This is a genomic window from Bradyrhizobium sp. 613_E4_N2_2 (assembly GCF_052075995.1).
Lineage (GTDB): Bacteria > Pseudomonadota > Alphaproteobacteria > Rhizobiales > Xanthobacteraceae > Bradyrhizobium > Bradyrhizobium barranii.
The window spans coordinates 1531077-1587875 of the sequence record NZ_CP197234.1 but is presented as its reverse complement, the minus strand read 5'-3'; the positions used below and the strand labels follow the sequence as shown (position 1 = coordinate 1587875).

General features: G+C 59.7%; 48 protein-coding genes, 2 tRNA genes and 3 pseudogenes (2 of these 53 running past the window's edge). 31 read left to right on the top strand and 22 right to left on the bottom strand.

Annotated features, from left to right (window positions below; genetic code table 11):
- The 3 genes in view from AB7290_RS07450 to AB7290_RS07440 are tightly spaced (each overlapping or abutting the next) and all read right to left on the bottom strand, a layout consistent with a single transcriptional unit that may run on beyond the window.
- Nucleotides 1-58 carry the 5' end (the start) of an allantoinase PuuE gene (locus tag AB7290_RS07450; protein ID WP_085400551.1) on the bottom strand. 884 nt of this gene lie to the left of the window's left edge, so 58 of the gene's 942 nt are visible here — the first part of the coding sequence; it begins with the start codon at nucleotides 56-58; its stop codon lies off the left edge, out of view.
- Nucleotides 55-1278, bottom strand: a complete 1224-nt coding sequence (locus tag AB7290_RS07445) for a CaiB/BaiF CoA transferase family protein (RefSeq protein WP_085400549.1) — start codon at nucleotides 1276-1278, stop codon at nucleotides 55-57. Before AB7290_RS07445 ends, AB7290_RS07450 begins: the two co-directional genes overlap by 4 nt.
- On the bottom strand, nucleotides 1271-2152 hold the full coding sequence (locus tag AB7290_RS07440; RefSeq protein ID WP_224517487.1) for an HpcH/HpaI aldolase/citrate lyase family protein: 882 nt from the start codon (nucleotides 2150-2152) through the stop codon (nucleotides 1271-1273). The genes AB7290_RS07445 and AB7290_RS07440 overlap by 8 nt, the downstream gene beginning before the upstream one ends.
- 178 nt (nucleotides 2153-2330) lie before the next feature.
- Here AB7290_RS07440 and AB7290_RS07435 point away from each other — a divergent pair, with 178 nt between their 5' ends.
- The gene (locus AB7290_RS07435; protein ID WP_085400546.1) at nucleotides 2331-3260 is read left to right on the top strand and encodes a LysR family transcriptional regulator; all 930 of its coding nucleotides are present in this window, start codon (nucleotides 2331-2333) and stop codon (nucleotides 3258-3260) included.
- 612 nt (nucleotides 3261-3872) lie between these two features.
- Nucleotides 3873-3951 (top strand) — tRNA-Met (locus AB7290_RS07430).
- Nucleotides 3952-4275: 324 nt separating this feature from the next.
- Here AB7290_RS07430 and AB7290_RS07425 read toward each other — a convergent pair.
- Nucleotides 4276-5580, bottom strand: a complete 1305-nt coding sequence (locus AB7290_RS07425) for an MFS transporter (protein ID WP_085400544.1) — start codon at nucleotides 5578-5580, stop codon at nucleotides 4276-4278.
- A gap of 277 nt (nucleotides 5581-5857) precedes the next feature.
- Nucleotides 5858-7555, bottom strand: coding sequence for a thiamine pyrophosphate-binding protein (locus tag AB7290_RS07420; RefSeq protein ID WP_085400542.1), 1698 nt, complete (start codon nucleotides 7553-7555; stop codon nucleotides 5858-5860).
- 625 nt (nucleotides 7556-8180) lie between these two features.
- Here AB7290_RS07420 and AB7290_RS07415 point away from each other — a divergent pair.
- A complete protein-coding gene (locus AB7290_RS07415) occupies nucleotides 8181-8477 on the top strand; it encodes a hypothetical protein (RefSeq protein ID WP_085400538.1) in 297 nt (98 codons plus the stop codon).
- Between the two features lie 208 nt (nucleotides 8478-8685).
- Here AB7290_RS07415 and AB7290_RS07410 read toward each other — a convergent pair.
- Nucleotides 8686-9813, bottom strand: a pseudogene (locus tag AB7290_RS07410) (alpha-hydroxy acid oxidase); the annotation flags it as partial.
- A gap of 377 nt (nucleotides 9814-10190) precedes the next feature.
- Between AB7290_RS07410 and AB7290_RS07405 the strand changes: the two are divergent.
- Together AB7290_RS07405 and AB7290_RS07400 are read left to right on the top strand one after the other, a co-directional pair.
- Nucleotides 10191-10364: an AsnC family transcriptional regulator gene (locus AB7290_RS07405; RefSeq protein ID WP_349642886.1), complete on the top strand. Its 174-nt coding sequence runs from the start codon at nucleotides 10191-10193 to the stop codon at nucleotides 10362-10364.
- Entirely contained in the window at nucleotides 10361-10714 is a 354-nt protein-coding gene (locus tag AB7290_RS07400; RefSeq protein WP_349642885.1) for an Lrp/AsnC family transcriptional regulator, read from the top strand. The genes AB7290_RS07405 and AB7290_RS07400 overlap by 4 nt, the downstream gene beginning before the upstream one ends.
- Nucleotides 10715-10894: 180 nt before the next feature.
- Here AB7290_RS07400 and AB7290_RS07395 read toward each other — a convergent pair whose 3' ends face one another.
- The gene (locus tag AB7290_RS07395; protein WP_085400534.1) at nucleotides 10895-11374 is read right to left on the bottom strand and encodes a MarR family winged helix-turn-helix transcriptional regulator; all 480 of its coding nucleotides are present in this window, start codon (nucleotides 11372-11374) and stop codon (nucleotides 10895-10897) included.
- A gap of 234 nt (nucleotides 11375-11608) precedes the next feature.
- On the opposite strand from AB7290_RS07395, the gene AB7290_RS07390 reads away from it, so the two are divergent.
- The 4 genes from AB7290_RS07390 (at nucleotide 11609) to AB7290_RS07375 (ending at nucleotide 15291) form a co-directional block, all read left to right on the top strand.
- A complete protein-coding gene (locus AB7290_RS07390; protein ID WP_085400532.1) occupies nucleotides 11609-12487 on the top strand; it encodes an NmrA family NAD(P)-binding protein in 879 nt (292 codons plus the stop codon).
- Nucleotides 12488-12569: 82 nt separating this feature from the next.
- On the top strand, nucleotides 12570-13274 hold the full coding sequence (locus AB7290_RS07385; protein ID WP_085400531.1) for a GNAT family N-acetyltransferase: 705 nt from the start codon (nucleotides 12570-12572) through the stop codon (nucleotides 13272-13274).
- A 185-nt stretch (nucleotides 13275-13459) separates the two neighbouring features.
- Nucleotides 13460-14605: a zinc-binding dehydrogenase gene (locus AB7290_RS07380; RefSeq protein WP_085400529.1), complete on the top strand. Its 1146-nt coding sequence runs from the start codon at nucleotides 13460-13462 to the stop codon at nucleotides 14603-14605.
- Nucleotides 14606-15136: 531 nt separating this feature from the next.
- Nucleotides 15137-15291: transfer RNA gene (locus AB7290_RS07375), tRNA-Ser, on the top strand.
- Between the two features lie 275 nt (nucleotides 15292-15566).
- Here the strand turns inward: AB7290_RS07375 and AB7290_RS07370 are convergent.
- On the bottom strand, nucleotides 15567-18407 hold the full coding sequence (locus tag AB7290_RS07370) for an ATP-binding protein (RefSeq protein WP_441253368.1): 2841 nt from the start codon (nucleotides 18405-18407) through the stop codon (nucleotides 15567-15569).
- A 524-nt stretch (nucleotides 18408-18931) separates the two neighbouring features.
- Here AB7290_RS07370 and AB7290_RS07365 point away from each other — a divergent pair.
- The 4 genes from AB7290_RS07365 to AB7290_RS07350 all read left to right on the top strand — a co-directional run bounded on the left by AB7290_RS07365 (nucleotide 18932) and on the right by AB7290_RS07350 (nucleotide 22073).
- The gene (locus AB7290_RS07365; protein ID WP_085400522.1) at nucleotides 18932-19459 is read left to right on the top strand and encodes a hypothetical protein; all 528 of its coding nucleotides are present in this window, start codon (nucleotides 18932-18934) and stop codon (nucleotides 19457-19459) included.
- Nucleotides 19460-19489: 30 nt separating this feature from the next.
- On the top strand, nucleotides 19490-20149 hold the full coding sequence (locus AB7290_RS07360) for an isochorismatase family cysteine hydrolase (protein WP_085400520.1): 660 nt from the start codon (nucleotides 19490-19492) through the stop codon (nucleotides 20147-20149).
- 99 nt (nucleotides 20150-20248) lie between these two features.
- A complete protein-coding gene (locus AB7290_RS07355) occupies nucleotides 20249-21226 on the top strand; it encodes an ABC transporter substrate-binding protein (RefSeq protein ID WP_085400519.1) in 978 nt (325 codons plus the stop codon).
- 28 nt (nucleotides 21227-21254) lie between these two features.
- Nucleotides 21255-22073, top strand: coding sequence for an enoyl-CoA hydratase/isomerase family protein (locus tag AB7290_RS07350; RefSeq protein WP_094184011.1), 819 nt, complete (start codon nucleotides 21255-21257; stop codon nucleotides 22071-22073).
- A 1983-nt stretch (nucleotides 22074-24056) separates the two neighbouring features.
- On the opposite strand, the gene AB7290_RS07345 is transcribed toward AB7290_RS07350, so the two are convergent.
- The 3 genes from AB7290_RS07345 to AB7290_RS07335 form a co-directional block, all read right to left on the bottom strand.
- On the bottom strand, nucleotides 24057-24884 hold the full coding sequence (locus tag AB7290_RS07345) for a universal stress protein (RefSeq protein WP_063982743.1): 828 nt from the start codon (nucleotides 24882-24884) through the stop codon (nucleotides 24057-24059).
- A 543-nt stretch (nucleotides 24885-25427) separates the two neighbouring features.
- Nucleotides 25428-25622, bottom strand: coding sequence for a hypothetical protein (locus AB7290_RS07340; protein ID WP_063982742.1), 195 nt, complete (start codon nucleotides 25620-25622; stop codon nucleotides 25428-25430).
- A 30-nt stretch (nucleotides 25623-25652) separates the two neighbouring features.
- Nucleotides 25653-25922: a DUF2312 domain-containing protein gene (locus AB7290_RS07335; protein ID WP_063982741.1), complete on the bottom strand. Its 270-nt coding sequence runs from the start codon at nucleotides 25920-25922 to the stop codon at nucleotides 25653-25655.
- A 677-nt stretch (nucleotides 25923-26599) separates the two neighbouring features.
- On the opposite strand from AB7290_RS07335, the gene AB7290_RS07330 reads away from it, so the two are divergent.
- From AB7290_RS07330 to AB7290_RS07320, 3 genes and pseudogenes are all read left to right on the top strand, one after another.
- The gene (locus AB7290_RS07330; RefSeq protein WP_085400515.1) at nucleotides 26600-27118 is read left to right on the top strand and encodes an Hsp20/alpha crystallin family protein; all 519 of its coding nucleotides are present in this window, start codon (nucleotides 26600-26602) and stop codon (nucleotides 27116-27118) included.
- 136 nt (nucleotides 27119-27254) lie between these two features.
- Nucleotides 27255-27661: pseudogene (locus AB7290_RS07325) on the top strand (helix-turn-helix domain-containing protein); the annotation flags it as partial.
- A gap of 190 nt (nucleotides 27662-27851) precedes the next feature.
- The gene (locus AB7290_RS07320; protein WP_063982739.1) at nucleotides 27852-28835 is read left to right on the top strand and encodes a zinc-dependent alcohol dehydrogenase family protein; all 984 of its coding nucleotides are present in this window, start codon (nucleotides 27852-27854) and stop codon (nucleotides 28833-28835) included.
- A 9-nt stretch (nucleotides 28836-28844) separates the two neighbouring features.
- On the opposite strand, the gene AB7290_RS07315 is transcribed toward AB7290_RS07320, so the two are convergent.
- The gene (locus AB7290_RS07315; protein ID WP_094184010.1) at nucleotides 28845-30674 is read right to left on the bottom strand and encodes an alpha/beta fold hydrolase; all 1830 of its coding nucleotides are present in this window, start codon (nucleotides 30672-30674) and stop codon (nucleotides 28845-28847) included.
- Nucleotides 30675-31011: 337 nt separating this feature from the next.
- On the bottom strand, nucleotides 31012-31737 hold the full coding sequence (gene phbB / locus AB7290_RS07310) for an acetoacetyl-CoA reductase (protein ID WP_085400512.1): 726 nt from the start codon (nucleotides 31735-31737) through the stop codon (nucleotides 31012-31014).
- 123 nt (nucleotides 31738-31860) lie between these two features.
- On the opposite strand from phbB, the gene AB7290_RS07305 reads away from it, so the two are divergent.
- The 5 genes and pseudogenes from AB7290_RS07305 (at nucleotide 31861) to AB7290_RS07285 (ending at nucleotide 34585) form a co-directional block, all read left to right on the top strand.
- A complete protein-coding gene (locus AB7290_RS07305) occupies nucleotides 31861-32694 on the top strand; it encodes a universal stress protein (protein ID WP_085400510.1) in 834 nt (277 codons plus the stop codon).
- A gap of 53 nt (nucleotides 32695-32747) precedes the next feature.
- Nucleotides 32748-33044: a c-type cytochrome gene (locus tag AB7290_RS07300; RefSeq protein WP_085400508.1), complete on the top strand. Its 297-nt coding sequence runs from the start codon at nucleotides 32748-32750 to the stop codon at nucleotides 33042-33044.
- 209 nt (nucleotides 33045-33253) lie between these two features.
- Nucleotides 33254-33565 (top strand): c-type cytochrome, encoded by a 312-nt coding sequence (locus tag AB7290_RS07295; protein ID WP_085400504.1) that lies wholly within the window; start codon nucleotides 33254-33256, stop codon nucleotides 33563-33565.
- A gap of 193 nt (nucleotides 33566-33758) precedes the next feature.
- Nucleotides 33759-34277, top strand: a pseudogene (locus AB7290_RS07290) (efflux RND transporter permease subunit); the annotation flags it as partial.
- Entirely contained in the window at nucleotides 34274-34585 is a 312-nt protein-coding gene (locus tag AB7290_RS07285; protein ID WP_085400502.1) for a DUF3240 family protein, read from the top strand. The pseudogene AB7290_RS07290 and the gene AB7290_RS07285, both read left to right, overlap by 4 nt.
- An 18-nt stretch (nucleotides 34586-34603) precedes the next feature.
- Here AB7290_RS07285 and AB7290_RS07280 read toward each other — a convergent pair whose 3' ends face one another.
- Complete coding sequence (locus AB7290_RS07280; protein ID WP_208070084.1) at nucleotides 34604-36892, bottom strand: heavy metal translocating P-type ATPase; 2289 nt, start codon at nucleotides 36890-36892, stop codon at nucleotides 34604-34606.
- A 256-nt stretch (nucleotides 36893-37148) separates the two neighbouring features.
- The gene (locus tag AB7290_RS07275; protein ID WP_414643298.1) at nucleotides 37149-37499 is read right to left on the bottom strand and encodes a c-type cytochrome; all 351 of its coding nucleotides are present in this window, start codon (nucleotides 37497-37499) and stop codon (nucleotides 37149-37151) included.
- A gap of 460 nt (nucleotides 37500-37959) precedes the next feature.
- On the opposite strand from AB7290_RS07275, the gene AB7290_RS07270 reads away from it, so the two are divergent.
- Nucleotides 37960-38412, top strand: coding sequence for a pyridoxamine 5'-phosphate oxidase family protein (locus tag AB7290_RS07270; RefSeq protein ID WP_028153137.1), 453 nt, complete (start codon nucleotides 37960-37962; stop codon nucleotides 38410-38412).
- 150 nt (nucleotides 38413-38562) lie between these two features.
- The gene (locus tag AB7290_RS07265; RefSeq protein WP_038944690.1) at nucleotides 38563-38919 is read left to right on the top strand and encodes a c-type cytochrome; all 357 of its coding nucleotides are present in this window, start codon (nucleotides 38563-38565) and stop codon (nucleotides 38917-38919) included.
- A gap of 38 nt (nucleotides 38920-38957) precedes the next feature.
- On the opposite strand, the gene AB7290_RS07260 is transcribed toward AB7290_RS07265, so the two are convergent.
- Nucleotides 38958-39680 carry a hypothetical protein gene (locus AB7290_RS07260; protein ID WP_354080148.1) on the bottom strand — a complete coding sequence of 241 codons (723 nt, stop codon included), beginning with the start codon at nucleotides 39678-39680 and terminating at the stop codon, nucleotides 38958-38960.
- A gap of 599 nt (nucleotides 39681-40279) precedes the next feature.
- Between AB7290_RS07260 and AB7290_RS07255 the strand changes: the two genes are divergently transcribed.
- The gene (locus tag AB7290_RS07255) at nucleotides 40280-40558 is read left to right on the top strand and encodes a hypothetical protein (protein ID WP_028153140.1); all 279 of its coding nucleotides are present in this window, start codon (nucleotides 40280-40282) and stop codon (nucleotides 40556-40558) included.
- A 541-nt stretch (nucleotides 40559-41099) separates the two neighbouring features.
- Here the strand turns inward: AB7290_RS07255 and AB7290_RS07250 are convergent.
- Entirely contained in the window at nucleotides 41100-41663 is a 564-nt protein-coding gene (locus AB7290_RS07250) for a hemerythrin domain-containing protein (protein WP_085400595.1), read from the bottom strand.
- A gap of 690 nt (nucleotides 41664-42353) precedes the next feature.
- Here AB7290_RS07250 and AB7290_RS07245 point away from each other — a divergent pair.
- The 5 genes from AB7290_RS07245 (at nucleotide 42354) to AB7290_RS07225 (ending at nucleotide 44759) form a co-directional block, all read left to right on the top strand.
- Nucleotides 42354-42611 carry a hypothetical protein gene (locus AB7290_RS07245; RefSeq protein ID WP_161495800.1) on the top strand — a complete coding sequence of 86 codons (258 nt, stop codon included), beginning with the start codon at nucleotides 42354-42356 and terminating at the stop codon, nucleotides 42609-42611.
- Nucleotides 42612-43080: 469 nt separating this feature from the next.
- Nucleotides 43081-43245 (top strand): hypothetical protein, encoded by a 165-nt coding sequence (locus tag AB7290_RS07240; RefSeq protein ID WP_231143427.1) that lies wholly within the window; start codon nucleotides 43081-43083, stop codon nucleotides 43243-43245.
- A 261-nt stretch (nucleotides 43246-43506) separates the two neighbouring features.
- Entirely contained in the window at nucleotides 43507-43953 is a 447-nt protein-coding gene (locus AB7290_RS07235; RefSeq protein ID WP_354080151.1) for a hypothetical protein, read from the top strand.
- A 30-nt stretch (nucleotides 43954-43983) separates the two neighbouring features.
- Nucleotides 43984-44247 (top strand): hypothetical protein, encoded by a 264-nt coding sequence (locus tag AB7290_RS07230; protein WP_231143429.1) that lies wholly within the window; start codon nucleotides 43984-43986, stop codon nucleotides 44245-44247.
- A gap of 62 nt (nucleotides 44248-44309) precedes the next feature.
- On the top strand, nucleotides 44310-44759 hold the full coding sequence (locus AB7290_RS07225) for a universal stress protein (protein ID WP_441253367.1): 450 nt from the start codon (nucleotides 44310-44312) through the stop codon (nucleotides 44757-44759).
- A gap of 638 nt (nucleotides 44760-45397) precedes the next feature.
- On the opposite strand, the gene AB7290_RS07220 is transcribed toward AB7290_RS07225, so the two are convergent.
- Nucleotides 45398-46963 carry a winged helix-turn-helix domain-containing tetratricopeptide repeat protein gene (locus AB7290_RS07220; protein ID WP_354080156.1) on the bottom strand — a complete coding sequence of 522 codons (1566 nt, stop codon included), beginning with the start codon at nucleotides 46961-46963 and terminating at the stop codon, nucleotides 45398-45400.
- 495 nt (nucleotides 46964-47458) lie between these two features.
- On the opposite strand from AB7290_RS07220, the gene AB7290_RS07215 reads away from it, so the two are divergent.
- Entirely contained in the window at nucleotides 47459-50785 is a 3327-nt protein-coding gene (locus AB7290_RS07215; protein ID WP_354113101.1) for an adenylate/guanylate cyclase domain-containing protein, read from the top strand.
- 315 nt (nucleotides 50786-51100) lie between these two features.
- On the opposite strand, the gene AB7290_RS07210 is transcribed toward AB7290_RS07215, so the two are convergent.
- From AB7290_RS07210 to AB7290_RS07200, 3 genes are all read right to left on the bottom strand, one after another.
- Nucleotides 51101-51742 carry a hypothetical protein gene (locus AB7290_RS07210; RefSeq protein WP_354080794.1) on the bottom strand — a complete coding sequence of 214 codons (642 nt, stop codon included), beginning with the start codon at nucleotides 51740-51742 and terminating at the stop codon, nucleotides 51101-51103.
- Between the two features lie 172 nt (nucleotides 51743-51914).
- Complete coding sequence (locus AB7290_RS07205) at nucleotides 51915-52148, bottom strand: hypothetical protein (protein WP_231143434.1); 234 nt, start codon at nucleotides 52146-52148, stop codon at nucleotides 51915-51917.
- A 365-nt stretch (nucleotides 52149-52513) separates the two neighbouring features.
- Nucleotides 52514-53128, bottom strand: a complete 615-nt coding sequence (locus tag AB7290_RS07200; RefSeq protein WP_354080792.1) for a tetratricopeptide repeat protein — start codon at nucleotides 53126-53128, stop codon at nucleotides 52514-52516.
- Nucleotides 53129-53778: 650 nt separating this feature from the next.
- On the opposite strand from AB7290_RS07200, the gene AB7290_RS07195 reads away from it, so the two are divergent.
- Entirely contained in the window at nucleotides 53779-55869 is a 2091-nt protein-coding gene (locus tag AB7290_RS07195) for a hypothetical protein (protein WP_231143436.1), read from the top strand.
- A gap of 610 nt (nucleotides 55870-56479) precedes the next feature.
- On the opposite strand, the gene AB7290_RS07190 is transcribed toward AB7290_RS07195, so the two are convergent.
- Nucleotides 56480-56799, bottom strand: partial view of an SDR family NAD(P)-dependent oxidoreductase gene (locus tag AB7290_RS07190; protein WP_208084725.1) — the 3' portion only. 337 nt of this gene lie beyond the right edge of the window; only the last 320 of its 657 coding nucleotides appear in the window; its start codon lies off the right edge, out of view — the gene reads right to left on this strand; its stop codon occupies nucleotides 56480-56482.

Here is a 56799-nt window from a genome sequence, read left to right as displayed (position 1 = left end):
GGCCGTAACCTACGAAATCACGCGGATGTTCGGAACTTGGCCGCCAGACGCCTGTCATGCTCTGTCCTCTCCCTGTGCAGGGAGCCGGCCTGCGGCCCGCAACTCATCAATGATCTCGTCGCGATCCTGGTCGATCCGTGCGCCGGTGCGACGGATAGCGCCGGGCGTGCGCGACATCACCGGGAAGACGTTCTGCATCCGCACCGGGCCGAGATCCTCGTCCGGTACCGAGACCACCGAGTTTCGCGCGATATATTGCTGATCGCCGAAGATTTGCTCAACATCATAGATTGGCGCAATCGCGGCCTCGACACGCTCAAAGGTCTCGAGGACTTGGGGCAGATCATGTTTGGCGATCCAGCCACCGACGATCCGATCTATCTCCTCGACATGCTTGATGCGGTCGAGGTTGGTCTGGAAGCGCGGATCATCCGCCGTACCCGGGCCCCCCGTCAGGTCGAGCACACGCTTGACGATACTGGGTGTCGCCGCCGAAAGCGCCACCCAGCGCCCCTCACGCGTACGATAGGCATTGCGCGGCGCATTGTTGACCGAACGATTTCCAGTGCGGTTCTGGATCACACCGAGCTGGTCGAAGATGATCGGTTGCGGTCCCAGCAAGGCAAAGATTGGTTCGTAAATGGCAAGATCAATATACTGGCCCTTGCCGCTGCCGCCGATGTCACGTTCGTAAATCGCGAACATCGCCGCAAAGCAGCCGTAATAGGCCGCAATGCCGTCGGCGAGCCCAAATGGCGGCAAAGTCGGCGGGCCATCGGGCTGGCCGGTTATATGGGCGAAGCCGGACATCGCCTCCGCCAGCGTGCCAAAGCCAGCGCGTCGGCTATACGGCCCGGTCTGGCCGAAGCCGGTCACCCGCACCATCACAAGCCGGGGATTGATCTTTGAGAGCACGTCCCAGCCAAGCCCCCAACCTTCCAGCGTTCCGGTTCGGAAATTCTCCACGAGAATATCCGCGTCGACGATCATCGCCTTGAAGATCTCGGCGTCCGCGGCGGTCTTCAAATCGAGCGCGATGCAACGCTTGTTGCGCCCAGTGGTCTTCCACCAGAGGCCGTGCCCTTCTTTTTTGGCGCCCATGTTCCGTAACGGATCGCCGCTCGGGTGCTCGATCTTGATGACGTCGGCCCCGAAATCGCCCATGAGCGTCGAGATGATCGGCCCCGCGAACAGCGTCGCGCAATCAATGACGCGCAAACCCTTCAGAGGGCCTGCGGCTGCAGGCATGGCGCGTTCGGTTTTCATCGTTTCAGGCATGGTGGGCCGCCCCTTCGACGATTCTCAGCACTGCGTGGGCCCGGTCGATAAATGGTCCATCGGCCATGACGCCATCGACCATGAACGCCCCGACCCCGCGCGCGAGCATCTCTTCGGCTTTGGCGACGATGCGCCGCGCATTTTCGATTTCCGCGGGGCGCGGAAAGAATACCGCGTTGGCGATGTCGATCTGACTGGGATGGATACAACTCTTTCCCGCAAGACCTAACGCGCGGCCGGCTTCAGCATCCATACGGAACGCTTCGCCATCCGCCACGCCGACGAATGCTCCGTCAAAGGCGTCGATACCGGCTTCGGCAGCGGCAAGCCGGACAGCCAGCCGCACCGGTGCCAGCGCAAGCGGACTACGCTCGACTCCAAGTGGTTCGAACAGATCGCCGAAGCCCAGCTGCAAGCCGATAACCCGCTCATGGGACAACGAGATCTCGGCCGCCACACGAAGGCCTCGGGCGGTTTCGATATTGGCGAGAATGCCAACGCGGCGGCCGATACCGTTTTCGCGCTCGAGCCGATCGAGGAGGCGCGCCGTCTCCAGGATCGTTTCGGCACTTTCGACCTTCGGAAGATTGACGATGTCGAGGCCGGGTCGCACGACCGCCTCAAGATCGTCGGCAAAGAAAGGCTCGCCCCAGGGATTGATGCGGACAATCACAACCTTTCCCGACGTTGTGCGACGTTCAAGCGCCCTCGCGACGTAGTCGCGCGCTTCGATCTTGCGGTCTTCCGCCACGGCATCTTCGAGATCAAATGAGATTGCATCGGCGGCCGATTGCCACGCTTTGTCGAACAACTCGGGACGGGAACCCGGTACGAAGAGCTTGCTTCGCATCGACGGGGAACGGGTAGCAGACATCGCCACGACCTACCTATGAGAGCGGGTTATACCTCGCCGTCCAGCGAGCCCCCGTTTTCGCGTTGGCTTTTCCGGAAAGCCGCTTCATTCCATCCTTAGATTGCTTGTTCGGCAAATATAATGTTGTTAGAGGGGCATTCCTGCAAGGAATGGCCTTAAACAACTAAAACGTGCAGCCATGGACCTTCGCAAGCTTCGATATTTTGTCGACATCGTCGAGGCCAAAAGCATCAGCAAAGCGGCTGCGAGTCTTCACGTAGCCCAGCCTGCCTTGACCAAGAGCATCCAGTCGCTCGAACAAGAACTAGGTGCAGTGCTTTTGCAACGCTCGGCCAAGGGTGTTGCTATGACGGAAGCAGGGGCCAGGCTCTACGAGCACTGTCAGATTGTCTTTAAACAACTCGACCGGGCCCGGCACGATGTACGCAAATCGATCGAACGACCGTCGGGTGTAGTGACCGTCGGACTACCGCACAGCTTGATGACGGTGCTCGCGTTGCCACTGTTGCAGCTCACTACGGCGCGTTATCCCGATGTTCGCCTGGAGCTGAAGCAAGAGCACACCCATTTGCTGGTTAACGATATCCGAGCGGGAAAGTTGGATTTCGCCGTAATGGCAGAACCGCGCTCAGCATCGGGCCTGCACTGCCAGCAACTTCTGAAAGAGGAGCTTCTTTTTGTCGGACCGACCTCAGTCGACCTGAGTGCCCGTCAGACCCATATCTCCTTCCTGGATGCTTCGGTGCACGAGTTTATCCTTCCGTCGGTCGGCAATGGCCTTCGCCATACGGCAGAAGGACATTTTCGCGCCCGCTCCCTGCCGCTCAACGTCAAACACGAAGTCGACGCCATCGCCCTGATCACGCAATGCGTACAAGCCGGGCTTGGCGTCTCGCTGCTGCCAGGCGGCTGCATTCGCATGGATGCCGACCAGGGCCGTATTCGGGCGATGCCCTTCGCGGAGGGGGGCTGCCATCGTACCATTGTGTTGTGCCAGGCGGCGGGAGCAGCCTTATCTCCAGCAGCGGCCACCGTGGTGGCAGTAGTGGAAGAGGCTGCCCGGGAATTGGTGACTGGCGGTCAGTGGCTTGGAGCTAGGTTGGCTTGAGGGCTTCTCGCGTGGCAAATGCGCATTCGACAGCCCGTCGCAATCTACGCCAACATGCGCGTGCGATCTGCCCTTTTGCCTTCGAAACATCGCTTTGTTCTCCGGCCCAGCTTCGCTGAGCTAGTCTGGATGAAAGCTCGAATTTGCACTGCCCCATGGTTACGATACCATCTCCTGCCGTTTTCTTGCGACCCGTCACTCCTTTGAAACCCGACAGGGATCGTCTAGACCTCTTTCGGCTTCAAGGTCGCTTTTGACCGACGATCCTTCCCTTATTCCGGGGCTGGCGAGTACGCTCGCGAGGGTGGCTTGAACACATTGGAAGGCTCCACCGTGCCCTCCCGGTCCACACCCGAGCGAGATAGGAGCGTGGTCGGACACGCAACGTGATGGCCAGGAACTCTTCGACGGATTTGCGCAAATAGTTGCCGGTCATCGGGTTTGCGACTCCGGGCCGATCACGACGAAGCAGGGATCCGCGCGTCGATCGGCGAGCGAGGTCTCAATACACAGAGACGTCTAGCAATCAGGGTCCAGAGGCACCGCACCAGTTTCGCACCGGAAACGGCGTCAACCAAACGTAACGAAAGCAATTGGACTCGAACAAAACGCGGGCAAATCAACGAAGGTGACCGATATTCTGCCGCTCATAACGGTCTGGTTGCAGGTTCGAGTCCTGCCGGGCCCACCAACGTGATCAATAGCTTACTTCATTCTCGTTGCCTGCCGAGAGCCGCTTCTATGGAGCGCGTGTTCGGCCCCCGGATCATCGACCAAGCCATGCTTCCTAAGGCTTGGCTTGCGACAGCCTGTCCTTCGTGGAACTGAGCGGGTTGAAAGATACAATCTTCACGAAATAATCGCGCCGATCAGCGCCAACCGGTTGATCCTCACCACCGGCGTATTGCCAATCGTCTCCAGGGTAGTTTGATATTTCTGTCTCATTCGCCTCTCCTGATATCGCCTCTGGCGAAAGCTGCCGTCCTTGCTTGGTCCTGTCCGGCTACCGGCGGCGTCAGATCTCAATTTTAGCGGAAGCGATGATGCTGGCGAGCGTGACGAGCGAAGTCACCAGCAGGTAATAACCGACATAATTGATGCCGTACTCACTTTGGAGCCAGGTCGCGATGTAGGGCGCTAACGACGCGCCGAGGATTCCCGCCAGAGTGAACGTGATTGAGGATCCGCTGTAGCGCACCTGGGTCGGGAAAGGCGCGGCCAGCGCGGCGCCAAGCACGCCGTAGTTCAGCCCCACCAGGACCATGCCGGTCGTGGCAAAGACATAGATGCCGCCAATGCCTGCGTTCAGCAGCGGCCCGAATGCGGAGGAGAATGCCGCTATCGCCACGACGGTCGCGATCAGCAATTCGCGCCGCCCAAAGCGGTCGCCCAGTTTTCCCGAAGCGATGGTCGCAAGGCCGAACAACACCGATCCGTAGATCTGCACTTTCAACGCGTCGAGCAATGAAATCCCGGTGACTTTCACATTGTAGGACAGCAGATAGGCTGTGCAGAGGTAGAAAATCACGAAGGTCACTAACGCTACAAACGTGCCAAGAAATACGCTGCGCTTATAGCTCCGCATCAACTCCACTCCGGGAACTGCGACCCGCTCCGCGTTCACGATGGTTTGCTGGAATTCCGGTGTTTCGGTAATCGAAAGCCGTACCCATAGGCCAATAGCGATCAGTACAATCGACGAAACAAAGGGAACGCGCCATCCCCAGCTCAGGAAAGCATCCTTCGAGATGAGATGCAGCAGGCTCCAGAACACGCTTGATGCCAGAAAAAGTCCGAGAGGCGCGCCCAGTTGCGGAAACATTCCGTACCAGTTGCGCTTGCCATCGGGCGCGTTCTCGGTCGCCAGCAGCACCGCGCCGCCCCACTCTCCGCCAAGGCCCAAACCCTGGCCGAATCGACAAAGCGCCAACAGAAGCGGTGCAAGGACCCCGATTTGTCCATAGCTCGGCAGGAGACCGACGATGACAGTCGAAATCCCCATGGTCAGCAACGCTGCTACCAGCGTGGCCTTGCGGCCAATCCGGTCCCCGAAATGACCAAAGACGATCGCACCAAGAGGTCGTGCGAAAAATGCTATCGAGAAGGTAGCAAACGAAGCAAGCAGCGCCGTGGTGGGATCGCTATTTGGGAAAAACTGCGTCGGAAAGACGAGGACCGCTGCCGTTGCATAAACATAAAAGTCGAAGAACTCAATTGTGGTGCCGATCAAACTCGCCAGCAGCACCTGCACGGGAGAATTGGAAGACCTGTCGAATCGTCTGCCCGCAACGGCTAAGGCAAAGCGTGTTTCACGTAGCATCGTGCATAACCCTTCAGTCGCATTTTTCGAGCGGAGCAATCGATCGACGCGAGGTGCGATCAACATGCGAGGCATGAGGCAAAAAACATCCTGATCGGTGAAGTCAATACGACGTGAAGTTCCATCGAATCTGCGCTACCTGCGTGCCGGCAGAACTTTTTATCACCCGCCATAGCTGATGCCCGTATTCCTGCTGGGATATTCTCCGCAATCTCTGTGTGTACTTTGAACATTCGCCGTGCCTCATGGATCGCGCGGGCTCGATTAAGTTGGCCGATCAACCGACGGAAATTGGAACTTCAACGAGATTTGCGTTGCCGCTCGCAATTCCGGCCTCGATCGCCGGCGCGATATCAGCTGCTCGTTCCACCCTTCGCCCGGGCAACCCCATCGCGCGAGCCAATGACAGATAGTCGATTGCTGGCCGCCTGATATCCATGGCGATGAAGCGGTTCGACTTCGCCGCGACATAGTTCGCCTGTGTTCTCATGAAGTTCTTGAGCACGTTGTACTCGCGATTGTTCATGACGACGAACGTCACGGGGAGCTTCTCGTGCGCGGCGGTCCAAAGCGCTTGCGGGGAATACATCGCCGCTCCGTCGCCAACGAAGCAAACGACCGGTGCGCGACCGAGACCAAGCGAACAGCCGACGGCTGCCGGCATACCCCAACCTAGCCCACCGCCGCGTATGAACGAGTATTGGTTTGGCGAGTGGCTGTTGAGGAATTTTCGCACGTGGCCCGATGTAGCGACGGCCTCGTCGACGATGGCGATATCTGGCCCGATCGCGCGCACGGCTTCCCGCGCCGCGACCAACGGCGTGGTGACGGGGCAATCCATTTGGGTGTCCGCGACCTCGGCGAGCGCGCGCCATTCTGCGACCCGCTGCACCTGCGCTTTCTTGCGCAGCGCCGTGTAGGCTTCGCGATTGCCTTTCGCCGCCTCGAACAGGTGCGGAAGAAGCGTCTTGAGCGATGCCTTGAGCTCGCCGACAACGGAGAGCTTAGTGACATAGGTGCGACCGAGATCCCGTACGTCCGCGGACAGCTGGAATACGTCACATCCAGGCGGGATCGCAGAGCCTTCTGTGTAGAGAATGGTGACAAGGGATTTCCCGCCCAACGCAAAGATCGCATCGTAGTGGGAAAGTATTTCGGCCATGCCTTTCGCCACGGTCGGAAAGTTCCCAGCCCAGAGCGGGTGGGATGTCGGAAACGGAATACGGGACGGCCAAGACGACCCATAGACGGACGCGCCGAGAGCCTCCGCTACAGCCACCGTTTCCTCAGCCGCATCGCTCGCGTAGACCTCGTCGCCGGCGATGAGCGCGAGGCGCCCCGGCGCTACGGCCGCGAGATGCAGCGCAAGCTGGTCGAGGGAGCCCGCGACCGCGTTACCATCCACGTGAGACCGCGCCCCGATATCGACCGTGCTCATTTCCTCCATGACATTCATAGGCAACGACAGGAATACAGGCCCCGTAGGAGCCGCGCCTGCATCGTGGAACGCGCGACGGACCAGCACAGGAAGTTGATCGGCGCTCGCGACTTCGCGCGCCCATTTCACGGCGGGCTCTGCGATCCGCACAAGGTCGCCGAAGAGAAGTGGATCCGTTACGGTGTGCCGCGAGTCCTGCTGACCAGCTGTCACCACCAACGGAGTGTGAGAGACGCTTGCGTTGAGGAGATTGCCCATCCCGTGCCCGAGGCCGCCGGCCGTGTGCAGATTCAGGAAGGCGGGACGCCTGGCGGCCTGCGCATATCCGTCCGCCATGGCGACCGCGGTAGCCTCCTGTAGCGCCAGCACGTATTTCAGATCCGGATTGCTAAGCAATGCGTCTATCAGCGGGAGCTCAGTCGTTCCGGGATTTCCGAAGATGTATTCAACGCCTTCGCTGGAAAGTACTTCGAGCAAGACGTCGGCGCCGCGGCGCGCGCCAAGTTGCTCCACCTTGGAAAAGGTATTCCTCAACATTGGTAGCTCCTTTAGCCGGTATGTGACACGATGGATCGATCGGGGTCCGCCACGGACCGACAATCGACCTGAGTTTGCAAAAGGGACGCGTGCAGCAAGCTTTGCGAAGCACAGTCGCTTTGGACCTCGACGCTTCCTACGCCCGGATGGCGAGCGAGCCTCGTTGCAATGAAGCCAGCAATCGCATTGCAGGGAACGGACAATGAGATTGTCACGACGGCAGCCCCGTCATCCCCACGAGCGAGGATCAACGTCTGCAGATGGAGGCCCAAGCGCTGAACGTCGTCCACGACACGAACAAGGCCGCTACAGCAATCTCCGAGCGCGGCTCGGAGGACCACGTTGCGCATTTGCTGTTCAGGCATGACTATCCTCGCTTCTGCTTCGTCAGGAAATCTATGTGGACGGCGACCGGATTTTTTGCTGAAGATTGTCGCAACTCGCAGAAGCCGCCGAACAAGGTTCGGAAAAATTGCCGATAGCCAGAACAATCGTTCTGTGCAGCGCTCGGGTACCGCGCTGCCCCTGGTCGACCTCCGAAATCGAAAGATGCACTCGGCCTTGAGGCGCGAATGTCGGCCTGTCGCAATCTGTTGCTGGGCGAAGCTGAAGGGTCTCGAGGCGAATGGCGCGAGCCAGCTTGCAATGCTCAATCGCCGGGATCGGTTTAGACAAAACTGTCTTCGTTAAACCGACGCTCAACAAGCACGACGACAAAGTGTTGGCTGAGTTTGGCGGCGGCTACGGGCGCCCGACCTTCGGGTCGCTTCACGGTCGTGCCGCGGGAGCAGCCGCCGATCTTGCACGGCAGCGTTCCTTGGCGGTATCAGACTTCGCGCCAACGATCGGTCTGGAAAACTATCTTCAGCAGACGATCGTCAATTTCGTCGCCGGCCTAGGGGTGCGTTCGTTCCACGCTTAATGCAGAGGTTCGGGTAAGCGGTTTGGTCCTCGAAGCCGTCGAGGCTCCGCCGCTGGTCGGGCAACATATTGTGTGGGAGCAGCGGAATGTTGCCTCCCTACATCGTTCCTGGAGGCGTGCGAAGCGTTCTCGCCGACCGTCTAGTCGCGGAGATCGGCGCGACCGTGGCGACACCGTCCTCGACAACCCGCGGGAGCGTGTGTGGCAGGATTATCTCCGGACCCACTTTCGTGATGTCGGTTTGACCGCAAAATGCCATGGTCAAATCGAGTTGCTTGGCGATGATCTGAAGCACGCGAGTCACCCCTTCCTGACCCTTCGCGCCCAGCCCATACAAGAACGGGCGCCCTATCAACGTACCGTGCGCGCCCAGCGCGATGGCCTTCAAAACATCTTGGCCGGAACGCATCCCGCTGTCGAGCCAAACTTCAATTTCACCTTTGACCGCCTCGACGATTGTCGGAAGCGTCGCAATAGTTGATGGTGCACCATCAAGCTGTCGTCCACCATGATTGCTGACGATGAGGGCGTCAGCGCCGCTTCGGACCGCATTGCGCGCATCCCTTGAGTCCATGATGCCCTTGAGGACAAGCTTGCCCGGCCAGCGTTCCTTGACCCACTCGATATCATCCCAGCTCAAGCTGGAGTCGAACTGCTGGGCTGTCCATTCGGCGAGTGATCCCATGTCGGTTACACCTTTCGCGTGCCCAACGATATTTCCCAGCCGACGACGCGGCGTCGCGGCCATTCTCATGCACCAGCTCGGATGAGATGCCATGTCGATAATGCTCTTGAGTGTGATCTTCGGTGGCGTTGAAAGACCATTGCGAGCATCCTTATAGCGATCGCCTATGATCTGCAGATCGAGGGTCAGAACCAGCGCGTCACATCCGGCATCAACCGCCCGCAGCAGCAGCTCCTCCATGAAGCCGCGATCGCGCATGAAATAAAGCTGAAACCAGAACGGCCGGCGGGTATGTTTGGCAACGTCTTCCAGTGAGCAGACGCTCATCGTCGACATCGTGTAGCGAATACCGAACTCGGCTGCAGCGCGCGCTGCAAGGATCTCGCCATCCGCGTGAATCATGCCGGCAAGCCCGGTCGGGGCGAGCGCAACCGGCATGGCGACATCCGTGCCGATCATCTTCGTTCCCAGTGAGCGATGGGCTAGGTCGCGCGCTACACGTTGCCGTAGAAGGATTTTCTGGAAGTCGGTTTGATTTGAGCGGTACGTCCCTTCGGACCACGAGCCAGAATCGACAAAATCGTAAAACATCCGGGGAACTCGGCGCTTCGCCAGCAAGCGCAGGTCCTCAATATCGCTGATGATTTCCATATTTTTTCCCACGCTCCATGGTCCGGGCGCGATTCAACAGCTACGTCCTCTGAACCCATAATAAGTCTGTACTCGCTCGCGGCGAGGACATGGGGCCTCATGCGACCCGCCTCTGCGCCGGGCTATCATTCGCAGACCACCCTGATCGTTCACGTCAACAATAAGCTAGGTATCCGGCCGAAGCGTTGAACCACCCAAGAGGCGAATGAGACCGCTGCAGCAAGCGTGGCTAAGGGGATCGCGGCAGACATCTTGTTGTCCTGGCATGACGGTCCTCGTTCTTTTCCATTTCGAAAGGAAATTTAAGTGGCGGATGGCCGGAATTTTTGCTGAAGTTTGTTGGAGCTGACGGAACAGGCCGAACAGGAACCGAGGAAATGGCTGATAGACAGGACAGGCGTTCTGAGCGGCGCTCTGACACCTCGCCGCCTGCGTTCGACCTCGCCGATCGAAAGATACTTTCGGCCTTACAGGCTGACGGGCGGCTCACTGTGAGTGAACTCGGCGCGAAGGCCGGCCTTTCGCAATCTGCCTGCTGGAGACGAGGTTGAAGCGTCTCGAGGCGAACGGCGCAATTCAGCGCTATGCTGCGATCCTCAACCACAAGGCGATCGGCTTAGCCAACACCGTTTTCGTTGAACTCACGCTCAATAAGCACGACGACAAAGTGTTGGAAGAGTTCGGCACCGCCTTGGCCCGTATACCCGAAGTCATAGAGGCCCATCTCGTCTCTGGAGACTATGACTATTTGGTCAAGGTCGTGGTTTCCGACACGGAGCATTACGAACGGTTTTTGCGTGAGAGGCTCTATAAGATTCCGGGAATCCAGCACTCACGATCGACTTTTGCGCTCCGTGCGCTCAAAGACGCTGTCTCGGTCGACCCTTTGCTCCTTCGCTAACAGTAGCGGTCAGCGCTCAATTTGGTTTCGATTCACGCCCAATTTGAGCCGGATCGTCCAATCACGCAGCAGGCTCCAACCATAAGCTTATTGTTTTCGATCTGGACGAGCGGTTAGCCTTAGCTGCTGTCCAGGAGGCGCCTCCCGCTGACTCCACCCAAACGGCTTGCCTTTAGCCTTCTAGTCCCGCGCTACAAGATCCAGCATGCCGCGAAGATCCTCTGAAAACTGCGCTCCGTGCTTCTTTTGGAAGCTGGAATGTGCAGTCTTCCACAAGGGATAGGCGTCCTGTAGCACCTTGGATCCTTTCTTAGTGAGACTAACAGTACGACTGCGCCGGTCCAGGTCGGACACGGTCGCGGCAATCAAACCGTCGCGCACAAGAGGCCTCATATTTTTACCCATCGTGGTCCGATTCATAACCATCACTCCGGCAAGTTCGTTGACAGAAAGACTGCCTCTCTCATTCAGAACAGCAAGGATCATGTACTGCGTTGAACGAATGCCCGACGGAGCCAATATCGTGTCGTAGATCTGCGTGAGATGGCGGGCCGCCTTGCGGAGAAAAAAGCAATTGCAGTCCCGTACGTTAATTCGCTCCACCGACATCTCCAGAATTCCAACAATACGAACATACAGGAACTTCAGCTTGGATTCCACTTCCCCTCGCACAAACGAACCATCGCGATAGACGCAGCAGCGCGTTCCAAGACATCGGGACCAACCCCAGGCTTGCTATCCGGCCGCATCCACCACGCCCCTTGTGTGCCGAGAGCCGGACCGATCTTCCAAATCTCGCACAGCACTTGGTCTCACGGTCAATTGACACCCACTCTGCATATAAGAGCATATACTCCTAATATCGAAAGATGCTCCTATCGAGGGAAGACTCCGATGGTTGATCCACTGTTTTTGATTTCCGGCGCCACCGGCACGACGGGCAGAGCCGCCGTCAGAGCGCTAAGGCGCGCGGGACAACGTGTGCGGGCCCTCGTGCATAAGGAAGACGCTCGAGCGAAAGCGCTGCGCGAAGAAGGTGCTGAAACCGTTGTCGGCGAATTGCTTGACCTGGACCGGACACGGGCCGCAATGGAAGGCGTCCGAGGTGCTTATTTCGTGTACCCGTTCGAGCCAGGCCTCATTGAGGCGGCTGCGTTTTTTGCACAGGCGGCGATAGAGGCGGGGATCGAATCGATCGTCAATATGTCGCAAAAGCCTGCACGCCGGGAAGCGAAAAGCGAAGCATCTCGCGATCACTGGATCACCGAGCAGGTATTTGATTGGTCTGGTGTTCCGACCACTCACATTCGGCCGACGTTTTTCGCCGAATGGTTTCTCTATCCGATGGACGGTTGGAACGTAAAAGGAGGCGTCATTGAGTTTCCGTTTGCCGATGGACGGCACGCTCCAATAGCCGGTGAAGACCAAGGCCGAGTGATTGCTGCACTCTTGCAGACCCCGAAGCCTCATGCTGGCAAGGCATACCCTCTGTACGGCCCGGTCGAACTCAATCACCACGAAATCGCAGAGAAATTGACAAAGACGCTAGGCCGACCCTTTGTCTACAAGCCGCTCACCATTCCAGAGTTCCGCGAGCGAATGGAAAACAGCGGACGAGCTCCGCGATTTGTGCAGCACATCGCCTCCGTGGCACAAGACTATCAGGACGGACTCTTTGCTGGCACCAACAATGTCGTCGAAGATCTCACCGGCAGAAAGCCCCTGACTGTCGAGAAATTCGCCGAAACCAATCGCGTCAGATTTGCCAAGTAACACCAGGACGACAATCCGCTTTTTTTCGCGGAGATTTCGCCCCGCTTTCTGTTCATCTTCGATCAAAACCACAGTTTCTTAGATGGCGCAAACTCCCGCAGATTTCGTCCTCGACAACGCGATATGGTTCTCGCTTACGACCGGGCATTCTGACATTGCCGAAGGTGACGGAAGGGCTCGTCGTTATCCGATTGGAGTTTCCCCACTGGGAGCGATCCAGGATACGTCCGATGCGAGCTTTGACGCCCTTGCCGCGCTTCTTCAACCGAATGAGGAAATCGCGCTGGGTAGCCCAACTGAAATCTTGCCGACCGGTGGGCTTGAAGCTTTTGCGCGCATGACACTGAAACAGATGGTAAGATCATCTCTCAGCCGTCCAATTCCAGAACAACATGTGGTCCCGCTCGGCACCGCCGATGTGGCCGACATGCTGACTCTCATCGAAATCACAAAGCCTGGTCCCTTTCGCAGTCGAACACACGAGTTGGGCCAATACTTCGGAATTCGAGTGGACGGCCGACTCGTGGCAATGGCGGGAGAGCGACTGCGCCCCGTTGGTTACACCGAGATAAGCGCCGTATGTACTCACCCCAATTATCGGGGACGAGGATATGGACGAGGCCTGGTCGAAACACTCGTGAGAAACATTATCGACCGAGGTAACGTCCCGATCTTGCACGTAGAGAAGGACAATCAAGCGGCATCCCTTTACGAGGCGGTCGGATTTTCGATACGGCAAACGATCCACTTGATTGGTCTGAGGAAGCCAAACGCTGTCTCTTCGTAGCGACGATGTCCCAGGGATGGTCGGGTGGGAAACAGCGATGACGACGAGCGTCGCTCGGCCACACATGTTGCAATGTTCGGATGTATGCGTGTTTACGTTCCGAGAAAGGGTTGCGTCACCGAACAGCGCTTGTGGGCCGAGCCGCCTGAACCACTTTGGGCAGACCAGTGATCAAGGAGACTGTTATGTCGGGTATGGAAGAGACGGGTTTACAACTGCGCTCGTTGATTAAGGCGAGTGGTGAGCTGGAAATTTCGCTCGTAGATGTGCCAACCCCCGAGCCACGTTCCGACGAGTTGGTGGTACGCATCGAGGCGACGCCGACCAATCCGTCCGACCTCGGCTTGCTGACCGGCGCCGCCGATCTCTCCACGATCAGGGCGTCAGGGACCAAGGATCGCCCGATCATCACCGCGAAAGTGCCGGAAGCGGCCATGCCGGCGATGGCCGGCCGCCTCGATCAATCGGTGCCGATCGGCTTTGAGGGCGCCGGCGTCGTCATCAAGACCGGGTCGTCCGATGCAGCGAAGGCTCTGATGGGCAGGACAGTCGCGACTTTCGGTGGCGCGATGTATGCGCAGTATCGGTGCCTGAAAATAGGAGACTGCCTGCCGCTGCCGGACGGCACGACGCCGGCCGAAGGCGCCTCCTGCTTCGTCAATCCACTAACCGCACTCGGCATGATCGAGACGATGCGGGCCGAGGGCCATACCGCCTTGGTGCACACCGCCGCTGCCTCGAACCTGGGACAAATGCTGAGCAAGATTTGTCTCAAGGACGACATTTCGCTGGTCAATATCGTGCGCAGCACGGAGCAGGCAGCGATCCTGCGCAAGATGGGCGCCAAGCACGTGATCGATTCGACCACCGCGACCTTCACGAATGAATTGACTGCGGCGCTGGTCGAAAGCGGTGCGACGATCGCTTTTGATGCGATCGGCGGCGGAAAGGTCGCGAGCCAAATCCTGAGCGCCATGGAGGCTGCCATCAACAAGTCCGGCAAATACCCCTATAGCCGCTATGGCTCGACGGTCCACAAGCAGGTCTATGTTTACGGTACGCTTGATCCTCAACCGACCGAGATCACGCGCTCCTTCGGCACCGCTTGGGGCCTGGGCGGCTGGCTGCTGATGCCGTTCCTGGTGAAGATCGGACAGGCCGGCGAACAGAGGCTGCGTCAACGCGTTGTCGATGAGCTGAAGACCACGTTTGCAAGCCACTACACCAAAGTGGTGTCACTAGCCGAAGCGCTCGATCCCACCAATATGGAGTCCTACTTCAAACGGGCGACTGGAGAAAAATTCCTTATCAACCCGAACAAAGGTAAGTGACGTAGCGCCACTCCCCGAGCTTGTCGTGGTAGGGCTGCTCTGTGCGGCGGCCGTGGTCTGCCTGACGGTCGGCACAGAATTCAAATGGTTTGCTACAGCGCAGCTCGCGGCTCAAGTCAAGAAGCAAGGTAAGTTGGTGTCGGGACCGGCTGTCAAGATCAGGTCGGAACTGTCGATCTGTTTCGCTGGTGATCGCACGATCTGCTAGATGAAATTCTTAAAAGCGGGGAAGGCCTCTCGCGTGTGCGCGCTTGTAGATCTCATTGCGCAAACTTGGTCCGACATCTGAATCGCGCCTCCTCGTGAAGCTGCCATTTGCAGGACCGTTGCGGCCCAACTACGTCAAAAGCTACGGTTTGCGCGATGACTAGGAGTAACACCGCGGCATTGCCGGCAACATTCGTTGTTGCACTTCTCGTTGTTTTTGCTGTCGATGCGGAGAGAGTGGAAGTCGAACCTATGATCCGGGCTTATGGTGCTAAACTTTAGCAAAATACCAGCTATGCCTTTAAAGCGAGGGATTGAAAGCGGGGGCCAACCGCACCAGTTTCGCACCAGAAACGATCCGATCGAGAGCGACGAAGGCGGCCAAACATCACAAAAGATGCACGGAAATCAATGACCGCATCCGTTTTCCGGCCGCTCATAACGGTCTGGTTGCAGGTTCGAGTCCTGCCGGCCCACCAAGAATATCAGTGCCTTGCTTGGTCTTCGTTTCCCGCGCCGCGACGACCGCACCAGAAACCGCACCAGATACGTCCACTTTTCGTTCGTGCACAGTCGTCGGCAAGCTCGCCTGCCGAACCGTTGGATGCGACAGTGCATCCACGATCCTCGCCTCCCCGGCCGCCGGAGAGGGACTGACGGAAGCAGTCTCTATTGGCGACAATGTCGGCCATCTCCGGTAAAGCGGAAGTCAGCCACAGCGTCAATCAAGTCCGCTAAGGGCCAACTTCAGACATCAGACCCACGTGCTGAGTAAATCTGCCGCGACTTTCAGGTCGGCCGTTTCAAAGCCTTCCGTGAAGCGGCCGTATGATCGCTGGAGTAACGCTCTCGCCCCTATCCGATCTCCCGTACTAGCCATCAGCGCAGCCAGATCGGTGGCAGTCCTCAATTCCCAGGAACCGGCGTGCTGTTCACGGGCCAGGTCGAGCGATTGCTGAAGGCAGGCTTGGACGTCTTCGTGGCGCGATGTCGGAATGGCGCCAAGCAGTCTGCCTTTCAAGCGCATTAGCTCCGGCATTTGAAAGAACTCACCACTCGCATTGACCCGCTCGATTGTCGCGTTGACGAGCGTGATGCCCTCACCAGCCCGCCCAAGTGAAAGCAGGCCAAGCGCGAGCTCCATATTGAATTCGGTCGTGAGCAGCTCATGACGCGCGGCGTGGATGGGCTTCAGACACGTCCGCAGATCATCGACGCCTCGTTGCAAATCCCCTCGGCGGATCGTCAACTCGGCCTTGCGGCATCGTCCGATCGCCATCAGGGGGCCCATAGCATTTGCTTCGGCAAGCGAATAGGAGCGATCCACGTAGTGCTGGGCGGCATCGAGGTCGCCGCGCCAGAGAAAAACCGTGCCAGCACCGGCAAGCACCAGAGCCAGCGCTGCGGAATGTCCCGTGGCTTCCGAGGCCTTGACAGCCTCCCTTGCGCGGTCCGCTGCCTGATCCGGATAACCGTGCAGCCAGAGTGTCCGGGCCAGCGCCATTATCGACCGATAATGAGGATCGTAGCTCAACAGAACCGAGCCTTGTTGGGCGTGCGACAGGATTCCTATCAGAGATTCGAGCTCGCGGCGCGAGCCGGCGAGATCGCCCGAAAATTGCAGCGCCATGCCGAGTTCGGAGTGAGCGAGTGCTCTGATGGCGAGGTCTCCGGATCTTTCGGCAAGGGCGTGGCAACGCCGGGCGTAATCGAGCAATATCCTGAAATGCGCGCTGCGACCGTGGAAGATGTATTGCATGTTGAGCAATCCAGCCTCGTAGGCCGTATCGCCCCTGGCCTCCGCAATGGCGAGGCTCCTGTTCAGTGCGTCATTGACGGCGTCGCTTTCGCCGTACATCTGCGACGAAGAGACACCCAGGCCTGCCTGGAGACGCATCTCATCAGAGCTTCCGACAGCACCAGCGTCGAGCGCGATCAAGGCGCGCTGGGACCAACGGTGACACTCCGCCAGCAACGACATTGCCAGGAAGACATCGACGGCTGCCGCGGCGAGCTGAATGCCGAGCTTGGCATCTCCGTCCTCGCCGAAACACCAGTCGAGCGCGGCGCGTACGTTGTTCATGTTGCCAAAATGCGAGGTCCGTTCCACTCCAGTGGATAAGGAGGCCCAGTCGCGGCCACGCTGCTCCAGCCAATTCCGGTAATAGGTTGCATGCCGGACAGCAAGGTCGCGGCCTTCATCGTCGGCGATCTGAATGTCACGGGCATAAGCGCGCGTGGTATCGAGCAGCCGATAGCTCATCACGGTTCCGACCGGCCGGGTCGCGATCATCGACTTTGCGATGAGGCTGTCGATCGCGCCGAGGATATCCCTCTGGTTGACGTCGCGCCCGCACACCGCGGTGACCGCGTCGAGCGTGAAGTGTCCGACGAAGACGGCCAGCCGGCGGAGAACGATCCGCTCCAGATCGGAGAGAAGGCCGAAGCTCCAGTCCAGCGTTGCATGCAGCGTTCTTTGCCGGGGCGGAGCGCTCCGCGGCCCAAGCCAGGACAGCGCCAGCCGCTGGTCGAGCAACTCGGCAGTTCCATGCACCCCGTAACTTTCGACGCGGCGGGCCGCGAGCTCGATGGCCAGCGCCACACCGTCCAGCCTGCGGCACATGCTGGCGACAACGGGCGCCTCATCGTCACCGAAATCCAGCTGCGCGCCGCTCGCACGGGCTCGCTCGACGAAGAGCTGGATCGCCGGAAATGTCCGAACGATTTCGGCCGTCAGTTCCGTGCCGTCGGGCGGACAGGCCAGCGTGTCCAACCGGAAGACGTTCTCTCCGTCCGTCTGCAACGCTTCGCGGCTCGTCGCCAGAATGTGGACGTTGGGTGCGGACAAAAACACAGACGATGCGAACGCGGCGACAGGATCGACCAGGTGTTCGCAAGTGTCGAGGATCAGCAAGATCCGCTTGTCTCGCAGGTAAGCGACGATGCTGGGCGTCGCGTCGCTGGATTGCACCGACAGGCCGAGCAGCGATGCCACGACCGTCCCCACCAAAGTTGGATCGCTGACCATGCTGAGATCGACAAAGAGCAGCGCACCATCAAAACTCTTCATCAGACGGTGCCCAGCCGCGATCGCAAGCGTCGTCTTGCCGACGCCGCCAGCACCGACGATGGTCACGAAGCGCGTCGCCATCAGCCGCGCCGGCAGCTCCTCGATCTCGACCTCCCGATCGATCATCGGTAGACGTACCGGCAGATTGGCCTGCTGAAAGGAAGACATATCGCTCGCGCGCGGCGCTTGATCGGATAAGCGGGCTACCTGCGCGACAAAAGTATAGCCGCGCCCGGACGATGTCACGATGTAGCGGTTGCCTTCGCTGCCTTCGCCGAGCGCCTTGCGCAGGTTGGTGATGTGAAAGCGCAAAGCGCCCTCTTCGACCACCAGACCCGGCCATACCTGGCGCAGCAGCTCGGCTTTGCTGATCAGCTCGTTGGGGCGCGAGAGCAGCGCCACCAGGAGATCGTAGGCCCGTCCCCCGAGTTCGACTTGCTCACTGTTTCTGGTCAACACGCGCTCGGTCATATTGAGGCGGAAAGGACCGAACGAAATGATCTCCGTGGTCTGCGCTGTCGGCATTGATGGATGCTGCTCTTGTTGTGGGCGGCGATCGTGCGATTACGAAAATGCGACGACGACCGACGTCTTTTGGATCGTGATATCCGATCCCGGGGATAAAAAGTAGTGCTGCGGCGCCATAACCGGCACGACGGTCCGCTCCCGTGTCGACCAACTCGCGTCACTTTTGTCTTGAAAGCCAACGACTTGTGAATTGACCAACAACCGGATCAGCGCCGTTAGGGTGGTAAAGCCCGGCTGCACATTCGATCAAGACCTTCCCTCATAACAAAATCTCGCAGCGCCCTAACACGTGGCCCTCCGGCCGCGGGTGAAGCCGTGACCGGCTCACTTTTCGGCGGTCTCCCGCGGCTCCGCGAGGGCTAACGATCCATAACAATCGATAACGAGCAAATCTCGATCGACCGCACCAAAGTATGTGCAGGACGAGCGGCCGATCGATCTGCGACAGCGTCACGCAAATATACAGGGCCGTGAAGTCTGGCACACGTCAACTGCGCACAACGCAACGATGAGACTGAGACATGACCAGCAACCAGATCGTCGATTCGAGCTTCACCGCCATCATCAACGCACCGATCGACCAGATCGACATTCCAACATGGTGCTTCAATCTGTCCGAGCGCGACTACCAGGGCTGCTCGCCGGCGCACATCGCCGCGGGCTTCACGACGGCTCCGGACGGCAAGCGGATGTCGATCAACGTCGAGACCATCGGCGGCAGCCTGATGGTGCAGCATTACGTCGAGACCCTCGGCGAAAAGGACCATCTGGTCCTCGATTCCACCTCCGACGTGTTCACGCCGACCGGGCGAACGACCATTCACGTGACCTGGGAGCTGAGCGTCAAGGAGATCGAGCCCGGCAAGTGCGAATTCACCAACCGCGTCCGCTCGTACGCCACCGACGAATTCATGGCGTTCATCGGCAAGCAGGGCATCCCGTTTGACCTGTTCCGCGCCCAACGCCAGCCCGCCTCGATCGCGCACAATCAGAGCGAAACGCCGGAGTTCGCGGCCAGCATCGAGCGCGCCGCGCTTCGGAACAACTGACACAGCGGCACCGTCGCAAGGGAGAGTCACATGACGCAGCTTTCATACGACAAGAACGACACCGCCCTCCTGGTTGTCGATCCCTACAACGACTTCATCTCGGAGGGCGGCAAGATCTGGCCACGGATCAAGGCCGTGGCCGAGGCGAACAATTGCGTTCCACACATGCAGCAGGTGCTGCATGCCGCGCGTGCCGCAGAGCTCCGGGTGTTCTACGCGATGCATCACCGTTACCGCGCCGGCGACTATGAGTCCTGGAAGTATGTCGCGCCCGTGCAGCGGAGGGCGTGGCAGGCCAAGAGCTTCGAGTTCGGCACCTGGCGCGGCGAATTCCGTGCCGAATTCGTCCCGGAGCCGGGCGAGATTGTCGCCAGCGAACATTGGTGCTCGAGCGGCTTCGCCAACACCGATCTCGATCTCCAGCTGAAGCGCCACGGCATCCAGCGGCTCATCGTCATCGGACTCATCGCCCACACCTGCATCGAGGCGACCGTCCGCTTTGCAGCTGAGCTTGGATATGACGTCACGGTCGTCAAGGACGCCATCGCCGACTACTCAGACGAGATGATGCATGCCGCGCTTACGATCAATATGCCGAACTATGCCAGCGCGATCGTGACGACCACGGAGGTCGTGGCGAGCATCTCAGCCAGCACCTTTGTAGCATCGGCCGCCGAACTGGCCGATTGACGGACCCGACCGGCGCCCGTCGGGCGCTGGTCTCTCATCATCAGCGCCCCTGAAGATTTACCGCCATTTCGCAGCTAAACTAAACAGAGAGGTTCGATCATGAAGCGCCGCGATTTTATGAAGGGCTTCGTCGGGGCAGCGGTGTGGCCGTCGTTTCGGAGAGAAAAGCGGAGCAGGCCTCTCATCGGCTTCCTGAGCAGTCGATCGCGCGGCGATTCGACGCGCATCTTGACCGCGTTTCGCCAAGGGCTGGCGGAGGCTGGCTATATTGCTGGTCATGACGTCAGCATCGAATATCGCTGGGCTGGTGGCGACTATGAAAGGCTTCCAGCGCTTGCCGCTGACATCGTCGACAGGAGTCCGTCGGTACTGATTGCAGCCGGAGGCGAGCCATCCGCGCTAGCGGCGAAGGCTGCATCTGACAGCATCCCGATTGTTTTTTCTGTGGGCGGCGATCCGGTGAGGACTGGCCTCGTCAACAGCCTGAACCGGCCGGGCGGAAATATGACCGGGATCAGCCTTCTCGCCACGGAACTGGAGGCAAAGCGCCTCGGGCTGCTGCACGAGATGGCGCCCCGCGCGAAAGTTATCGGCGTTCTCGTGGATGACGATTTCCAAGAGTCGCAAACGCAGACGCGCGAGATCGAGCTGGCGGCACGGGGGCTCGGCTGTTCCGTCGTGATTGCCTGTGCCAGCAGCGACCTCGAGCTGACAGAAGCATTCGAGCGGCTGAGGATTGCCGGCGTGGACGCACTGCTGGTTTGCGCGGCCCCCTTCTTTGATACGCGTCGGCGGTCCATTGTTGCACACGAAGCGCAACAGAATATCCCGGCGATTTATCAATTTCGGGACTACGCCGCCGAGGGCGGCTTGATGAGTTACGGGATCCGTCCACCCGAGGGATACCGGCAAATCGGCCTCTACGCGGGTTTCATTCTCAACGGAATATCCCCGTCCGAGCTTCCCGTCGTCCGACCTGCAACGTTCGAATTGGTCATCAATCTCAGAACCGCCGCGGCAGCGGGGATCGACGTTCCGCCAAGCCTGCTCGCCTGCGCAGACGAGGCAATCTCGTAATTTTTCCTCAAACCAGATGGAGTTTTCAATGGCCCAGATCATGATCGAAAAGCCGTCCTCAGGCCTGTGGACCGCAACGTTCGCCAATCCGCCCATAAACCTGATCGATCCGGACACGATCGGCGAGCTTCAGGATCTCCTGTCCGCACTGGAAATCGACGCCGACGTCAAGGTCGTCGTGTTCCGAAGCGCCGACCCGGATTTCTTCCTGGCCCATTGGGATGTGCTTGCGGACAAGGCGAAGGTTGCCGCGATGCCGCCGGGACCGACGGGGATGCATCCGTGGATCGACGTGCTCGTGCGATTGTCGCGGGCACCAGTCGCCTCCATCGCTGAAATCCGCGGACGCGCACGCGGAGCCGGAAGTGAGTTCGTGCTCGCGTGTGACATGCGCTTCGCCAGTCGGGAGCGCGCGATTCTCGGGCAATTTGAAGTCGGCATGGGCGCTGTACCCGGCGGCAATCCGATGGCCCGGCTCGCCGGGCTAATGGGGCGAGGCCGCGGCCTGGAAGTCATTCTCGGGGCGGACGATTTTTCTGCGGACCGCGCCGAGCAATACGGCTACGTCAACCGCGCTTTACCCGACGAGGAGATTGAGGCGTTCGTCGATGGTTTTGCGCGTCGGCTGGCCTCATTCGAAAAGCACGCTCTCGCTGGTGCCAAGGCTCTCATGAACGAAGTCACGCTCCCGCCCGACGCCGTGTTTCAGCATGCGCTGGCGGCCTTCTTCGAATCTGCGGCCCACCCGAGTACACGGGTACGCGGGGCATCGCTGATCAAGCGCGGACTTCAAACTCGATCCGATACCGAGCTTCGACTTGGACACGCGGTGGCGGAATCATCCTGAGGGACACAGCCAGAGCATGGCCAAGCCCCGAACGCTCCACATACCGAGATTGTTGCGCCTGCGTCGGCGAGCAGTGAATGCACCGCACGAAGAGACACTATCGTTCAACGGGCTGGTGATATAGTTCCGCACTGGGTCTGACGGTGCCCGACTAGAGACGGCGGTCGCCTGTCGCTCGATAAGCGAACATATCGCTTAGCGCCTCCAGTACTTTTCTCGCGACCAGGGCCCGATACATCAGCGGAATGCGTCTCGAGGGCATTGGTAGCAAAGAACTTTCCGAGCGGGCTACCCTACCAAGTGTGAAGCCCATTACGACGGCATATCGCTACCTTGGGTTTATGGTGCGCTCGGAGGGCGTTCACATTTTGCGTAATTTCAATGATTTACCAGAAGGCACTTCGACAAAGGTGCATTTCCTCCGCTCAAGTACCTTTCAGCGCAACGGTTCGAGCATCAGCTCGGTCACTGTTGGCCGCCGGTTTCTTGCTGTTGCGAAACGGCCTCTGCACAAAGTGCAACACGTGCGGCTCCACAACTGGGTCCTCCTTTGTGTGGGGTCGACGTGTGGGGTCGGCGAAAGTTGTCCACCCCGCATACCATTGTGTCCATTGCGCTCAGTTTCGAATGTCCATTCGGAGTGAGCCGCTGCAGAAGAGCGAAAGCCCACCGACTCGGTGGGCTTTTTGCTGCACTAGCAAAAATGAGGATCGCTGATAGACGAGAAGGCTCGACGAAATTGCGGTGGGTTCTACGCAGCTGTGGGAACCCGGCCCCGCTGCACGCGGGCACTTAATGACGGCATTTTACTAGCATCATGCAGGTAAAACACAATGCGATCCATTTTCTGGAAGTCTTTTCAAATCCTTACGGCGCATTCTATGCGCATTTCCGCGGTGGACCTTCGCGTGCTTGACCTTATGCGAACCGGGCACTCGAAGAACTCGAAGCCGAGCAGGAGCGTTGTGCTCCACGCTGGAATTTGGCACTGGCCGGATTCGATTTTGGCACTGGCCTTCCCACTCAGCGCACTGCCCGATCAATCCAACGGTAGAACCCGCCCCTGAAGGATCAATGCTAACCCTCCGCCTGTGCGTATTGCAGCGGAAGATGAGTCCATTGCAGATAAGAACGAGTCCCTCTGCCGTCGAATGAGCGAGGACCATGCCGCCGCTAATGCGGCTCCTCCGGATGGCGGCGGCGCGGTGTAGTGGGCCATCAGCTTGAGGTGGGCGCTGAGGTTCCTGGGCGGGTATGGCGCGATCTCATAGTAGTGCCGCACGCCAGCTTCCGCCGCGAACGGTTGAGGACGCTGGAATGCAAAATCGCCTCCGGCTGGACTTTACGTAGGCCTTCAGCCCATTTGAAACGATTGCCGAACCATCCTGGTTCGCGCTCGTCGTGCTTTCGCCCGAGAGGATCCGGCTTGAGCTTCAGATATCACTCGTCGACCTTGATACCGTAACCGTCCGAGGTTGTCCCGTCCGTCAGGTTCGTTCCTTGCTGCGTGGACGATCCATTCGAGCGCGATATCCGAGAGACGGGCCTCGTTTTCCGGGTATCCTCTTCCGTCGTTCACGGCGCCGGAAACGGCCGGAGGTTATCCACGCGACGCGAAGGCCGACCCAACGAGGCCCTATGTGATGTGGCCTGGCACGCAATACGAGCATTTGATGCTGCCGGCCCGCTGATCTCGCGATCCTGCATCCGCGCCAGTACGGTTCTGTGCGGGGCGCGCGCGATGAAACGCGCGTCCCCTATCGATCCTGCTGCGCCGCATGAGTCCGCTTGTGGCCCTTCGCGACAAATTGCAGCGCCACGCAATCTCGGTTGCGAGCGAGGCGTCGCAGAAGTTGACGGACAGCCGTTATTGCAGAACACGACGCTTGAGACCCGAAGTCGCGGTCCCGGATGGTCCGGGCTGCCCATTCACAGCCGTGTCCCACATCGAGCTTCGCCCTTGCTCGGCCCGAGACGAGCGTTTCAATGCGACATGATCACCCAGCAAGGTGGCCGCCCGATGATAGTCTTGGTCGCGCCGCCCCAGACCCATTCGCTCAACCGATAATGACCGTAGGCCCCCATGACCAAGAGATCCGCGCCTCTAACTTTGACCTCCGCCTCGAGTATCTTTCCGACGGAACTGCCATCAATCCGCACCGTTTCGAAGCTTGCGCTAATGCCATGTTCAGCCAGATGGCGGACCACTGCCGCACCCGACTGCTGCTCCGCCAGGGTGTTGCCATCGGTCGCTGTGATGATCTGCACATCGCGAGCACGGCGCAGCATCGACAGGGCATCGCCAACGACTCTTGCAGCCGGCGCGCTATGGTCCCAGGCAACGATAATCCGGTCGAAGTTGACAGGCAGCTCGGCGGCGAGTTCTTCCGGGCACAACAAAATCGGTCGACCTGATTGAAAAATCAATCCCTCGATGACCCTTTCCGCTTGGTCATCGTCCGGCTTGACCGGAACAATCGACAAATCCTTCGGGCGTGCGCATAGCGCAAGGTGTTTCGGGGCATCCCCCGCTCTCAAATGCGCAACCCTCTGTACGTTGCGTACCCCGACCTCGGCGACGGCGGTATCGAACGCTTTCAATAAGCCTTGCGCATCCGTAGTGCTTCTGACCTCATCGGGGAAATCGGCCGAGATCATGACTTGCGGCCGAACAGAGACATCCTCTTCGACAACCAGCGCAGTGATCTCGGCGTCGAAACTCGCCGCCACATTAACGCATTTCGCGATCGCTGCAATTAATCTTGGGCTTGGGTTCCCAATGAGCGGCAAAAGCATATCCTTGATAGCCATTAGCGCTTCTCCGAGAATAGCCGTATTCTAGCTGATCCCAATGTCGCCTATTTGACGCAGGTCAACCCTTGCCCGACTTCGTGTATATGGTCGCCTGCGGCGAAGTCTATGCCAGCAATCGGTGCGATTTTTGAGCGCCCGCCTACACAAAAGCGGAACTTCACTGGGTAGCGCGAGGCGCTGACCGCACTGGAGCTACCAGTATCTATCGAGAGTCTGCAGCCCGAATTTCATGCCTCTCACTCCATACAAGCATTCCGATGCGATCTGCTGTAACCCGGGATCGAATACTGAAGGCGCGGCCGCCGGGACTGCCGTCCTAGCTTTCCAAAGGGATTGTTTGTTGCCGCGCATGAGTCCGGAATTGGCGCCATGACCGGACATGCCGCCCCGCTCCACTGCGATCGCCTTGCGGGGCCTCCTCATGCTCCGGTGGGATTGAAAACCGGGCTGGTGCGTTGGCGCGCGATGCGTATGCTGCGCTCGGTCAGGTCACGCAACTGCACGAACATCATCGCAGTCATCAATGCGTCGTTGAACGCATCAGACCAGCAGGCGCGGCCCGATGAATCGCAGAAAGCTTGGCAACACCTTCCAGACGATCGGCGCCGAAGTTGTTTCTCCCGGTGCACACGTCATGCACACGCCGCCCTTGAACCGATTGAAAAACTTGAACTCTCGCTCCAATCCCATGATTGGACGGCACAGGTTTGCGCGCATCGCACGGAAGAATTCCATGCGATGCGGTCCCTGAATTCTTGCAGGGTCTCACGCCGCCTTCGCGGCTTTGTCTGCCGGGGCGGTGTCCATGGCGCGCATGTAGAGATCGAGCAGTGACTCGCGCTCGTCGCGCTCGTCCTGGTCCTGCTTGCGCAGCTTGATGATCTCCTTGAGGATCTTGACGTCGAAGCCCTCGCCTTTGGCTTCCGAAAAGACTTCCTTCTTCTGCTCGTTCAACTCCTGCAGCTCGGTGTCCAGGTTCTCGATCCGCTCGACGAAGGAACGAATTTTTCCGCCGGGAATGGTGATGTCTGACATGGTGCCTCCTTGCCTGAATGAGGCCGTGAAAATGAGAGCAAAGAGATAACCAATCTCTTAACCTGGGTCGGTTCGAAAGCAGCTAGTCAGGGTATTGATCAGCTCGGGAACCCTATCGCGTGCCCCTCCTCGCGGTAGCCTGCGAACTCCGCCCGGTTCGGTGATCGGATCTAGGTCAGGCCGTTGCCAACAATTCGCAAGACCTCTGCCTCATCGCCTCGTTTTCAAGATAGACGGTCCCGTTTGCGACCGACCCGCGCGATATCTCAGGGATCTTTGACGAAGCCGACCACGGGAAATATCCCTCGCTGGACCGTCTTCACCTTCCACCGGGCTTCAGTCCGCTCCGATCGGTACGTTGTATCAACGCTTGGAGACCATACGTTCGAAGTTCAACCGTACTGCGGTCTCGAAGAGCTCCTGTCCGTCGCCATCAGCATGCTCGTTGTAGCTGCAAAGACCAAGACATCGAGCTTGTGAAGCGATGCAAGCTCACTGGGTACGCTCCCGCCTCATTAGGTCAACCTCGCTGGCGCGCACCCTTTGCTTGCGGGCTTCCTCATCATGACCGGCCTTTCCGCCTCCAAATAACCCAGCCATTTTTGCGCTACATCAAGGCCGGCGCGAGCGGGCGGAGCACAATTTCGGATATTTCTTCAACCTGTGGGAGAGAGCAGATGAGCCTTCCGAGATTGTGGACCACCAGCCAGGAACCTGCGTTCGACCCGTTCAGGGCCATGCGACGCGAAGTGGAAGACGCGCTTCGCGCTTTCAATCAGGGTTCGTCCTCTCCCAGTATTGGGGCAGGCGAGCCGGCAATCAATGTGGCTGAAACCAAGGATGCCTTCGAAGTGACCGCCGAACTTCCCGGCGTGGACGAGAAAGATATCAAGGTCAGCCTGGACGGCAACCAGCTAGTCATCTCCGGCGAGAAAAAGGCGGAGAGCACGAAAGACGAAAAGAACTGGCATGTCGAGGAGCGCAGCTACGGCTCCTTCTATCGATCGATGTCTCTGCCTTTCGAGCCGGAAGACGGAGCCGTCGAAGCTCATTTCGACAAGGGCGTGCTGCATCTCGCTATCAACAAGCCCGCCAAGGCCGTGAAGACCACCAAGACCATCGATATCAAGACAGGAGCTCCACCGAGCGCGAACCCAGTATCGGATAAGGCCACGGCGCCCGGCAAGGCTGCCTAGTCCTGTACAGTCTTCGTAACAAACCGGAGAGCCGGACCAGACAAGCTGGTTGCGGTCTCCGGGGTTTGTCATTCCCGTTCTTCCGATGCCGTGATGAGATTCCGCGGCGGGCAGTTGACGCCTCAAAGCCTTCAGCGCAACGGATCGGCTTGCCGTCGAGGCCATCATCGACACCACGGTGCGCCCGGTGAAGTCGCGAGCCTCGAGAAGGCCGCCGGCACCGGCATCCAGGTTGCCCGCAAGCTCTGGACGATGACCGCCTCCGAGCTGCGCCACGCTGATAATCACATGCTGCTGCTCGAGCGCAAGACTGCGATGGAGCGCGTCGCCACCTCCCTGCTGGAGATGGATCGGCGCCTCGCCGTCGCCGGCATGATGGCGCTGCCGATGTGCCGCCGCGACATCGGCGACTATCTCGGCCTCACGCTCGAGACTGTGTCGCGTGCGCTGTCGCAGCTTCACGTCCAGGGCATTCTCGGCTTTTCCCGTGCCTGCCAGATCGTGCTGCGCAACCGCCAGCGCTTGCACACTATCGATGCCTGATCGCTCAAGTTACGGGCGCGGTCTATTATCCGCTGAGCGGCCTGTTGCCGCTTCTCACGCCACTGGTTGCGATCGCGTCTAGAGCCTGCGGAAGCCGCCTGTTGCGCCCCCTTAGCGGACGGCGCACACTGGCAATAAATCCGCCAGGTACGACTGCACGATGCATAACAAGCCGTAACGGAAATGCGACATGTACGCGATGGTTCTCTCCGCCCGCGGCGCGCCGTTGACGTTCCAGCAACGACCCGACCCGATCCCCGCCCCCCGCGAGGTCCGCGTCAAGGTCAGTGCCTGCGGCGTATGCAGGACCGACCTGCACGTCGTGGATGGCGAGCTTCCCGGAATTCCCTATCCAATCATCCCGGGGCATGAAGTCGTCGGCCGAATCGATGCGATAGGCGCGGGCGTAGACGAGCTGAAGCTGGGCATGCGTGTAGGTGTTCCCTGGCTCGGCCACACCTGCGGCCAATGTTTCTATTGCCGCGCGGACAAGGAAAATCTCTGCGATCGTCCCAAATTCACCGGCTACACCCGCGACGGCGGCTTTGCTAGTCATCTCGTTGCCGATGCAAGATTTTGCTTTCCGCTTGGCGAGCGCGGCGATGACGCAGCCCTTTCGCCTCTGCTCTGCGCCGGACTAATCGGCTGGCGATCCTTGGCAATGGCAGGCGATGGCAAGACGCTCGGCATCTATGGCTTCGGCGCTGCCGGCCATATCGTGGCGCAGGTGGCGCGCGCACAGGGGCGGACCGTCTACGCCTTCACCCGTGGCGACGACCAGGACGCACAGCGACTTGCGCTTTCCCTCGGCACAGACTGGGCCGGCGCCTCGGAGGACATTCCGCCGACCGAGCTCGATGCCGCCATCATCTACGCACCGGTCGGGGCATTAGTGCCGCTTGCCTTGCGCTCGGTGCGCAAGGGCGGGCGCGTTGTGTGCGCCGGCATTCACATGTCCGACGTTCCGACGTTCCCCTACCATATTCTCTGGGGTGAACGGCAGATCGTATCAGTTGCTAACCTGACCCGAAAGGACGGCATCGATTTTCTCGCCGCCGCGGCGAGGACCAACATTCAGACCTACACGACGGTATTTCCGCTCTCGCAGGCCAATGAAGCGCTCGCCTGTCTGAGGGAAGGCAAGCTCGTTGGCGCAGCCGTTTTGCGCCCCTGACCGCCGCGTCTACTGCCCAAGCACGTAAGAGCCCGGCGCGTCATCCAAAGGCGCGCTTTTTTCTGCCGCGCCCGCCGGCAAGGAGGCCGGAACGGGCTGACCGGAATGCGCGGCGAGAAATCGCGTCCACTCGGTCCACCATGATCCCTCGTGAGACGGCGCGCGCTTGATCCATTCGTCCGGGCCGAGATAGGGATCATGGGCCTTCCTGGCGAGCACCTGGTAGCTATGCCCTTCCTCGCTTGGTGGCGCGACGATGCCGGCATTGTGGCCGCCACTCGTCAGGACGTAGGTGATGTCTGCATCGGCAAGGAAATTGACCTTGTAGGTCGATTTCCAGGGCGCGACATGGTCGCGCAACGTACCGACGACAAACATCGGCATATGGAGATCCGAGAGAGCGACCGGCCTGCCGTTGACCTGGTAGCGCCCCTCGGCGAGATCATTGTTGAGGAACAGCCGCCGCAGATAGTCGGAATGCATTTGATACGGCATGCGCGTGGCGTCGGCATTCCACGACATCAGCTCGCTCGGTGCGGCGCGCTCTCCGACCAGATAATCCCGCACGACGCGCGACCAGAGCAGGTCGTTGGTCCGCAACATCTGAAAGGCCCCGGCCATCTGTGCCGTTCCGAGCAGCCCCTGCCGCCACATCATATCCTCGAGGAACGAGACCTGGCTTTCATTGATGAACAAGGTGAGCTCGCCAGCTTCCGTGAAATCGGTCTGCGCCGCGAGCAGTGTCGCTGTTCGCAGGCAGTCAGGTCGCTCGCGAGCCAGTCTGGCTGCCGCAATCGACAACAGCGTGCCGCCGAGGCAATACCCCGCGGCGTGAATGGCCTGTCCAGGCCGAAGCGAGTTGATGGCGGCGATGGCAGCATCCACGCCGAACTCGCGGTAGTCTTCGAGGCTGAAATTGCGATACTCAGGCGTTGGGTTCTTCCATGAGATCATGAAGACGGTGAAACCGCTTTCGACCAGATAGCGGACGAGAGAATTGCGCGGCGACAGATCGAGAATGTAGTACTTCATGATCCAGGCAGGCACGATCAGAACGGGTTCGGGCCGCACGGTCGGCGTCGTCGGAGAATATTGGATGAGCTCGATCAGCTCGTTGCGATAGACGACTTTGCCGGGTGTGATCGCAACATCCTTACCCGCGACGTAAGTCTGATCGCTCCTCAGCCTTGCACCGGCGAGCAGAGCCTGCCAATCCTCGGCAAAATTGTGCAGGCCGTAGACGAAATTGCCTCCGCCGGTCTCCATGATCTTGCGCAGAACCTCGGGATTGCTAATGGCGAAGTTCGTCGGAGCCACCGTATCCAGGCATTGGCGAAGCGCGAAGTCGGCGATTGCCGCGTTCGAATGGGCCAGTCCGTGAATACCGATCGTCGTCGAATGCCACCATTGTTGGGTCAGCAGGAAAGCCTGGGCCAGGAGATTGAAGGACGGCAGCTCCCAATCTGAGCCCGTGAAACGACGGTCGTTCTCCGGCGGCCTGATCACTGACCAAGGCTGGAATATCGCATGCCTCGGCACCATAGCATCGACAAGATCAGACGCATTCTGGATCGCCCGGCCGGTAAGACTGGCCTGCTTACCGGGTGAGGCCAGGAGGTGCAGTTGCCAGTCGGCAAAAGCCAGGGCCAGCGCTGCCGGCGAGATGCCGCCCGTAAAGCGCGCCAGCGCCGCGTGGAAGGATCGGTCGATGGCATCGACGGCTGCATCGGACCCGGACGGCTGCGCTGGCACCATTGCCTCAGTAACCGGGGGCTCGACGGGGACCTGGTCAGAATTCGAAGCTATGGGAATGCGGCTGACGGATGCTGGAGGCGACATGGTGAACTCCTTTGGCCCTCGCAACCTAACCACGTTGTCCGAGACCGAATTGAGCTGCATCAACCCCGAGATCGAGCTGCCTCTTACCTTCCTGGCCAAGTGATCAACAGGCCGGCGAGCCCTTCGATGATCGAGCAGCTAGCGGGACTAAGGCTTTGGGGGTGGCCTGTTCGGCTTCATCGCACCGTCGGCGGCAAGGCGACGATAATTGCTATCGCGGTCGCTTATTCTGTCTCGGCAGAGATTGCCAAGGGCCTGGCGGTTTCAAGTCCGTAAGACCCGGAGGTGAACGGCTCGGGTGAGTTGGAAGCGTTGACGGTCAGTGACCCGTCCACGCTCAAATCATGTACTGGCCGCCATTGACCGACAGCGTCGACCCGGAGATGAATCCCGCCTCTTCTGCTGCCAAAAACAGGACAGCGCGCGCAATCTCTTCCGGTCGGCCGAGACGGCCGACCGGAATCTGCGGCAGGATGCTCTTCTCCAGAATATCCTGCGGCACGGCATCCAGCATCTCGGTATGGATATAGCCGGGGCAGACGGCGTTTACCGTGATTCCGAGACGCGCCGTTTCCAGCGCCAGCGCCTTGGTGAATCCAAGCTCGCCGGCTTTGGCCGCGGAGTAGTTTGTCTGGCCGAACTGGCCTTTCTGTCCGTTGATCGACGAGACATTGATGATTCGGCCATACCGTCTTGCGCGCATGCCGTCGATCACCTGTCGACACATGTTGAACACACCGTCGAGATTGGTGCGGATCACGGCATCCCATTGCGGCTGGGTCATCTTATGAAACGTGGCGTCACGAACGATGCCGGCATTGTTGACAAGAATGTCGATTGGCCCGACTGACGCCTCAACGGCCTTCACTCCGGTAGCGCAAGCGTCGAAATCACCGATATCCCATTGATGGGCTGAGATGCCTGTTCGGCTCGCGAAGGCTTTGGCGGCCTCGGCATTTCCGGCGTAGGTCGCCGCTACGAGGCAACCCTCGGCCTGAAGCGCTTGAGATATGGCGGCGCCAATGCCTCTGGTACCGCCAGTTACCAATGCCACCCGCACCATATCTAGAACTCCCGCCCTATGGTCAAAACGATACCCGGGGCGCCGGCTACCGCTTTGACGTGCGTCAAGGCTCTCGATGTCGACCTGTGCTGCTCTTCAGCCCGATCGGAACGGGAGGCACGCATGTTCAAGGACTTACTGGTGCATATTCCTACGGAGCGCTCACCGCGGCCTGCCATCGACGCTTCTGTTTCTCTTGCAATGAGTGCTTCGGCACATCTGGATGCAATTGCAACAGGATATGCTTCGACGAACGTGCCGTTTCTTGCGGAAGGCGGCGCAGCCATCGCATGGTCCCTGCAATTCGAGTATGAACGTGCGCTGGAGCGAGCCGAGGCAGCGCTGCGCGTCTTCGAGGTCGAGGCGAAGAACGCCCGGATCAACTATGGAAGGTACGCACTGAACGGAACTCTCGCCGACGCGGTTGCGAAAGCTGGTGCAGCGGCGCGCCTCTATGATCTGACGATCGTGTCACAAGGCGACCCCGAGGGCGACACGTTTGACAACCGGCTTCCGAAGGAACTGCTCTTGCAGGCGGGTGGGCCCCTGCTGTTCATTCCCTATACTTTCCGGGGTGCGTTCAAGGCGGCACGCGTCGGCATCTGCTGGGACGGCAGTCGCCTTGCCGCCCGCGCCTTGCGGGACGCGATGCCATTTATCACCGACGCAGCCGCTCTGACGACCATCACCCTCAACGCATCCGAGGTACCGCCCGATGCATCGCCCGAACGCCTCCTGACACATCTCGCGCGGAAGGGCTTGCCGGCGAAGGCCGTATCGCTTCAGGCCGACCGTAGCGATCTGCAAGCGAGCATCCTGTCGATCGCTGCGGATGAAAGCCTCGACCTGCTGATCATGGGCGGTTACGGCCACTCTCGACTTCAGGAAACGGTATTCGGCGGGGTCACGCAGGAAATGTTCCGCAGTATGACAGTTCCAGTCATGATGTCGCACTGATGGAGCACTACGTGAGGACGCATCTCGGAACTGGACGTGCCGTGGCAGGCGCCATGCTCGTTGCGGGTTTGTTTTTCTCCCCTAACCCAACCGCAGCTTCGAGCGTCGAGCAAGGCCGACGTCTTGCGCTGCTGTATTGTTCGAAGTGCCACTCGACTGACAAGGTCAGCCCAAGCCCCCTCAAGATTGCTCCACCGTTCAGGACGTTACACGAGCGATATCCGATCGAGATGCTGCAGGAGGCCTTGGCCGAGGGCATCGTCACCGGGCATCCGGCGATGCCGGAATTTCAATTCGATTCCGACCAGGTCGGCGATTTCATGGCGTTCCTGAAGACGTTGGAGCAATGAGCTATCAGACGTGCGCGATCGAGAGAAGCCTTGGTCAAAATTGGTCGGACATCGTCCCGGGCTGCCTTGCAGTAACGCGCGGCGAGCGATCGATCAACACGCCGGTCCACGAAGACGGGGGACCACTTATCTTTCTGCTGCTTCACGTGGAAGACGTCACCGGTCAGATTGTCCGCCGACAATAACGCTCGATCCTTGGGGACCCTCGCATGTCGAAAGCATTCAGATTGTCGTCCGCCACGATTTGCGCGCTTGCGATCGTGACACCGGCCGCAGCGGCGGACGCGGATCACGGCAAGGACATCGCAAAACGTTGGTGCGCCGCGTGCCATCTCGTCGAGAGCGGCCAGACGAAAGCCTCCGACCAGGCGCCGCCGTTCTCCACCTTCGCGAAGATGCCCGATTTCGACCAAAACAAGCTCGCTTTCCTTCTACTCGCACCGCATCCGAACATGCCGACGCTATCGCTGAACCGGGCGGAGATCGCGGATCTCGCGGACTACGTCCGCACACTCAAGTAGGGCACGGCCCACCGCCGCCGCCAAGGTTCGAAGCCCGGGTTGAGATGGGTCAATGCGGAACTTCCGATGCACGGATAGAGTCGAAAGCGTGCCGAGCGGCGCGAGCGCGCTCAGGTGCCGTTCTTCGACGACACCGGCCGGGAGAACGTCGTTGTGATTTCCCGCCGGTCTACGGCGCTGCAGCCGGACCTGTTTCCAGCAGCGCGCCGCCGCGCGGCTCTCTGTCGTGGTGCCGGTCGTCATCGGCCTGATCTTCGTGCTGCTGTTCACCACATTTGGCTCGGTGCGCCATGCCCTGCTGGTGCTGGTCAACATCCCCTTCGCGCTGATCGGCGGCGTGTTCGCGCTGGTCTCAAGCGGCGAATATCTGTCCGTTCCGGCGTCGGTCGGATCCATCGCGCTGCTCGGCATAGCCGTACTGAACGGCGTCGTGCTGGTCTCCTATTTCAACCAGCTACGCGCTCACGGCCTGAGCGAGGGTCGCATCGTCGTCGAAGGCGCCATGCGAAGACTGCGGCCCGTTCTAATGACGGCCAGCATCACGGCGCTCGGATTGATCCCGCTGTTGTTCGCCTCCGGTCCGGGATCTGAAGTGCAGCGACCGCTGGCCATCGTCGTGATCGGGGGCCTGGTCTCGTCGACAATGCTGACGCTGATTCTGCTGCCGATCCTGTATCGCCGCTACGGCGGCGCTGCGAAGGGGGCCAAATGACGAGCGTGTCCGTCTGCCTCACGCTGATCCTGCCGCGCCAGCTTCGCGACGAGCTCTTCGACTATCTCAGCGAACAGACCGATCTGGTGAGGGGTTTCACGGCCTCCGATGCTGCCGGACACGGCACCGCCGTGCGGCTCCAAAGCATGGCCGAGCGCGTCAAAGGGCACGCCAATCAGGTCATCGTATGGATTGTCCTACCACGGAACGATGCCGCGCGCCTGCTCGACCGGGTTCGGGCTTCGTTCACCGGCACCAACCTCGTCTATTGGATTCTGCCCGTGGCGGAATTCGGCACGATCGACTAACCGACATCGCCAAGCTGCTCAGTCCGCCGCCACGGCTTCGTAAATATCGTCCTCTTGGGCCGTATGCATGCGCACCAGCGTTTCGATCGCCTCGATCACACGCTGGGCATCTCGAATAAGATAGCGGTCGATCTTTTCTGACGGCAGGTCGGCCGCGATCCGTGCGAGCAGCCGCGCAAGGTGCAGGATCTCACGATGCGCGCGGCTCATGGCAGAGAGGCCGTGGCGTTCGCGCAGCACCTCCGCAATTTTCGGATAGACGCTGCCCTCGTCCTCGCGCTCGTGCTTCACTACACTGCCCTGAACGAGGCGATCAGCCTCTTCGATCAAGGCCGCAGCGGCGTCTGGCGGCACATCGTCGATCGCATCGACGATCTTGCGCAGTCGGTCGAGATCCCCGAACAGCGCCTGATGGTCGTGATGCAGTGCTAGGCCCTCCTCTGCGGATATCCGGCGACCGGCGCTCCCATGGGCTGGAGTGAGCGCCCGCAGCGCGTTCAGGATGACGGCAACATCGATCACCTCCTGCACGATCGCCGCCGGCACGGGATCCAGCCAGCCAACGGTAGCGGCCACCATGGCAGCTATCGACAATCCCATGCCAATAATGACGCTTTGGAGAGCGATACGCCGTGCACGCTGCGCAATTATGATCGCTTCGCCGACGCGATCAAGCCGATCGGTAAGGATGACCACATCCGCCGCCTCGGACGAGGCGCTCGCGCCGCGTGCGCCGAGCGCGACCCCGATATCGGCCACGGCCAGTGCCGGGGCGTCATTGATGCCATCACCGACCATGATGGTCGGATGCAGCCGCTGTTCAGTGCGCACCGCCTCGACCTTGTCCGAGGGAACGCGGTCAGCCAGCACGGCATCGAGGTCGAGCGCTGCTCCGATTGCCTGCGCCGCTGCGGCACGATCGCCTGTGACCATGACCATTCGTACGATGCCCGCATCGCGCAGCAGCCGGATCGCTCGCGGCGTATCAGCCCGCAGCTCGTCGGCCAGCAGCAGCGCACCGATCGGAAGGCCGTCCACGGCGACAAAGACGATCAGCGCCGAGCGCCACGATGCGCGCCGGATTGCCCGCAGCTCCCACGGCGACAGCTCGGCATGTGAGCGAAGCAACTCTCGCGAGCCCGCGGTTACCCGGCGGCCGTCGATCAGGCCGGACAAACCGGTGCCCATGGTTTCTTTGACCTGTTCGGGCGCTTTGAGCTTGAGGCCGCGATCGACGGCCGCAGAGACGACGGTCTTGGCGAGGACGTGATGCGAGGCCTGCTCAAGCGAGGCCCCAAGCGTGAGGACCTCGTCCGGATTTTCCCCCGGAGCGACTTCAACCGAAAGCAACCGCGCACCTCCAACCGTGAGAGTGCCGGTTTTGTCGAAGAGCACGGTGCGCGCACGAGCCAGCGCCTCCAGTGCCCCTCCTCCCTTGACCAAGATGCCGCGACGGGCCGCTTGCGCTACGCCGGCGATGAAGGCGACAGGTGCGGCCAGAATCAGGGGGCAAGGCGTTGCCGCCACCAGCACAGCGAGGCTGCGGGTCAAATCACCGGAGATCCACCACGCCAGGAAGGCGGTGACGAGCGTCACGGGAAGAAAGATCAGCGCATAGCGATCGGCCAACCGCACAAAGGGGGCCTTCGCAGTTTGCGCCGCCGTCACCATGCGCACAATACCAGCGTAGGTACTCTCGCCAGCCGGTGCGGTAACGGTCAACTCGAAGGTCTCACCCGCATTCAGCGAACCGGAAAGAACGGCGCTGCCGCGTGTCTTCTCGACCGGGATCGGCTCGCCCGTAACCGCGGACTCGTCGATGGTCGCCATGGCCGAACGGACGATGCCGTCGACTGGCACGATCTCGCCGGCCCGTACCAGGAGCTCTTCGCTGACCAAGACCGCCTCGATCGGAACCTCTTCGATCCGCTCGCCAGTCTTGCGATGTGCCCGGCGCGGCGCACGATCGACCAGTGACCGCAGGTCGTGCTCAGCCCGCGCGATCGCGATATCCTCCAGTACGTTGCCACCGGAATACATCAGCGCCACCACGGCGCCGGCAAGCGGCTGGCCGAGCGCCAATGCCGCGCTCATCGACAGGAGCGCAATCGCGTCCACTCCCAGTCGGCCGCCCAGCAAGTCCCTGACGATCGAGACCGCCAGTCCACCTATCACGGGTGCCGTGCCGATTGCCCATGCGAAATCGGCCAGATCAGGACGGCCGGCAGCTCGCGCAAGGATACCCGCGGTTAATCCCGCGATTGCGATTGCAACCAGAGTCCATCGTAGAACCCGCTCAAACGACATGATCTCATTCCAACACTACCTGCATCATTCTCTTCCGAAACAAGCTCCGTTGCTTGAGCAGAATCAATAACAAGTCTCGAACACTCGCCTCCAACGAACGCAGCCATTCGCAAGGCGCCGATGAGCTAGGTCAAAATCTTTCCGAGGGTTCTGGCAGATGCTCTCAAGAGGACGACCACTGGGTCTCCGGTTTCACCCAAAGATGCTGTCTATTGTCCTTGAACGAATATTTTGGTCTCCTGGAGATGCTCAGACCTCATCGCGGCGGAGATTGTTTCGGCTTAGTTGGTTCCTGAATTGACTTCATGTAGTTTAGGACAGCCTCTGCATCGTCCCTGTTGAAGCGGAAGGTCGGCATGGAGGGATGAATGCTGCTATAGCCATCCTGTAGTCGTTGCAGGAAGTCGCTGTCATAGAGTTTGGTTTCGCTGAAGCTGCGAAAGGGCGGCGCTTGCCTGTTGGGACTCGCGCCGGTCCTACCAACTGAGTGACAGCGGGCGCACAATTGTTGCAACAGCTCTTTGCCATGTTGCTGCTCCTCATCGCGCGCATGGGCGCAGGTGCTCGACCCGAGACCTATTGTCGAAAGTATCAGCAAGCATCGCATCATCGCAGTCGTTCCCGCGAAACAGTTCACCAACGCGAGGTAGCCTTGCCGTAGACGTAGAGCGCAACCAGCCCGACGGTCACCACCGTCGAGAAGATCAAGATATTTCGATCCCAATCGACTCGCTCCTTCTCGGCTCTTCTGAAAGCGAGAGCCGTGAATAGGGCTTTCAAGGCAAATCGGCGCATCGAAGCAGCCCTCCCAGTCCACACGATGTCACCGCCGTTCAAAGCCAGCTTGATGCAGCTCAAAGCATGAGGTCGGTTGGCGATGGGGCCCGCTATAGCGACAAGCATAACTGCCAAACAGCGCTCCCTCCGAGAGCGATTGGCGCAATTGCGCTCAGGCGTATGGCAGGCCCACTGCGCCTACGCTTGGCGGCCGGCTTCCTCGATACTTGACCTGCCTCAAAACGTACACGCTAGTTCGGGGCTAAACTGGTCTAAATCGGAGGCGACCAATGGACGAAACGTTCAGGCGGAAAATCCTTCGGCTTCTGGATCAGCACCGGACGACGAGGATCGCTACCCTACGATCTGACGGCTGGCCCCAGGTGACCACTGTCGGCTACGCCAATGATGGGCTCGTCATCTATTTCCTTTGCGGAGCGGACAGCCAGAAGGCAGCTAACCTGGCGAAGGACGATCGGGTCTCGCTAACGGTGGATGACGATCCCACGCAAGTGATGGACATCGTGGGCCTATCGATGGCGGCACGCGCGAAGCTCGTAACGAATCCCGCCGAATTCGAAAAAGCCTTGCGCCTCCTGATCTCGCGGTATCCGAACCAGAAGAGCCTTGATCTCCCCATGCCGAACACTTCGGAGGTCTGCGTCTTCCGCCTGACACCCACGATTGTCTCCCTGCTCGACTACTCAAAGGGATTTGGACATACCGACCTGATCGCGTGCTAAAGAGCCGCATCCTGCGCTAAGGGCGGGTGCGCTCGGTCATTCTGCTTTCTTTCGCGAGAACAGCTGATCGGCAGGCGGTTTTGGCGATGAGATGCCCGCTGGCGCTCGCGCGGTTGCTGTGAGTGCCCCAACCGCGAGTCGAGACGGAACATGTTCCGCAGCATGCGAGTCAACATCAGCCTCGTGATCCTGATCGCGCTATTAGCGTTGTTTCTCGTCCGCGTGCACAAGGCGGACGGATCTAAACTTGCTGCAGACAGCGCGTTTGAAGGACGTCGCCTCGCGGAAGCATGGTGCAAGCCGTGTCATGCAATCGAACCGCACATGCCGGGAATGTCGGATCAGGCACCGGGCTTCGCGTCAATCGCAAACAGGTATGGAACGACGGCACTTTCGCTGAAAGTGTTCCTGAAGACCAGCCACCAGAACATGCCGAACCTCGTCATCGCGCCCGATCAGGCCGACGCTCTCGCGAATTACATCCTTAGCCTAAAGACTCAAGACTAGAACGTTGATCGGCGCGACCATGACCCTAAGCTCAGATCTTAGCGAGCCTGGTCGGCTTGCACGGTCTCGAAGAACGCAACGATCGCATCGATCTGGTATTCGACGAGCTTTGGCTTAAGCATTGCCTGGTTCGGGCCTACGCGACGGTGGTTTGACGTCAATAGCTCTCGGAGATAGTTGGCTGAAAAAGATGGCCGGCTGGCAATTTCGCTGAAGCTTGGCGCGGGGACGCGAAAGGCTGGTGTTTCCCTTGAAGCATCCGAGACAATGTGACAGAGGCCGCAGGTCCCGCGAGCGAGCGCGCGACCCTGCGCGATCTGATCCGCGAACAGCTGATCGCTGAACGGCGAGTTAACCGGCACCTGGATGGTGATCGAACTGTATCCGCTGGCGCGGTGGCAGGCATTGCATCCGTTCGTGAGATCCGAGTAAGCCTTGGCGAAAGCTGCACCATCCTTCTGTTGAATCGCGCGATCCAGAGCTTGCAGCTGTTCGGTAGTTTGGGACGAGCGCAGGCCTTCGGAGGGAGGCGGCGTTGCCTTCCGCAAGCTTGCCTGGATTTGTCGAAGCTCATAATTCGCCAAGTCCCAGTTGCCTAGCTTTCCGGCCAACCATAATTTGATGTGTTGGAATTGTATCGCGATCATAAGGTCGGACAGTTGGGACGACGTGCTGCCAGCCGACAAGTTCACCTGTGCTCCCGCATTAAATTGCGGGAGCATGGCGACAATCGCGGCGACCATCAGCGTCCGAAACTTCATGCCAGCGCTCGAGATGATGAGGCGATGCATTAACCAAGGACATCGAACGATTTCCTTGTCGATCCGCTCAAGCGGAACTGATCAGACGAGCAGGTTCGTAAAGAATGGTTCGGTGATCCCAGCGACTGACGACTCTGTTCCATCAGAAGCGACGGGGGTGACAAATTCGCTCTTGCAGATCCAGCAGCGCCAGAGCTCTTGCGCCTCCTGAGCATTGACGCGTTCGTGCCACTCGAGGTGTACTAACCTGGAACCACGGCGAGGGCATTTTTCATCATGCGGTGTTGAGACCGGTGCCATATAGAACCTCCCTCGTGTCCGATGCGCAGCATGCGATCTTGGCAGTATGGCGAAATGATCTAGATCAACGATTTGCTCGTTCTTCCGGCAGCTGACGTGGAGGCGACCTTTGAGTTGCGCCTCGGCGAAATTGCGGATGATCATAGAGCCCCCTTACGGCGATTGGAGCATGCGACATCCGTTGTTGAGCTGGATCAATGCGGACCCGAGGAATTGGGGTTTGTAAGCATGCCGACCTCCTCTTCAGAAGCCCGGGGTTGATTTGCATTTCGCTCCGCGACGTCGACAGGAGAGCCACGATGTCCAGCAAAATTCATGCCGACGATCTGACCGCGGTTGTGCGCTACGCGCTCGAAACCACCCGTGCCACGATTGTCTGTCCTTTCCACGATCGGGTTATCATCCGCGTCGGCGACGATGCCGCCGAGAGCCATGCCTTTGAGCGGGCGAAAAGAATCATCAAGAGCGATGGCGAGTTCTGGGCATCGGACGTCCTCAGGGAAGAATTCGGCCGTCAACTCGGCGCCGCCACAGATGGCCGATGCCCGGAGTGCGATCGGAGAGATCCCGGCACCTGAAGACACGGCCCGGACTTGACTCGCGGTCTTCACTCATCACGGTGCCGGACGATCCAACAGACCTGTTCGCGCTTCGCAATTCCATCTGCTCGCCCGCGCCGCCCATCCCAGCGAACAACAAAGTGGGATCGAGTCGGAGGGTTCCGCGCAAACCGTGGCCGCAACCAGCCGGATCGCCAGTGCGGTACAGGCGAGAACGAACAAGAGCGACAGCCACGATTAGATTAATTGATTAGGCTTCGACGTACGGGACGGCGAAGTTGTCGCACATTGAGGTGAACGCTTGTTTTGCTTCAGCACTCTCGAAGCAAAAGTGCGTCCCTTTGTCGCCACGGTCTATCCACCAGTCGATTTGTCGTCCTCGTGCAATGCGGAACGCTTCTGCACGCAATTGATCTAATTGCCTTCCGTAGGCTCGAACAATCACACAATCTGCCATTTGGACGCTCCATCAACTAGCCAACCCCACTGGGCGTCAATTCCTTTTGGCGTTTGCCTTGAAGCATTTTGATTAGAAATCATGCGGCCCTTGACTGCACTTCTAGTGCCGTTCAGCTTCGGACTCTTGCTCCATCCGCAAGATGCGCGCTCGTAGCGCGTCGAAGGTTTCTTCAGCAGCCTCGCTAAACAGCGGATCCTCATGATTCGTTGAGGCCGAAGCGATCTCAGTCCAATCTGAAGGCTTTAGAACCCTAAGGGCGGCGGGGAAGAAATCGCGGTCTTCGATCATGATGTGACGCCGCTCGCTCTCTACGAAATCGCGCACGATGTTGTCCACATCTTGCCGAAGAATCTCCCGATCCGCCAGAACACTGTCGATCGCCTGAGCGACGCGGCGCAAACGCTGGGTCCATTTTTGGTGTTCAAGCGTTAGATCGCCAACCCTTGCCGCCGCGGCTTGATCTCGAAGCTTTAGCTTGGCAAAGACCAATTCTTCTTGGGGATGATGATACAGCTCCGGATAGAGCTCGAAGTAGCTGATGATCGCGCGAATGACCTCATAGTCGGGGTGGCCCCCGCGATCGAAAATCTCAAGCTCGCGCTCAAGCACGGCGAGCAGCATCTCAATGTTGCGGTGTTCCCGGGATAGACGCTCAATGATCATTGCGACCTCCAATGGACCATTGAATGATGGAAGCTATCTTGAAAGCGATCCCAGTTTCTTGCGCTAGATCAAACACGGACGACCGGTCGTCGCGTCGTCTGGGACGACATACTGCTTTCTCGAGGGTCGAGGTAGCCGCGGACCGCGGCAAGACCGAATGCGCCTGACGGCACACGAGGTCTCGACGTCTACACCGTGAGCTCGCGCGAAGGGGAGCTTCGGCTTGAGCGAAGGGAAAGACCTTTCGTCTCCGCGCATATCCAATGACGGTCACCACCACGCATCGAGGTCGAGGGCGACGCCGTACTCGATGCTCGACGTAATGCACAGGCAGTGACGGCCTACGCCTAGTGCGGAAATGGTCGGCTTGCCATAAACCTTCGTATAGGTCCGTGCCCCCTTTAGGTGCTCGACGCTTCCCTACGTTCAATTGAGCCGCCGATCGCGATCGTCTTAGCTAAGTTATGCGGTAACGCTCTCGCTATCGCTGCCCTCCTTGGGGCGTTTCCTCCCTAGACTTGGGCCGCTTGTGGCAACGCAGGCGGCCTTTCTTTTTGCCCATCGGTTTCTCGGGTCCCTCGGGGGCCAGGGGCAGGTGCCGGGACCGCGCGACCGCACCACTTCGGTATATTTGCAGTTTCCGTTTTTCGGGTTTCGTATGCTGAATTTCGCTTTGGAGGTTCACGCGAGATGCGGCGCACTGATCTGACCGAGGCGACGATGCAAGGCTGGGCGCGGCTAGACGCAGCGCGGCGCCAGCGTTTTTTCGAGGCGTTCCTGGCAGCCGCGCCGCGGCTCGACAGGCTTGAACTGCGAGCCTGGCTTCGGCGGCGGCTAAAAAATCCACCGCTCGCCCCTCCGTTCCATCCGGCTCGCTTGATTGGGGATGCCGACATTGCCCTCGTCCTGAGGGCGACGGGCGAAGCTGATCGCGCCACCGACAGTTGACGATCCCTACGAGGACGAAGCCCACCGGTTGTGGGCGATCAAGCAGCGAAGACGGACGTGATCCGGCACATCGGCTAGGGCGCGCGTACTCTCCAGTATCAGTTGACCTAGGAAGGCGCTTGCGCAGCGCTTCCAAGGCAAGTCGGACGTGGTGCGCGGCGTCGCGATCAGCGGTTTTCTCTATGAACTCAAGCGCCCACATCAAGTATTGCATCGCGGCGACGGCGTCTGGATCAGGGCGGATGGTCATAGCGAGTTCACCGTATAGCAATTCTGTCTGCTCGACATCGTTCGGGTCGCATGCGCGAAATGCGCGAGTGTGGGTCACCTAAGTTCAAAAGTGAACCGCCCACGGCTTCGCAACGGTTTGTTCACCTTGGTGCAGGGAACACTCGAAGCGGCAATAGCCGGGCCTCATTTCGCGCTGAGTATCAGACCGCTGCTGCTGGGGGCCAAACGGAGATGTCCGATGGGTGTGGCAGGCTTGCGCTTCGCGCAATTGAAAAGATCGCTCCGTGTTCGAGCGGCCCCTGTCGGCCTGCTCCAAGAGTTGCCGTTTGTCTGCGCGGTGGTGGTTGCAGTCGGCTCGACAGTCATGATCGTGATCAAGCTCTGCAAGGATTTGCCGGAGTGAGGCGGGCCGACCGCCAAGGCGCTCATGCAGCCCTTTGTGTACCGATCGGCATATAAATTAGCCTAGATTGCGCGATTGCAAATATCCTCAAGGGGCGCAGTCGCGCGGTCCCCGCGCTTGGGGCGCCCTCCACAGGACCCTGATGAGGGTGAGGGGTGTGGGGAGGTAACCATCGCCAGCGCCGCTTGATCTAGATCATGACTTGCTAATCAGGCGGGGAACACGGTGCAATTTCTAACAATGGTTTTAGGGGGAAAGCTGATGTTTATGATCAAATGTCGTCGGTCTTCGATCCTCTGCGCTGTGCTCATGCTGTTTCTTTGGAGCGCCACCGCCTCACCTTCGCAAGCAGATACCGGTACGCTTCGAGTAGTCTTCGGCAAGGCAGGTCTAGTCGCTGCAGTTGGAAGCGGTGAAGGCGTCCTCACATTCCATGGCAAGCGCTATGCCTTCATCGTTGCAGGTGGAAGCGTCGGCGCGACCCTTGCTGCCTCGACGAGTGTCCTGCGTGGCACGGCTCTCAACCTCAATAGTCCGGCTGATCTCGCCGGGACCTACACTGACATTGGCGGTGGTGCTGCCGTTGCGGCAGGCGTCTCTGCCGTGAAATTACGCAATGACAAGGGCGTGGTGCTTGAGCTTCGGGGCGCCAAGCTCGGTGTAGAGGTTTCCGCCAACGTGGCCTTGATAACCATTGCGACGAAATGATGCTGCACAGCGGTGTTAGCGAGGTTACCGATGTGGGTCCTGATGTACGTCTTCTCCTACTCAGTTAGTCCAGCCGCTACAAACGACAGAGCGGAATGGAGGCTGCTCCCAACCGTGGTGTTCCAGGAATTCTCAAATGAAGAGCGCTGCAACGCGGCCAAATCAAAACTCGAGGGCAGCTTGAAGGAGGCAGGAACCAAGCTGAGAAGTGGTTTGGAAGACTTGAAGAGCCTTGGTAAGGCCGACCCAGCGCAGATCATTATTGCCTTCAACGTGGAGTGCGTCCCGAAATAAAGGCCCCCGGGATTGGTTCGTCGTTAGGTTGAACTCAATAAGGAAACAACGGGAGGACCCCAATGATCTACAAGAAAATCCTGATTGCGACGGACGGATCGGAGTTGGCGGACCGCGCTGTGGCGCATGGCCTCAAATTGGCGAAAGAACTCAAAGTCCCCGTAGTTGTTGTGACCGTGACCCCTATGTGGTCGGCCTTGGAGATCGCGCACGAAGCGAGGCTCACCAAGGCCAATCCGATTGAAAGCTACCAAGGCTCGGCAGCGGCGTGGGCCCAAAGAATCCTGAACGAAGCCGACGAGCAAGCAAAGGCGGTTGGCGTCAACTTCGAACTCGTTCACGTACCAGAAAGCGCTCCCGCCGAGGGGATCATCGCAACGGCTGAGAAGCAGGGTTGCGATCTCATCGTGATGGCCTCATATGGGCGTCGCGGTTTAGGGCGCTTGGTACTCGGCAGCCAAGCCAATGAAGTCCTCGCGTACAGCAAAGTGCCCACCCTAATCGTGCGTTGAGTTCAGTGAGGCCGGTCAGCGTCGAGGTCGCAAGAAGCCTGCACAGCGCGCCGGGAGCGCCGGGCTACAGGACACCGAGCGGGCAGCGCCAGCGCACGGGCGACCCCACCTTTACGTCACACCTTTGTAGGTTGATAGGTACGCCAACCTCCATTGAGCTACGGGCGCGACGGCCTGTTGCCGATAAACAATCGCCGGGATTGGCTAGACAATCCGTTAAAAACCTTTGGCCCATCTGCGGTCCGTTGTGGCGCCGAGACAAAATTAAATGATTGATTTTGTTGAAGGGTGGGACTTCTGCCGGGCCCACCAAGAATATCAGTATCTTGCTTGATCTTCGTTGCCCGCACCGCGACGGCCGCACCAGAAACGTCCACTTTTCGTTCGTGCACAGTCGTAAGGGTGTCCGGCAGCTCGCCTGCTGAACAGTGGATGCGACAGTGCACCCACGATCCTCGCCTCCCCGGCCGACGGAGAGGGACTGACGGAAGCAGTCTCTACTTTGGCGATAATGTCGGCCATCTCCGGCAAAGCGGAAGTCCGCCATAGCGTCAATCAAGTCCGCTAAGGGCCACAAGCTGCCGCCGAGGTTCACAGGGCCGCGTGTCCGCCACAGGGAACGAGGCGGCACACCGGGTTCATTCGGGCAACCCCGCTTTCCGAAGGCCCTCAGTCATCAGCTTCGCGTTTGATTGTCCGCCCCGAGCGATCCACGAAGATATTGTAAATGCAGGATCGATCTCAAGCAGACGCGCCGCCGCCTCACGGGCCTCAACGACGCGTCCGAGATGGGCGAAGGCGGATGCGAGACAGCGGTAAGCTGGCGAATAGGAGGGGCTCTGACGTTGGGCTTTCTTCCCTGCGGCGATTGCTTCGTCAAAGCGACAAAGCTCGATAAAGGCGACGCCCATCCCAGAAAGCGCTCGGTGTAGGCGCGGGTCTACCGGGCTCACGCGAAGGGCGTGTTCAAAGCTCCGGATCGCTTCCTCCGGCAGCCCCGCAATTCTATAGACATTGCCTCTGCAGTTCCATGCCCAATATGAATTGGAGTTGAGCGCGACCGCCCGGTCAGCCATTTCGATCGCGCTTTCACAGTCGCCGACGTGGTACGCCGAGATTAGGCAAGCCCATGCTAACGTTTCTGGATCGTTATCGTCGAGGCTCAATGCCAAGCGAAGAAGCCGAACTGCTTCGTTGCGGTCGCGTTGAGGATCGATGGCATAGCCGAGAAGGACGTTGTGCCCGTGGCCGGCACCTTCCAGAGCGGCGGCGAGGCCAAACCCAGGGTCCAACTCCAGCGCGCGATGAGCCAGCCTTATCGCCTCAGCCACCCCTTCGCGGGTCGGAAGGTAATACTGTTGCAGGGCTCGGAGATAACAATCATATGCGGTGAGGTTCTCCGGTCGCCGCCGCGTCGCTATCTCAATTTCCGTTTGAAGCAACTTTGGCTGAATAGCTGAGACAACGGCGACCGTCACTTCGTCCTGAAGTGCAAAAACATCCGTCAGGTCACGCTCGAACCTGTCCGCCCAAATGTGCGCGCCCGTCACCGCATCAATCAACTGGCCTGCGATGCGAACCTTCCCCGCTGCCTTGCGCACTGACCCCTCAAGGACGTAGCGCACCCCAAGCTCGCGTCCGACCCGCTTTACATCGACGGCCTTACCTTCGAACGTAAAGCTCGAATTGCGAGCGATCACGAACAACCACTTGAACCGCGAGAGCGCCGTGATGATTTCCTCAACCATCCCGTCCGCGAAATACTCCTGCTCGGGGTCGCCGCTCATGTTCTGGAACGGCAATACCGCAATCGAGGGCTTGTCGGGCAGCGCCAGTGCGGGCTTTGACAACTCCACATGACTTTCCGAGGCGACGGCGGCGCTAGAAGGTCCATCCTCTTCACGCACCGCACCGACGAAGCGGAAGCCTTTCCTCGGCAATGTTTTGATTAAGCGCTGCTTCTCGCCCGTGTCGCCGACTGCGCTACGAGCGGCATTCAGCCGGGTAGACAGTGCTGCATCCGAAACGCTGCGCCCATTCCAAACGGCATAGATGAGATCGTCCTTGCTGACGACGCGCTCCCTGTTTCGGATTAGGTATTCGAGTAGATCGAACACCTGTGGTGTAATGGAAACGACCTCTGCCCCGCGATGCAGTTCGCGCCGGTCGGTGTCAAATGCGAACTCCTCGAAGCGATAGCGCAAGTTGCCAGCCCCTCACGTAGCCTCCCATCGCAGAAAGGCATCTTCGCACACCCAAAGAATAAGCCGCTGGTATAAAAAATGTAAGCCAATGGTTGGGCGGGTTTTGAGCCGTGGTATCTCATCTGATGCAGTGGAGCCCGACTTCCGGTATGGGTTAAAAGGCGAAGAACTCAGCGTGAGCAAATCTCGTCCGCTACGCCCCACTAAGCTGACCTCAGTGAGGGTGTCGCCACTTCGCTGATGGGCCACTAGGAGACATGTGTCCCTGCCCAGCGATAGCGGATATCGTTGCAGTTATTTGTCGAGTTGTTCTCATCATGCCATGCGCGGCTTGGTAGTTGGCACCAGTACTGTTGCACCATTTGGCAACAATCGAAGGTAAGCCGCGGCCGAACCCCGCAAGCTAGAAGTATGCTATACTGAAACGATCGGGATAGACTTTTCTGCCGTAGTCCAAAATTTGGCTGGCCGTCAATCAGACAGTCGGTGGAGCCAATGCAGCAGATTGCGGAGTGGCTCGATACACTTGGCCTAGGGCAATACGCGCAGCGCTTTGCCGAGAACGACATTGATCCAAGCGTTCTGCGCGAACTGACTGACAATGACCTCGAAAAACTTGGTGTCTCGCTCGGCCATCGCAAAAAGATGTTGCGCGCGATTGCGGAGATCTCTGAGACCGGACGAAGACCCGTGCGTACTCCCTGGACCTCGGCCGAGAGACGTCAACTCACGGTGATGTTCGCTGATCTAGTTGGCTCGACGGCGCTCTCGACAAGGCTCGACCCGGAGGATTTGCGGGAAATCATTGGTGCGTACCACCGCTGCTGTGCCCAGCAGATCGAGAAATTTGGCGGATTCGTTGCAAGATATATGGGCGACGGCGTGCTCGCATATTTCGGCTATCCGCGGGCGGATGAAGACGATGCCGAGCGCGCTGTAGGCGCCGGACTGGCATTGGTCGCGGCCGTGACGGGCCTCGATGCCGGTCAAGGGGTAAGATTGCGAGCACGAATTGGGATTGCCACTGGTTTGGTGATCGTCGGTGATCTCATCGGGGACGGCCCATCGCAGCAGTGCGAGGTGGTCGGTGAAACCGCCAATCTGGCCTCGCGGCTTCAGGCGCTGGCCGAGCCGGATACAGTGGTGATCGACGGCAGCACCCGCCGCCTCATCGGCGGCCTCTTCGAATATTTCGCTCTCGGGAGCGTGTCCATCAAAGGCTTCCGCGATCCGGTGCCGGTCTGGCGAGTCATCGGTGCGAGCGCGGTCGATAGCCGCTTCGAGGCCTTGCGCGTAGCCAGAACCCCACTACTCGGTCGTGATGAGGAGATCGAGCTGATCATGCGCCGCTGGCAGCAGGCAAAACGTGGTGATGGCTCGGTCGTGCTGATATCGGGTGAGCCCGGCATCGGCAAATCGCGCCTTGCCGAGACCGCGGTGGAGCGGCTGAGCGATGATCCACATATTCGCTTGCGCCGTTTCTGCTCGCCACATCACCAGGACAGTGCACTTTTCCCGACCATATCACAGCTCGAGCGCGCAGCAGGATTCCGGCGTGACGATACGGACCAGCAACGTTTGGACAAGCTCGAGGCGTTGCTCACGGAGGCAAACGCGGACCTTAGCGAGGCCGTTCCTCTGATCGCGGACCTGCTGTCCGTGCCAACAGGCGATAGCTATCCACCTCTCAGCCTCACGCCGCAGAAGCGCAAGGAGAAGACGCTCCAGGTCCTCCTAGCCCAGCTCGAGGGACTGGCAACTCGCCGGCCCGTGCTGATGGTGTTCGAGGATGTGCATTGGATCGACCCCACCTCGCTCGACTTATTGGACCTCGTCGTCGACCGGGTGGCCACCCTCCGGGTCTTGCTGATCATCACTTTCCGGCCCGAGTTGGCGCCGCCCTGGACCGGGCGCTCGCACGTGACATCGATGAGCCTCAGTCGTCTGTCGCGTCCACAGCGCGCCGAGATGATCATGCAGGTGACCGGCGGCAAGGCGCTGCCCCAAGAGATCGCCGAACAGATCATCGATCGGACCGATGGCGTACCGCTGTTCATCGAGGAATTGACCAAGGCGGTGATCGACAGTGGCATTCTGGCCGACGCTGGTGACCGCTTCGATGCGAGGGAGCCCGTGCCTCGACTTGCCATCCCTACCTCGCTCCACGCCTCGCTCCTGGCTCGTCTCGATCGCTTGGCGCCAGTCCGGGAGCTGGCGCAGATCGGCGCCGCTCTCGGGCGGTCGTTCTCGCATGAACTGATCAGCGCGGTCGCAGCGATGCCGCAGCAGCAGGTAGACGGGGCCTTGACGCAGCTCGTTCGCGCCGAACTGGTTTTCCAGCGGGGGATCCCGCCTGATGCAGAGTACACCTTCAAGCACGCGCTGGTGCAGGACGCAGCCTATAGCACCATGCTGCGCGGTCGACGTCAGCATATCCATGCCCGCGTTGCGACGACGCTAGAGAGCCAGTTCCCTGAAATCGCGGCCGCTCAGCCGCAACTCATGGCCTACCATTGTGCCGAGGCCGCCTTCAACGACAAGGCGGTCGGCTATCGACTCAAGGCCGGCCAGCAGGCGGTCGCGCGGTCGGCGATGACGGAAGCGGTAGCGCAGTTGCAGAGGGGTCTCGAACTGCTGGCGAACATGCCCGAGGAGTCGCGGCCCGTGCAGCACGAACTCGACCTGCAGATTGCCCTCGGGCGGGCTCTGATGGCGGCTAGGGGGTATTCGGCGCCGGCGGTGGCCGATACCCTCGACAGGGCGCGAGCACTCGCGGAGCGGTTCGATCGACCGGATCGTCTCGCTCCGCTGCTCTATTTCCAATGGGGCTTCCATTCGGTTCGGGCCGAGCACAAGCTGGCGGTATCCCTTGCCGAGCAGATGGAGAAATTGGGCGACACAAGAAACGATCGAGCCACTCTGCTGCTGGGTCGCTATATCCACGGCGCCAGTTGTTACTATCGCGGGGAGTTTGTGACAGCACGCGGCCTTCTTGAGCTGTGTGACGGCTTGAGAGATCCCGCCGCTCGCGCGACTTGTGCCGCCATAGCGGTGGCCGATCCGCACGCGGCGAGCCAGGCTCACTTGGCGGTGACATTGGCGCTTCTGGGCCACATCGATCAGGGACGCGCGCGCGTCGACGAGGCGTTAATGGAGGCCCGTTCGCTCGACCATCCCTTCACCGTGGCCTTTGTGTTGAGCAAGGTGTGTGCAGTGGAGGCGGCCGCTGGCTTGCCGCTTGACGCATTGCGGCATGCGGAGGAACTGCTGTCCCTCTCGAACGAGCATGGCTTTCCGCTCTGGTTGGGTCTCGGACTTCTCCAGCGTGGTCGCTCGTTGACAGCACTTGGACAAGCGCAGGACGGCATCCCGTTGCTCGCGAAAGGGCTCTCGGTGCTTCGTGGTGCCGGAGCTGTCGTGCACACGCCGCGCGCGCTTTGTTTTCTCGCCGAGGCTCACGCCAAGGTCGGGAATCTGCAGGAGGGGCGGAACTGCCTCGTCGAGGCTGCGCAGCTGATCGAGACGACCGAGGAACGATCCAGTGAAGCCGAGCTGTATCGACTGCGAGGCGACATGGTGAACGCGCGAGGCAACCAAGCAGCTGCGGAGCAGAATTATCATCGAGCGCTCGCGGTGGCCAAGCGCCAGAGTGCGAAGACGTTTGGGCTGCGCGCTGCGACCAGCCTCGCCCGCCTGTGGCGCAACCAAGGCAAGTGCATGGAAGCTCACGACGTCCTCGCGCCGTCGTATGGCTCGTTCACCGAAGGCTTCGACACGCCAGTCCTGAGGGACGCCAGGGCGCTGCTCAACCAGCTGGCATGACAGTCCCGCCTTGCGCGTCGCGGGAGAGCTGCTACTTGCCCACATTCCAAGGCTGGACGCCTCTGGTCTACGATCTCATTCAGGTGTCGTCGGCGGCGCGCAGAGCGTAGGCATCGGATCCCATTGCCCGCATGCGCTTCATGCCGTCAGAATGACCGCTTCGGGTCACCAGCGGTAATGCTCTGACTGACAATAAGATTTCCGCTTGGCCTCAGAAGCTGACGTCTAGGCCGTTATGAGTACACGCCCTAGTCACTCGCACTTGAATCGGCCGCTGTCCAAGCGGCGTGGAGAAGTATGTTCCGATCGCTGCTACTACTTTTCTTCTTCGGTACCTTGCTGCTCGCGCGCAGCTTTCTCCATATTCTCGCGATTGCGATCGGTATACATTTTGAGCGGATACTTAGCGGGATTCCACTTCGGCAGCTTTTTCGCGTAATCCCTCGCTGCCTCATTTGTATCCCAGGCGCCTTGTTGGCCTAAATCCAAGCCGGGGGGTGCGGGGTCAGCGGCAATCTTCTTGCCTGCTCGAAGTGGTTGCGATCCGCGCGGCTGATACTCGGTTTGCATCGGCGTGCCCTTGTTGGTCAGCTTAACCGGGGCGGTCGTCGCAGTCGGCTTGCTTGGCGCCGCTACAGCAGCGCCGCCTTTGCCTCCGATCCGAGTAACAACTATCGACCCATACGTCATTACGCCGTCTGACTGTAGCGTATAGATATAGGTGCCAGCACTGTTTGTATAAGTCAGACTGTTCCCACTGCATGTCCAGGTGCCTTGGACGCAGAAAGGATTGCCGGTACAGAGCGCCTGGCCGTCAGGCTTGAGAGTACCGATGTTGCTCGTACCGTGCTGCCAGGTACCAACGAACTTGCTGGCGCAGGAAGATGGTGGGGCTGCCAATGCAGGGCTAACAACAAGCGCGAACGCAACAACTACTCCAACCAGCGGCAACGTCATTTTCCACCTCTGCAAAGCAACAATCAGAAAGCACGCAGTGTGTCACGGGGATCACCCCCCGATCAATAGCACTCGGTCGCTTGAAGGAGCGCGGCCGCAAACAAGGTAACTGGGGCAAGTTTTGGGGACGAAGGGCGATCTACAAGCGGGGCTGCCCGGAGCCTCTCGACGGTCACCTGCTCCGCCCGACGCCGCTCATTCTACCTATCCCCGAAAGCGCCTCCAGCCCCGCCTCAATGGCTGTGATATCCTGCTCGAGTTGATCGATCGATGACCGGCAGTCGAAGCCCGTCCTGGCTTTCAGGTCGACCGCCAGGCGACGGCGGTGCATCCTCAGATCCCCGAGCGATTCGCGGTCTTGAAGTCTCGCGTAGCCGTCTACAATCAACTCAATCGCACTCGACATAGCTATCACCCATATCAAAAATTCGGATTTCCAATTGAACCGGGCAGATAAACGGTAGCTCTTCCAGCGCGCCAATAGCGACCGCCCGGACGCGGAGAGTTCTCTTCATAAGCGCAAAGCGCCAACCTACCGCACCATCGGACATCTCCGGTTAGCGCCCAGCGGCAGCGGCCTTACTCTTCAGCGCGAAACGATGTTCGGCTATTGCCTATTCGGATGTATCCCTGGATCAAGGTGAAGGAACCCTTGGAAGTCTCGCGTCTGCTTGGCTCTCAGATGCGGGAGGTTGCTGCATGTCGGCCCTGGGCCATGAACAGACATGGCCTCACCTGTCGCGTTAGCGCCGAGCTCTGACCGCTGCTGTCCTAATAAACCAGGCTAGTGCCGGGCGGCTTCTCTAGCGCGGCGGCCAACGACCGGTACTCCTCGCAGCCAGTCCCGCAAATGGATGCAATCCGGCCGAGATGATAGAGCGCTTGCTCGCGGTTGCCCCGCTCGAGCTGCCACAGTCCATAATACTGCCACGTCAGCACGTGGTTCGGATCGGCCTTGAGCGCGCGCTCGTACCAGACCTGCGACTGCTCGTAGTCACCGAGCTTGCGGTAGGAGTAGCCGATGAGGTTGGCGACGTTTGGATTGTCGTCGTGGCCGAGCGTTTTCAATTGCTCAATCGCAGAGGCATAGTCAGTGCGGTCGTAGATCGCCGAATAAGCTGCGCGATACCCATGAGCAAAGGCGGGGGCGTCGAACAGGGACTGCTTGGCCTTTTTGGTCTTGGGCGCGTGAGTGGCCTTGGCGCCCGACCGCTTCGGGTATGACGAAGGCGGATAAGCGGAGCGTTGCCCCATCCCGCTATAGTCTGCATCACTGCCACCTGGCTCAGTGCCCGGGGCCGCAACAGCCGAAGTGACCGAGAACGCATCGATCAGCGCAATCGAACACGTTGCCAGCATCGCAATCCTGATCATCAAGTTGGCCATATAAGCCTCCTGCAAGCTACGCCTTCGAGCTCTCACTCCAGCCGAACATGTTAACTCCGGCTTATCTCAAACATTTCTGGAATGGTATTTAGAAAAACGAGATTTGGTGCGACAGCAATGTTGTCTTATGAGCCGGTCAATGTCCGCAGCGGGTTAAAAGCTGACGGTGTCCGCCCAAGAGACCGTGGCCTCCTATCGCTCGACAAGCGGACGTAGCTAGATTCAGTCCCGTTTCCGTTATCGCTCAGACGTATCAAGGAGCGCGTCTCGGGCGTTGTCTCGATGCGAGATGGCCAAAGTGCGCGAGCATCTTCCACTTGCCTGGTGGTTCCGTCGATCAACAAGCCCGACCAATCAGGTCTTCTGGCGAGTTCGATGCAATTGAACTCAATCGGATGAAACCCGAACTCTATGAACGTTTTGACGGAATTTTTCATCATGTCCGAAAGGATTGCACACTCATCGGTTTGCGATTTGCCCGACGGGTCAACCGCTATTTCGGGTGCGGCGGTGACCTGAGTTAAATGTCACCGGGTGCTCTTGAGAAATGACTCGACGCCTAACTCTCGATTGCGGAATCGCTTGCCTTGCCTCAACTGACAGGTATCCTGCTCGATACAGCGAGCATCCTCTATTAGTGCCCGGCAGCCATGAAGGAATTCCAGCTCGGCATTCTCTTCGTCCACGGGATCGGCACCCAGCCGGCGCGCGATACGCTGGTTCGCTGGGGCGACGCGCTGCTCAAGGTCATCAGGCGGGCAACGGCGGAAGATCCAGGCCGCACCACGTCGTTCGTGACCCGGGCGGATCGCGGCGACCGGTCCGGCGACAAGCCCGCCGAGGCGGTCGTCGAGTTTCGCTGCAAGGACAGGGTTGACGGCGAAAAATGGCTCATCGCCGAAGGCTGGTGGGCGGAGAGCTTTCCTTTGCCGACTTATTCGGAGCTCGTGTCATGGAGTCTTCGCGCGGTGCCGTGGGCCATCGCGCTGCACATTGCGCAACGATTCTGGCAGAGCAATCCGAAGGCGTCCAGGATTGCATTTTCATTGGCGTTCGCAGACGCCGTTCTACGATTGCTCATTGCCATGGCATTGATGCCGATCCTGATGGTCCTGCCGGCCTTGACGCTGATCCTAGGCCTGGTTCCGCAACTGCGGTCCCTGATGCTGTCAGCCCAAACCCTGCTCCTGGGCACGATCGGAGACAGCCTTGCCTTCGTCGAGAGCCCGCTGCGCGCCGCGCTCATACGCGCCCCGATTCTGGACGGTCTCGCGCGACTGAAGGACCGCTGCGAACGCACCGTGATCGTTGCGCACTCGCAGGGCGCGGCCGTCACCCTCGATGCGCTCGGCGGCATCGTCGACCGTGACGAAACGGCCGAAAGCATGGGGCCGTCCAAGAGCTCCCCGCTCCCCGATGCGCTGGTGACGTTCGGGTCGGGGGTCAACCAGCTCGTCAGTCTGAAGGTCCTCGCGGCCGGAGGCCTGGAGAAAGACTCAGGTATCAACGCGGCGTCCGTGGCTGCCATGACGACACTGGGCGTGATCGCATTGCTCGTTATGCTCTTCGCGGGCTCTCACTCGCACGCCATCAGCATCGGACAGTTGGTCCAGGCCTCTTTGGTCATGGCGGGGGCTGGCGTCCTGGGCCTGGCGCTCGGTTATATCCTGAGGCTGCTCGACGGCGTGCGGGACGGGGTCAAGAAGACCGCCAAATGGACGGCCATGATCCTCGTCACCGTGCTTCTGACATTCGTCAGCATCTATTTCAGGAAAGCGTACCAGGCCGTCATGAACCTGCCGGTTGCTCAGGTCGGCCTCCTCGGTGTTCTCCTGGCGAGCTTGGTCTATGCGATGCGAACGATCCTGTCGCCCATCACACAGGCTGCGGTGACAAGTCCGGTGCGTTACCCCAGGGGATTGTCCCGGTGGCTCGATATCTACGCGTCAAAGGATCCGGTGCCGAACGGACCGACCAGGATCGAAAAGGCAAACGCCAATTTGACATCGGTGCAGGTCTGGAATCGCGGCGCGGCCCTGTCCGACCATACGACCTACTGGGAAAACCTGGACGGATTTGTGCTCCGGGTGGCGCGCGTGTGCGCCGAGACGGCCGGGAGCCGATGGCAGGACAAGCTCGCGCCTTCAACGCAGGAAACCTGGCGCGATCAGTGCGCCGCGCGACGGGTCCGCATTCTGCGGTGGACACTACGGCTCAACCTGGTGCCCTGGGCAGTCATCTTTTTCGTCCTCTGGAGACGATACGGCACGCGCCTGCCCGTACCCTTCAGCCTTCCCTCATGGTTCTGGGACTGGGGTTCCGGGGTCGAGCAGTTCATCACGCTCGCAGGTTCGGTCGTCCTGGGGGCATGGATCACGGCCGGCCTCCTGCGTTGGCGCTGGAGCGCCTGGGTGCATGCGGATCAGGAGGCCGTGCTGGCTCGAAAGTCGGCGGAGGATGTTGGCGAGCGAGCCGACCCGTTCAGCGGCCAGATGATCATCCTCTGGCTGCTCGGCTGGCTGGCTGTTTCGCTCGCTCTTGGCCTGGAGGCCGAAGCGACCTCGCTGCTTTCCGATCCCGGCGCCTGGCTGTTGGCATCGGGCATGCTCATTCCAATTTGGGCCTTTGCTGCTCAAACGTCCTCAGTCGTAGACTGGCTGTTGCCGGTGCCGAAGCAACCGTGTTCGGATGACGAGCGTGCCGGGCCCACGGCGACGGACGGAACGGCGTCTCCTGCCTGAGCGGGCAGCAGCGCCCGCCAGCGAAGCGCGCGAGCAGTTCGTCACCGGCTGTGAATGCAAAGGCGCGGCACGGGGATCAAACGTTTCACGCCGACGTTCTTACCCCGCGACGCGGGATTCCACAGGAGCGAGCGATGAAAACGGAGCGTCAAAAAATGCTCGCCGGCGAGCTCTATTTTGCGCCGCTGTCCCTCTCGCTTGCTCAAGCGCCATACCATCGATCTGACATATCAATGGCGCTATCGGTTACCTGCTTGGTTGCGGTCAGCACTCGACTTACACTCCCAGAAGCTCGTGCTACTAATCTCGCCTCCGACTTCATTGCGCTCCGGCTGTTGCGACGCGAGGGATGATGGCCAAGCTGATCCCGATGCCTAGCCTAGAGCCGGCATAGAAGCCGGTAAAGCCGTTGGCCGCATCGGCGCTCGCGCCAATACATCGGATTACTGCCGCCTCTTTCAACGGAATCGGCCAGAAGCGGATTTATACGCGCGGCAATCGGCCTGCTACTCGATCACCTCGTCGGCGCGCACCAGCAACTCTGGAGACACTGCAATGCCGATCGCTTTTGCGGCGCGCTGGGGGCCCGCGATCAACCGTTTCCTGGTTCTCAGCCGGCGGGCGTATATACCGTCTCCACCTGCCACGAACCGGGAGGCTGGCTGTGCAGTTGCCAGAACTCTTCGGCAACGGCATTGGCGTCTTTGCTGTTCATGACGAGGCCTGCGACGGTAACGGTCGCGACGTGGACGCCGTTTTCCTGGAGCGGCTTGAAGATGCCTTGCGCCAGCGCGCGAATACCGGCCTTCCCGATGCTCAGAGAGAGATAATCCGGGTGCGGCTGAAGGGCGAAGCCACCGCCTGTGAACAAGATGGAACCTGAGCCGCGTGCGATCATGTTAGGCGCCGCAGCTTGCGCAGCGACCATCG

Bases quoted from the DNA above. Each gene is read 5' to 3' on its own strand.
- AB7290_RS07200 (WP_354080792.1), bottom strand. From the start codon at position 53,128: ATGGCCAACTTGATGATCAGGATTGCGATGCTGGCAACGTGTTCGATT.
- AB7290_RS07345 (WP_063982743.1), bottom strand. From the start codon at position 24,884: ATGGCTATCAAGGATATGCTTTTGCCGCTCATTGGGAACCCAAGCCCA.
- AB7290_RS07225 (WP_441253367.1), top strand. From the start codon at position 44,310: ATGATCTACAAGAAAATCCTGATTGCGACGGACGGATCGGAGTTGGCG.
- AB7290_RS07405 (WP_349642886.1), top strand. From the start codon at position 10,191: ATGGCTGATAGACAGGACAGGCGTTCTGAGCGGCGCTCTGACACCTCG.
- AB7290_RS07350 (WP_094184011.1), top strand. From the start codon at position 21,255: ATGGCCCAGATCATGATCGAAAAGCCGTCCTCAGGCCTGTGGACCGCA.
- AB7290_RS07305 (WP_085400510.1), top strand. From the start codon at position 31,861: ATGTTCAAGGACTTACTGGTGCATATTCCTACGGAGCGCTCACCGCGG.
- AB7290_RS07265 (WP_038944690.1), top strand. From the start codon at position 38,563: ATGTTCCGCAGCATGCGAGTCAACATCAGCCTCGTGATCCTGATCGCG.
- AB7290_RS07425 (WP_085400544.1), bottom strand. From the start codon at position 5,580: ATGCTACGTGAAACACGCTTTGCCTTAGCCGTTGCGGGCAGACGATTC.
- AB7290_RS07275 (WP_414643298.1), bottom strand. From the start codon at position 37,499: ATGCGATGCTTGCTGATACTTTCGACAATAGGTCTCGGGTCGAGCACC.
- AB7290_RS07365 (WP_085400522.1), top strand. From the start codon at position 18,932: ATGACCAGCAACCAGATCGTCGATTCGAGCTTCACCGCCATCATCAAC.
- AB7290_RS07215 (WP_354113101.1), top strand. From the start codon at position 47,459: ATGCAGCAGATTGCGGAGTGGCTCGATACACTTGGCCTAGGGCAATAC.
- AB7290_RS07415 (WP_085400538.1), top strand. From the start codon at position 8,181: ATGGCGCGAGCCAGCTTGCAATGCTCAATCGCCGGGATCGGTTTAGAC.
- AB7290_RS07370 (WP_441253368.1), bottom strand. From the start codon at position 18,407: ATGCCGACAGCGCAGACCACGGAGATCATTTCGTTCGGTCCTTTCCGC.
- AB7290_RS07300 (WP_085400508.1), top strand. From the start codon at position 32,748: ATGCTCGTTGCGGGTTTGTTTTTCTCCCCTAACCCAACCGCAGCTTCG.
- AB7290_RS07205 (WP_231143434.1), bottom strand. From the start codon at position 52,148: ATGTCGAGTGCGATTGAGTTGATTGTAGACGGCTACGCGAGACTTCAA.
- AB7290_RS07230 (WP_231143429.1), top strand. From the start codon at position 43,984: ATGTGGGTCCTGATGTACGTCTTCTCCTACTCAGTTAGTCCAGCCGCT.
- AB7290_RS07210 (WP_354080794.1), bottom strand. From the start codon at position 51,742: ATGACGTTGCCGCTGGTTGGAGTAGTTGTTGCGTTCGCGCTTGTTGTT.
- AB7290_RS07195 (WP_231143436.1), top strand. From the start codon at position 53,779: ATGAAGGAATTCCAGCTCGGCATTCTCTTCGTCCACGGGATCGGCACC.
- AB7290_RS07270 (WP_028153137.1), top strand. From the start codon at position 37,960: ATGGACGAAACGTTCAGGCGGAAAATCCTTCGGCTTCTGGATCAGCAC.
- AB7290_RS07285 (WP_085400502.1), top strand. From the start codon at position 34,274: ATGACGAGCGTGTCCGTCTGCCTCACGCTGATCCTGCCGCGCCAGCTT.
- AB7290_RS07235 (WP_354080151.1), top strand. From the start codon at position 43,507: ATGTTTATGATCAAATGTCGTCGGTCTTCGATCCTCTGCGCTGTGCTC.
- AB7290_RS07250 (WP_085400595.1), bottom strand. From the start codon at position 41,663: ATGATCATTGAGCGTCTATCCCGGGAACACCGCAACATTGAGATGCTG.
- AB7290_RS07335 (WP_063982741.1), bottom strand. From the start codon at position 25,922: ATGTCAGACATCACCATTCCCGGCGGAAAAATTCGTTCCTTCGTCGAG.
- AB7290_RS07240 (WP_231143427.1), top strand. From the start codon at position 43,081: ATGGGTGTGGCAGGCTTGCGCTTCGCGCAATTGAAAAGATCGCTCCGT.
- AB7290_RS07245 (WP_161495800.1), top strand. From the start codon at position 42,354: ATGCGGCGCACTGATCTGACCGAGGCGACGATGCAAGGCTGGGCGCGG.
- AB7290_RS07330 (WP_085400515.1), top strand. From the start codon at position 26,600: ATGAGCCTTCCGAGATTGTGGACCACCAGCCAGGAACCTGCGTTCGAC.
- AB7290_RS07320 (WP_063982739.1), top strand. From the start codon at position 27,852: ATGTACGCGATGGTTCTCTCCGCCCGCGGCGCGCCGTTGACGTTCCAG.
- AB7290_RS07385 (WP_085400531.1), top strand. From the start codon at position 12,570: ATGGCGCAAACTCCCGCAGATTTCGTCCTCGACAACGCGATATGGTTC.
- phbB (WP_085400512.1), bottom strand. From the start codon at position 31,737: ATGGTGCGGGTGGCATTGGTAACTGGCGGTACCAGAGGCATTGGCGCC.
- AB7290_RS07390 (WP_085400532.1), top strand. From the start codon at position 11,609: ATGGTTGATCCACTGTTTTTGATTTCCGGCGCCACCGGCACGACGGGC.
- AB7290_RS07280 (WP_208070084.1), bottom strand. From the start codon at position 36,892: ATGTCGTTTGAGCGGGTTCTACGATGGACTCTGGTTGCAATCGCAATC.
- AB7290_RS07420 (WP_085400542.1), bottom strand. From the start codon at position 7,555: ATGTTGAGGAATACCTTTTCCAAGGTGGAGCAACTTGGCGCGCGCCGC.
- AB7290_RS07445 (WP_085400549.1), bottom strand. From the start codon at position 1,278: ATGCCTGAAACGATGAAAACCGAACGCGCCATGCCTGCAGCCGCAGGC.
- AB7290_RS07380 (WP_085400529.1), top strand. From the start codon at position 13,460: ATGTCGGGTATGGAAGAGACGGGTTTACAACTGCGCTCGTTGATTAAG.
- AB7290_RS07435 (WP_085400546.1), top strand. From the start codon at position 2,331: ATGGACCTTCGCAAGCTTCGATATTTTGTCGACATCGTCGAGGCCAAA.
- AB7290_RS07315 (WP_094184010.1), bottom strand. From the start codon at position 30,674: ATGTCGCCTCCAGCATCCGTCAGCCGCATTCCCATAGCTTCGAATTCT.
- AB7290_RS07360 (WP_085400520.1), top strand. From the start codon at position 19,490: ATGACGCAGCTTTCATACGACAAGAACGACACCGCCCTCCTGGTTGTC.
- AB7290_RS07260 (WP_354080148.1), bottom strand. From the start codon at position 39,680: ATGAAGTTTCGGACGCTGATGGTCGCCGCGATTGTCGCCATGCTCCCG.
- AB7290_RS07340 (WP_063982742.1), bottom strand. From the start codon at position 25,622: ATGGAATTCTTCCGTGCGATGCGCGCAAACCTGTGCCGTCCAATCATG.
- AB7290_RS07295 (WP_085400504.1), top strand. From the start codon at position 33,254: ATGTCGAAAGCATTCAGATTGTCGTCCGCCACGATTTGCGCGCTTGCG.
- AB7290_RS07355 (WP_085400519.1), top strand. From the start codon at position 20,249: ATGAAGCGCCGCGATTTTATGAAGGGCTTCGTCGGGGCAGCGGTGTGG.
- AB7290_RS07440 (WP_224517487.1), bottom strand. From the start codon at position 2,152: ATGTCTGCTACCCGTTCCCCGTCGATGCGAAGCAAGCTCTTCGTACCG.
- AB7290_RS07255 (WP_028153140.1), top strand. From the start codon at position 40,280: ATGTCCAGCAAAATTCATGCCGACGATCTGACCGCGGTTGTGCGCTAC.